This is a genomic window from Mycobacterium kyorinense (assembly GCF_001672775.1).
GTDB lineage: Bacteria > Actinomycetota > Actinomycetes > Mycobacteriales > Mycobacteriaceae > Mycobacterium > Mycobacterium kyorinense_A.
The window spans coordinates 1-56003 of record NZ_LZKJ01000125.1 but is presented as its reverse complement, the minus strand read 5'-3'; the positions used below and the strand labels follow the sequence as shown (position 1 = coordinate 56003).

Below are 56003 nucleotides of genomic sequence, written 5' to 3'. Positions count from 1 at the left end.
CCGACGCCGGGCTGATCAACCTGCTCGACGATCCGGGGTTGTCGGCCAAGAAGATTCGCTCGGCGGTGACTGACAGCGAACGCGACATCCGCTATGACCCGGAGGCCAAACCGGGGGTGTCGAATCTGCTGGGCATCCAGTCCGCGGTCAGCGGCGTCGACCTCGACAGCTTGGTTGCGCAGTACGCCGGACGGGGCTACGGCGACCTGAAGAAGGACACCGCCGAAGCCGTCGTCGAATTCGTGACGCCGATCAAGTCCCGGGTCGACGAGTTGCTGGCAGATCCGGCGGAATTGGAATCCGTGCTGGCCACCGGGGCGGCACGCGCGCAGGATGTGGCGGCAAAAACGGTCGATCGCGTCTATGACCGGCTAGGGTTTCTTCCACGACGTTTCTAGTCCGCGGCGATGCGGAGGTCATGAGCGAACCGGCCCAACCAGGACTTCTGGATCGACTGCGTGCGCGGTACGGGTGGCTCGACCGCGTGATGCAAGCCAACGAGCGTTTCAACGACGCCAAGGGCAACTATTTCGCGGCCGGTCTCACCTACTACACGATCTTTGCGCTGTTTCCCTTGCTGATGGTGGGATTCGCCGTTGGCGGGTTCGTGTTGTCTCGTCGGCCCGCGCTACTGGCCGAGATCGACCGCAAGGTGCGGGCCAGTGTGCCCGGTAACTTGGGTCAGCAGGTCGTCGACCTGATGAATACCGCGATCGACTCGCGCGCCTCAGTCGGCCTGATCGGCTTGGCGACCGCGGCGTGGGCTGGCTTGAGCTGGATGGCCCATCTCCGCGAAGCGCTCAGCGCGATGTGGATGCAGCGCGGCGAGCGACCCGGATTTGTGCGAACCAAGCTGTCGGATCTGGTGGCGATGGTGTCCACGTTCGCCGCAATGCTGGCGACCCTGGCGCTGAGCGCACTGGCCAGTGCCGCGCCGATGGCCAAAGTGCTTGGCTGGCTGGGCATTCACGACGTTCCGGGGCTGGACGTGGTCTTCCGCGGCGTGTCGGTGTTGATGTCGGTGGTGGTGTCGTGGCTGGTGTTCACCTGGATGATCGCCCGGCTGCCCCGGGAGTCGATCAGCTTCGCCAGCTCGGTGCGAGCCGGGTTGCTGGCCGCGATTGGGTTCGAGGTGTTCAAGTTGGTCGGGTCGATCTATCTGCGGTCGGTGCTGCAGACTCCCGCCGGCGCGACGTTCGGCCCGGTACTGGGGTTGATGGTCTTCGTCTACATCACCGCCCGGCTGCTGTTGTTCGCCACCGCATGGGCGGCGACCTCACCGGAGAACCTGCTCGCGGCGCCGGTAGAACCGCCCGAGCCCGCGATGATCACCACCCGGGTGCAACCCGACGACGGTCTGAGCGCTCGGCAGGCGCTGGTGGCGGCGGCCGCCGGAGCCGTTGGCGCACTGGGCCTTTCGCGGCTGCTGCGTCGGCGTTAACTCACCAGTTTGAGGCCGACGATGCAACCGACGACACCGGCCATGAGCATCACCTTGATCAGTGACGCTGCCTCGTCTCCAGTCAGCATGGCGTACGCGACGGTGAGGACCGCTCCGATGCCCACCCAGACCGCATAGCTGGTTCCGGTCGGCAGGCTGCGCATCGCGAACGCCAACCCCGCCATCGACAACGTCAGCGCGACAACGAAAACCAGCGATGCGCCCAACCGGGAAAAGCCGTCGGATCTGTTCAGGGCCGTCGCCCACACCGCTTCCAGCACTCCGGATACCACCAACACCAGCCAGGCCACCGCGCACCTCCGCAACACCGTCTTGTCTGGCCCGGTACGGTGCACCTCGTCGGGTTGTCAGTTGCTGACCGGGACGAGGATAGCAAAGGCTAAGGCAGCCCGGCTCTTCCGAGCTCAGCGCTCATCTGCTGGGCGAAGACGGTGGCGGCCTTGAGCGGCCGGACCATCACGGTCAATTCGTCGATCAAGCCGTCGTCGCCACTGTGCAGGAAGTCGCAGCCCTGGATTTGCAAACCGTCCACGGTTGCGTTGAACACCAACGCGTGATCGGCGCCGCCCGTATCGATTTCTCGTACGAAGCGAAATTCCTGTAATACGGTCGCTACCGCGGAGACGATCGCAGCCACGGTGTCCCGGCCGGTATAGGGCCGGTGTGCGACCGGGCTATGCAGGATGACGTCGTCGGTGAACAGTGTGCCGATGGTGTCGATGTCGCCGGCCTCGACGGCAGCGCGGAACGCATGCATGCTCACATTCCCTGCGCTCGGCCGACGGCCACGGTGACCGCGGCGATCAGAATCAGGATGTTGACTGCGACGCTGCGCGGCTCACGAAGGTAGGTATGCGAGCCCATCGCGCCCAGCATGACGACCACGAAACCGATGGCGGCCAGCGGAGTCAGGTACGGCGCGACACCGGTGATCGTGGGCATCAGGATTCCGACGGCGCCGAGCAATTCGCAAAACGCGGTCACGCGGACTACTGGCAGGGGAAACGGCGCCACACCGGTTTGGCCGGTGGCGATGAGCCGGTCTTTTGGCCAGCTGATTTTCGCCAGCCCGGAAACGGCAAAGATGGCGGCAAGCAACACTTGCAGGGTCCACAGCAGTGCATTCATCGTGTCCTCCAGATCGAATGGGTTCACGATTAAGACGTGGCGCGGCGTCCGGGTGTGACAGCCAATCGGTGAGTTGGCGCTACGCCGTGGCTTCGAGCCACTCGCCGTTGGCCATCACGGCGGTCACCGCCAGATCGTCGTCCAGCACAACAAGGTCGGCTTTGCGGCCGGCGGACAGGGCGCCGACGTCGTGCAACCCGAGAGTGCGCGCCGGGGTGGCCGACGTCATCTGCACCGCTGCTGACAGACCCACATCGGCAGCCACGGCGCGAAACAACTGAGCCATGGTCGCGGTGCTGCCGGCGATGGCCGACGTTCCCCGTACCCGGGCGACGCCCGAAACGACGTCGACGTCGCGCCGACCCAGCCGGAACGGGCCATCACCGACGCCGGCCGCCGAAATCGCGTCGGTGACCAGCGCCACCCTTTCGGGTCCGGCCGCCGCGATCACCGCAGACAGCACAGCGGGGTGGACGTGTACCCCGTCTGCGATCAGCTCGACTGTCACCCGCGGATCCCGCAGCAGTGCCAGCGATGGCCCGGGTTCGCGGTGGTGCAGCGGCGGCATCGCATTGAACAGGTGGGTGCCGACCGTCGCGCCGAGCGCAATGGCGTGCTGCGTCCGCGCGTAGGTCGCATCGGTATGCCCCACTGCCACAACGACTCCCGCGTCGACGAAGCGGGCAATCGCATCGTCGCTGCCGCGCCGTTCCGGTGCGATCGTGACCATCCGGACCGTGCCGTCGCCGGCGGCCAGCAGCGCGTCGATCTCGGCGGGCTCCGGGTCGCGCATCTGCTGAGGATCGTGGGCGCCGCACCACCCCGGGCTCAGCCACGGCCCCTCCAAATGGATGCCGGCCACGGCGCCGGCCCTGGTCGCTTCGGCCAGGGCGCGCACCGCGTTGCGCAGATCGGCGGGGGAGCCGGTGACCAGGCTCGCCAATGTAGTGGTGGTGCCGTGCCGACGGTGAAAAGTCGCTGCCCGCAGGATATCTGCGCTGTCGGCGTCGATGTAGCTCGCGCCGCCGCCGCCATGCACATGCATGTCGACGAACCCCGGCACCACGATCGCGCTCGGCAGGTCGACATCGGCCGGCCGGGGTGAGGCCCCGGGGCCGCAGCCCAAAATTCGGTCGCCCGATGTTTTCAGCCATCCGGGTCGCCAGACCTGCTGCTCGACAACGATTGTGCCGGCGGTGATTAGAGCCATGACGGCGTATGTGGCGCGGTGATTGGTAACTCCTCGGGCCAGCGGCCGCCGTTCTCCCAGAAGTGCCGGATGTCCTCCAGTTGCCGGCCTTTGGTCTCGGGGGCAAACCGATAGACGAAGACGAAGCTGGCTAGCGCGAAAGCGCCGAACACCGCGAAGGTGCCTGCGCCGCCCAATGAACTCAGCATGGACAGAAACGCACCGGCGACGATGGCATTGGCCACCAAATCCGCGGTGAGCATTGCGCTGGACCCCAGCGACCGCAGCCGCGACGGCATGCTCTCGCCGGCATACACCGACACCAGCGCGCCGAAGCCGAAGGTGAAGCCGATCATGAAGATCAGCACCCCGATGAACCCGAACACGGTGAGCGCATCGTAGGAATCCGAACCCACGGTGAACACCACGATCAGCAGCAAGTCGGCGACGATCATCGTGGCGATGCCGACCAACAGGATCGGTCGGCGGCCTAGCCGGTCGACAAGAAGCAGCGAGACCACCACCGCGGCCAGCGCGGCGACTTGGACCAGTGCCGGCAACAGCAGCAACGCGAAGCTGCCCCGGAAGCCCATAGCCTCGAAAAGGCGCGGCCCGTAACAGATGATGGCGTTGACGCCGGTGATCTGGATGAAAAATCCGAGGCCGACCAGAAAGACGGTGGCTCGCAGATACGGGCGGCGCACCATCTCGGCGATGACGCCGCCGGTTTCTTCGCGCTCTTCGCGCAGCGCGCGGCCGATCTCGGCGAGCTCTTGCTCGACGTCGCGGTCCGGCTCGACCCGCTGCAGCGCCCGTCGTGCATCAGCGATGCGGCCCTTGAGCATGTACCAGCGCGCGGTGTCGGGCAATCGATGCAACAGCAGCATCGCCAGCACGGCGGGCAGCGCGGCCAGCCCCAGCATCAGTCGCCAGCTCTGTGAGCCGGACAGCAGGTAGGCAGCCACGTAACCGAGGATGATGCCGACAACGGTGGCCACCTGGTAGGCGACCAGCATGGACCCGCGGACCGCGGCCGGCGTGGATTCGGCCACGAATACCGGCGCCACCACCATGGACAGCCCGATGGTCAACCCCAGGAGCAGTCGCGCGACCAGCAGCAGCGGCATCGAGGGCGCCATCGCTCCCAACACAGCCAATACGGCGTAGGCGGCGGTGGCCAGGGTAAGCGACTTCTTCCGTCCTGCCGCATTGGCCAGCGGCCCGCCGCCAATGGCCCCGATGATCTGACCGATCACCACCGCGGTGGTGACCAGCTCCTGCTGGTGGGTGCTGAGGTGAAACCCGTCGGTGATGTAGAGCAGCGCGCCAGCGATATTGGACAGGTCATAACCGCAAATCAAGCCGACACTTGCCGCGGTGACCCCGACCAGCAGCGCTCGTCGCGACAGCTGCGCCTGATTGACGCGGCCCATTCTCATCCGTTTGCTGACTCGTGCGCGTGGCATTGGCATACGCCCTCCCACGTTAGGCGGCGCGGGCGGCGGTGGAGTGTCGGGGCACGGCACCGGCCTGGCGTCACGCCATGTGGTATGCGACGGCCGATCAGAACTCGCGCTGCGGTCTGCGGTTCAACGAGCGAGCGACCATGATCAAACCGAACACGATGATGCTGCCGATCACTGCCACGCCGACGCGCACCGGCAGGGCATCGGCGGGCGGCACGATGGCGGCGGCAGCCCGGGCTGCGAGGCCGTCGCCGTCGGCGTCGGCGACGGGTTTGGCGGCCACCAGCGCCGGGTCCGGCTCGATCAGCGTTCCCACCCGCGTGCCGGGGGACGTGGCGAATCCGTAATCCAGCAGATGTGCGGCCTGTTGCCACGGCGCAATCGGCTGACGGGTGCCGTGCAGCAGTACGGCCATCAGCCGGCGGCCGTCCCGGTTGGCCGCACCCACGAATGTCTGACCGGCGTCGTCGGTGTAGCCGGTCTTGCCGCCCAGCGCACCCGGATAGTGTTCGAGCAACTGGTTGTCGTTCTCCAGCTCATAACCCGGAGCGTCGCCGTGGCCGGGGAAGTCGAAGGTCCGCGTGGCGACGATGCCGGCGAATGTCGGGTTCTCCCAGGCATATCGGTAGAACAGTCCGATGTCGTAGGCGGAAGTGCTCATGCCGGGCCCGTCCAATCCGGACGGCGTTGCGACCCGGGTGTCGCGCCCGCCGAGCTTGGCCGCGAGCGTGTTGATCTTTTCCAGTGCCACCTGCATGCCCCCCAGTTGCATGGCCAGCGCGTGGGCGGCGTCGTTGCCGGAGTGCATGAGCAGCCCGTGCAAAAGCTGGTTGACGGTATAGGTCCCGCCGGGCGCGACGCCGACTTTGGTGCCCTCGGCGGCGGCGTCCTCCGGCGTGCCGTCGACAGTCTTGTTCAGGTTGAGTTCGTTGAGGGATGCCATCGCGACCAGCACCTTGATGACGCTGGCAGGCCGGTGTCGCCCGTGCGGGTCGCGGGCGGCGATGATGGCCCCGCTGTCCAGGTCGGCCACCACCCACGCCTCGGCGGAGATGTCGTCGGGCACCGGTGGCGTGTCCGGCGCGACGATCACACCGCAGCCGGCCAGCGCGTTGCCGCCGACCGGCGAGGGGGGCACCGGCAGCGGAAGCGGCGGATCGCCGGCCTGAGGCACTTCCGACGAGTCCACCGCCGGCGGCGTGGACACCTTGTAGCGGCACGCGTCCGGTGCGGCGTCGGGCTCGGCGACCGCGGCGGGCAGGCTCGGCACCGCCGCCAAGAAAACCGCTGCTGCCAGGCATGATGCGGAACGTAGGAAGACCATCGTGTGTGCAGGGTAGGCGATCGGTCACGCAATTCGGCGGAGCCGCGCTGTGACTGATGTTGCAGAAGTTAAAAGGCGGCGGCTGGCTCTCGGGTGCCGAGCGTGAAGCTATTGCGAAAATTCCGGGGCAAATGTCGCAACAGCTTCACGCTGGGTGACGGATCTCCGTGAGCACGTCGCGCAGAATCGACTCGATGGTGTCGAATTCGGCTGGTCCGCTGATCAGTGGCGGCGCCAGTTGGATTGCCGGGTCGCCGCGGTTGTCGGTGCGGCAGTACAGCCCGGCGTCGTAGATCGCCGCGGACAGCTTGGGCAGCAACTGCTGGCGCTCCTCGGCGCTGAAGGTCTGTTTGGTTGCCTGGTCCTTGACCAACTCGATCGAGTAGAAGTAGCCCTCGCCCCGGATATCGCCGACGATCGGCAGGTCGTAGAGCCGCTCCAAGGTGGTGCGCAGGCAGGCGGTGTGGTGTTTGACGCGATCGGTCAGGCCCTCGCGCTCGAAGATATCGAGGTTGGCCAGCGCGACAGCCGCCGACACTGGATGCCCGCCGAAGGTGTAGCCGTGCGGGAACATCGTCGTTGCGTCGTCGAACTGCTCGAACAGCCGGTCGCTGGCGATCATCGCGCCGATTGGCGAGTATCCCGACGTCATCCCCTTGGCGCAGGTGATCAGATCGGGCACGTAGCCGAAATCGTCACAGGCGAACATCGATCCGATACGGCCGAAGGCGCAGATCACTTCGTCGGAGACCAGCAGCACGTCGTAGTCGTCGCAGATCTCCCGGACCCGCTCGAAATAGCCGGGCGGAGGCGGGATGCTGCCGCCGGCGTTTTGTACCGGTTCGAGGAACACCGCGGCGACGGTGTCGGGGCCCTCGAACTCGATCGCCTCGGCGATGCGGTCGGCGGCCCATTGCCCGAACGCCTTGGCGTCGGCGTCGAACGGTTCAGGTGCGCGGTAGAAGTTCGTGTTGGGCACCTTCACCGCGCCTGGGACCAGCGGCTCGAACGGCGTCTTGAACTCCGGTACCCCGGTGATGGCCAGCGCGCCCTGCGGGGTGCCGTGGTAGGCGACGGCACGCGAAATCGCTTTGTACTTCCCGGGTTTGCCGGTGAGCTTGAAGTACTGCTTGGCCAGTTTCCACGCGGTTTCCACTGCCTCGCCGCCGCCGGTGGTGAAGAACACCCGGTTCAGGTCGCCGGGCGCGTAGTGCGCCAGCCGTTCGGCCAGCTCGATGGCCGGCGGCGTGGCGTACGACCACAGCGGAAAGTACGCCAGCGTGCGGGCCTGCGCGGCGGCCGCGTCGGCGAGTTCGGCGCGGCCGTGTCCGACCTGCACGGTGAACAGCCCGGACAGCCCGTCGAGGTAGCTTTTGCCGCGGTCGTCCCAGATCGTGACGCCTTCGCCGCGGGTGATGATCGGCGGTGTGATGCCGGGTCCATGTCGGGCGAAGTGTCCCCATAGGTGCCGGTTCGCTGTGGTTGCTGGGTTCTCGCTCATGTTGACCGCGAGCGTAACGCCACGGCGCTTCTGGGCGCTTGAAATATCAGTGGCGTTACGCTCGGCGTCGGCGGGCGACGCCTAGGCCGGCGCATGTTGGCCAAGCAGCCGCCGCTCGACGAGATCGGCGCCGTAGCCGACGCCGCCGGTGGCCGAGAATCCGTCCGCCACCCGTCGTGCGCCCTCGGTCATCGACATCGCCTGCAACACCTTGGCTTTCAACCGCATCGGGCTGAGCCGTCGGGCAGCGAGGCGGGTTCCGCTGCGGGAGACCTCGACCCGTCGTGCCACCTCGAACTGGTCGCGGCCGTGCGGCACGACGCACACCGGCACACCGCGCACCAGCGCCTTCTGCGTGGTCCCCATCCCGCCGTGGGTGACCGCGCAGACCGCCCGATCCAACACGGCGCCGTGCGGTACGAACGCTGTGACGGTGGCGTTGGGCGGTGGCGTGATGCCGTGCGGGACGCCGGTGGGCAATGTGGCGACGACGTGCACAGGCTGATCGGCCAGTGCTTCGAGGGCCGTGAGCGCCAGCGCGGCATCGTCTTGGCGTTCCGAGGAGTTGGAGACCAGCACGACGGGCGAGTCGATGCCGTCGAGCCGTGGCGGCGGATCAGCCGGGGGGTCGAAATCGCAGGGACCGATCAGCTGAACCGAGCCACCCCAATCCGGGTGCGGATATTCGAACGGCTCGCCCGTGGCGACCAGGATCAGCGGGGCGCGTCGGGCGAACTCGTCGGCGGAACCGACCGGGACGGCGCCCGCGTCGGCGCGAACCTTGTTGAGCAGACCCAACATCGCCTTTTCCACCGCACCGAGCACGATCGGGCGCAGCGCCGCATCGCGTATCCGGCCCGCTACGCCGGGCCACGGCCGCAGGCCCGGTCCAAATGGCGGCACACCGCGGGATCCCAGAAACGGGGTGTAGGGCCAGAACGTCAGCCACGGAACGTCTCCGGCGTCGGCGACGGCAGCGGCGCCCCAGCAGTTGGTGTCGATGATCAACGCGTCCGGCGCAACGGTATCGATCGCACCGCGGAGGTCGTCGATTTCATGTGTCGCGCGCTCCGAGAACGCGCGGCAGGCCAGTGACAATGCTGCCCGCTGGTTGGCAGCCCGCCAGTCGGACATCACGATGTCCTCGATGCGTGGGTCGATAGCCTCGGTGACGAACCCGGCTCGGCGGCCGGTGAGCACGCCCGCGGCCAGCGTGCGCAATACGACGTGGTGACCGCGCTCTCGAAGCTCGGCCAGCAACGCGCAGATCGGGTACAGATGTCCCAACGCGGGCGAGGTGTACGCCAAAATGGTTGCCATTATGGCTCTTTCGTCGTGAGCGGTTCGAGCATCTCGCGCACCGCGGCGATGGTCTCCTCGCAGCTCAGGCTGGAGTCGATGCGCAGCAATTCCCAGGTGCGTAGATCGCAAATCGCAACCAGCTGGGCCAGCCGCCGCGATCGCTCCGGCTCGCCGAGTTGGGCCAGGGCATCGGGGAACACCGCTTGGCACCAGTCGCGGTGATACCGCTTCCCGGCCGCGACGGCGTCGTCGACGGCAGGGGAGGCGGTGCGCTCGCCGAGCATCTTGGTCATCAACGGCCCCCACTCTTCGTAATGCCGAACCAGATTGGTGACGACGTCGTCGAGGTTGTTCGGGACCGCGTCGCCGCGCTTGGCGTGGACGTCGGCAGCGAAGTGGGCTACGGCGGCGGCGAACACGGAATCCTTGTCGCCGAACCGGCGCAGAATGGTCTGCACCGTCACCCCGGAACGTGCGGCGATGTCGGCGAGGGTGATATCGGCGAATGCCTTGACCGCGACCAGTTCTTTGGTCGCAATCAGGATGTTGTCGGCGGTTTGGGCCGCGGCGGCCGCTCGCGTGGTCATCCGATAGGGCCGCGTCGTTTTCACGTTAATAATATTAACGCCAAAATGGCGTCGGTGGGTAGCTTGACGGCGAACGAACTTAAGCTGAAGCAATGACGACGGCTCCAGACGTCTCAGAATTCGAGGCATTACGGCCGCATCTGCTGACCGTTGCCTACCGGCTGACCGGTACGTTCGCCGACGCCGAGGACATGGTGCAAGAGGCTTGGCTGCGGTGGGAGGGCACCGACACCGAAATCGCCGACCCGCGGGCCTGGTTGACGACGGTGGTCAGCCGGCTTGCGCTGGACCGGTTGCGCTCGGCGGCGCGCCGGCGGGAAAGCTATGTGGGCGAATGGTTGCCGGAGCCGGTGGTGACCGGATTCGACGACACCGATCCGCTGGCGGCGGTGGTGGCCAACGAGGACGCCCGGTTCGCGGCGATGGTGGTGTTGGAGCGGCTGGGGCCCGACCAGCGCGTGGCGTTCGTCTTGCACGACGGGTTCGCGGTGCCGTTCGCCGAGGTCGCCGACGTGCTGGGAACCAGCGAGGCCGCCGCGCGGCAGTTGGCATCGCGGGCCCGTCGGGCAGTGGCCGACGCGCCGCCGCCGAAACCCGACACCACCCACAACGAGGTGGTGGGCAAGCTGATGGCGGCGATCGCTGCCGGCGACCTGGCCGCCACCGTCGCGCTGCTGCATCCGGACGTGACGTTCACCGGCGACTCCAACCGCAGGGCACCGACCGCTGCGCGGGTCATCCACGGACCGGACAAGGTGGCGCGTTTCGTGTTGGGTCTCGCGCAACGCTATGGGCCCGCGTTCGTCACCGCGAACCAGCTGGCGCTGGTCAACGGCGAGCTGGGCGCTTACACGCCGGGATCGTCGGGTGAGGACGGGTATCAGGCGATGATGCCGCGCGTCACCGCGATGACGGTGCGCGACGGAAAGGTCTGCGCCATCTGGGATATCGCCAACCCCGACAAGTTCACCGGCTCTCCGCTGCGGGCTGGGTAGCAACGGCAAGGCCGAGTTTGAGCGCTTCAGCGGCCTCTGCGGCGGCTTCGGCGAACCGACCTCCGATGCCCACAAAGTTGAGGTAGGCGTGGGGTAGATCGGCCTGGCGGCTCAGTGTTACCGGAACTCCGGCGGCTCGCAGTTTGTCCGCGTATGCCTCGCCCTCGTCCCGGAGCGGATCGAAACCGGCGCTGGCGATATAAGCGGGCGGCAAGTTGTGGACCTCGCCGTGTAGTGGTGACAGTCGCGGATCGCTGCGATCGGTTCCCGGCGGTACGTAGTTGGCCAGCGCCCAACGCAAATTCTGGTCGGTGAAGGTCGAGCTTTGGTTGAACAGGTCACGCGAAGGCCAGCATGTGCTCAGGTCCGTCGGGGGATACATCAGGAGCTGAAAGGCCGGGACTGGACCGCCCCGTCGCACCGCCTGCTGCGCGGTCACCGCGGCGAGATTGCCGCCGGCGCTGTCGCCGCCGACCGCGATGCGGTCGCGGTGGGCGCCCAGATCGGTGGCGTGCTGGCATGCGTATTCGAAGGCGGTGATCGCATCGTCGACGGCGGCGGGGAAGGGGGCCTCTGGCGCGCGCCGGTACTCGACGGATAGCACGCGCACGCCGGCCTGGCTTGCCAGGTAACGGGCAACCGGGTCGTGGCTTATCCGGGAGCCGACCGAGAATCCGCCGCCGTGGTAATACACCAGCAGCCCCGACGGCTCGGGCGCCTTCGCGGGGATATACAAAGTGGCCGGGATGCGGCCGTGCCCGGCGGAGATGATGATCTCCCGCGTCGCGATGGGTTCCCGCGATTGATACCCGACGAGCTGTGGGAGGCCGTCGTATCGGGTCCGGGCCTCATCGATGGGATCGGTGAAAACGTCTGAGCCGGAGAGGTTTTTGAGTCTGATCATCAGTTGGGCTTGGAGCGCCTGCTCTTGTCCGTCGATCCGCACCGGCGGGCCGGCCAATAACCGGCGGACCGGCTTGGGCAACGCGAAGAGGGCACGGAACACGGTAGCCCGAACGCGAATACCTAGTTTTGCCATGGCAATTCCTCCATTCCCTTAGCGGCGACGAACCGCATGACGTGGCCGAGTAGTCGGGACTGCACGCTGACGGCGAGCCCCTGTCGCGCGCACTCGGTCTGGAAGTCGCCAAGCACGATCAGCCGATGCGGTGAGCCGTCCAAACGGTGAAACACCCTCGCCAGCGGTGTGCGGACCAGGTCGTAGCCGACGAAGATTCCCCCCGGCCGCAAGACGCGGGCAACCTCGGCGACCGCGCGTTCCCAGTCGACGATGTGATGCAGCATCAGGCAGCTGACGACGGAGTCAAAAGAAGCGTCGCGGAACGGCATGGCGGTGGCGTCGGCCGTTTTCACCGTCGCTTTGGGGAATGCGTGCAGCCGCGCGGCGATGGCCCGCGTCATGTGTGAGTCGATATCTATCGTCGTCAGAGCGAGTTTGGGATTCCTCGACAAAAGCTGCTGGGCAACAGATCCGCTGCCGGCGCCAATTTCCAGAACGTCGCCGCCCAGTCGTTGACCCCCCAGCTCACGCGCGATCGCTGCGCTGCTGCGACGCCAGAGCGCGCCGCAGCAGAAGGCACGTTCGGAGCGTGACATCGCCGGCATGCCTCAAGCCTGCGGTGAACCCCCGGGGAACGCTTGGATGGATCCGTCAGATCCGGGTTTCTCGCACTGCTTGCGCGAAGTCACGTGGGGCGGCCCCGGTCATCTCCCAGCACACCCTGTTGGCGTGTGACCCGTCGGCGAATCCGGCCAGGTGGGCGGCGTCGGTGACGGAGCGACCGTCAAGGAGGTAGCGCACGGCGGTCACCAGGCGCTCCCACCGGATGGCGGCCGAGAACGAGACGCCGGTCTGCTGCTTGCACAGCCGGCCGAGGTAATCGGGTGACAGCGCTACCGCGCCCGCGACCGACGCCACGTCGATGTGGTTCGGTACTTGGCTCGACACGACGTCAATTGCTTGACGTAGCTGAGGGTGAACGGATCTCGGCCGGCCGGAGCTTCGGTCGTCCATTCCGCAAAGCTGGTCGACGAGGAAATCCGCGGCGGCGTGCGCGCCATTTGCGTCCAGCGCCGCAATTGTCGCCTCGGCCAGTCGCTGTCCGTCGTCGACGATCCAAACACCTCGGTGGCCGCGGCTACGACTCAGCGCGTTCAGCGCAACACCCTGCGGCGTTTGCAGCCCGAAATACAGCGTCAACGCCCCGGATCCCGAATCCGACCGCACGGCGTGGCGTGCCCCGCTGCCGATCACAACCAGCCGGCACACGGCATGCGCGTCGTCGGCATGGCTCACCGTTACGGCACCCCGTCCACCGACCGTGACTTGAACCGCCGGGTGATGGTGGATCGCAAGATCCGAGAACGCGCCGGCAACTATGAGCCGACCCGATCCGAGGTCGCTAACCCGCATTGCGCAACTGTAGCGCTGACAACCCCGGTTGCGCCGTGCTGTGTATCGCGGCTAGGCCCACGGAACCCGGCAGGCGTCTCCGGAGCTGAAGCCCTGCTCGGTGATACCCAGCGCCGAATACATCCGCGCCCGCATGTTTTCCACACCGACCTGGTAGCTCAACTCGATGACGCCGGCATCCCCGAAGCGGGCCCGGAGATCGGTGACCTGCTCGTCGGTGATGGCGTGCGGGTCGGTGGTCATCGCGTCGGCGTACGCGATCGCGGCACGCTCGTCATCGGTGAAATGCGGTGAGGTGGCGTAGTTATCGATGTCTTTCAGCCGCTCGATGTCGAGGCCGTCGAGGCGCTGCAGCATGGATCCGAAGTCGACGCACCAAGAGCAGCCGATGGTGCGCGCGGTCCAAAAGACCGCCAGCTCGCGGACACTCGCGGGCAGTTTGCGGGAAGCTGACTGCAGCATGGACTCGTGTACGGCGTTGGCGGCCAACAGGCGCGGGTGATGCGCGGCGACCGTGAACGGCTCGGGGACTTCACCGAAGCGCCGCTTGGCGTAACGGTAGGCGGCGCGGACCCACAGCGGGGCCTTCTTCGGGGGCAGCGGTTCGATACGGGGTTTCTGTGTCATACCCCTCAGACGAGGCACCCCGCAGAAATGTGACAAGCCCCCTTTTTGCCGCGACCGGAAAGTTCATTCTGACCAGCCCCGCGTTCGCCGACAACACGCCCGTCCCTAGCGAATACTCCTGCAAGGGCCATAACGTCCCGCCGCCGCTGCGCTGGGAGAACGTGCCGACCGGCACCGAGTCGCTGGCGCTGGTGGTCGATGACCCCGACGCCCCTGCCGGGCGCTACGTGCACTGGGTGGTCACCGCCATCCCGCCCGCAACTACCGAAATTCGAGAAGGCGTCTTGCCTCGGCGAGCGACGGTCAGCCTGAATTCCGCTGGTAAGCCGGAGTATTTCGGTCCATGCCCACCGGTCGGCACCGGTGTGCACCACTATCGCTTCCAGCTGTACGCGGTGAGCAAGCCTTTGACGGTGACGCCGACAACGTCAGCGGCAGAAGCGACCCGGGCGATCGCGGATGCGGCCATCGCCGATGCCCGCACCGTCGGCCTTTTCAGCTCGTAATTGTTGAGATTGCGTCCATGGTCGTGGATTTCGAGAAATCACAGCCCTACGCGCAATCTCAACGACAGGGGCGGTCGCTCACGACCAGGAAACCACCTTTGCCGCGAGCGTGCGTGTTTCCGGGCGACACGCCGGGCTGATAACCGGGGACACGCACGCTCGCGGGGAAGGGGGGGGCAAGCCCTAGCGCGCGAACATCAAGGCGCGCTTGACCTCTTGAATGGCCTTGGTCACCTCGATGCCCCGCGGGCAGGCTTCGGTGCAGTTGAATGTCGTGCGGCAGCGCCATACCCCGTCGACCTCGTTGAGGATGTCGAGACGCTCGGCGGCGGCCTCGTCGCGGCTGTCGAAGATGAAGCGGTGCGCGTTGACGATCGCCGCCGGCCCGAAATACGAACCCTCATGCCAGAACACCGGGCAACTGGTGGTGCAGGCCGCGCAGAGGATGCACTTGGTGGTGTCGTCGTAGCGGGCCCGGTCGGTTTGGCTTTGGATTCGCTCCCGGGTCGGCGGGTTGCCGCTGGTGATCAGGTAGGGCTTGACCGCGCGATAGGCGTCGAAGAACGGCTCCATGTCGACCACCAAGTCCTTTTCCACGGGCAGCCCGCGGATTGGCTCGATGGTGATGGTCAGTTGCTTACTCGGCTTTTTGGGCAGCAGATCCCGCATCAGCACCTTGCAGGCCAGCCGGTTGTGGCCGTTGATCCGCATCGCGTCGGAGCCGCACACCCCATGCGCGCAGGACCGGCGGAACGTCAGTGTGCCATCGAGGTAACTCTTGACGTAGATCAGCAGGTTGAGCAGCCGGTCGCTGGGCAGACACGGCACCCGGAAGCTCTGCCACCCGGCAGCGTCCGGATTTTCCGGGTTGAACCGGGCGATCTTCAGCGTCACCATCACCGCGCCGTCGGGAACCGGCGGCAACGGCGGGTCACCGGCTTCCGGGGTCTCCACAACCTCGTCTGACGACATCAGTACTTCCGTTCCTTGGGCTCGTAGCGGGTCTGCACTACCGGCTTGAAGTCCAGCCGAATGTCGCTCAGCAGCTCGCTACCCTGCTTGTAGGCCATGGTGTGGCGCATGTAGTTGGTGTCGTCGCGGTTGGGGTAGTCCTCGCGGGCGTGCCCGCCGCGGGATTCCTTGCGATTCAACGCACCCACCACGGTGACCTCGGCCAGCTCCAGCAAAAATCCCAGCTCGATGGCTTCCAGCAGATCGCTGTTGAACCGCTTCCCCTTGTCGTGCACCGTGATTCGGGAATACCGCTCTTTCAACGCGTGAATATCCGTCAACGCCTGCTTCAGCGTCTCCTCGGTGCGGAACACCGCGGCGTTGTTGTCCATGGTCTGCTGCAACGCGCCGCGGATATCGGCGACGCGTTCGTTGCCGTGCTCGGAGAGGATGTCGGAGACCCAGTTGACGACCATCCCGGCCGGCTCGGGCGGCAGCTCGACAAAGTCGCGGCCGGCCGCGTAATTGGCGGCGGCAATCCCGGCCCGGCGGCCAAAGACGTTGATATCCAACAGCGAATTGGTGCCCAGCCGGTTGGCGCCGTGCACCGAGACGCACGCGCACTCTCCTGCGGCATACAGCCCCGGAACCGTGGTGGTGTTGTCGCGCAGCACCTGCCCGGTGACCGTGGTCGGAATGCCGCCCATCACGTAGTGACAGGTCGGGTAGACCGGGACCAGTTCGTTGACCGGGTCCACACCCAAATAGGTGCGGGCGAATTCGGTGATGTCGGGCAGCTTGGCTTCCAGCACCTCTTCGCCCAGATGACGCACGTCGATGTAGACGTAGTCCTTGTTGGGCCCGGCGCCGCGGCCCTCGAGCACCTCGAGCACCATCGAGCGGGCGACGATGTCCCGCGGCGCCAGGTCGACGATTGTTGGCGCGTAGCGCTCCATGAACCGCTCACCCTCGCCGTTGAGCAGTCGGCCGCCCTCGCCGCGCACGGCTTCAGAGATCAAGATGCCCAGCCCGGCCAGGCCGGTCGGGTGGAACTGGTGAAACTCCATGTCCTCCAACGGAAGTCCCTTGCGGAACACGATGCCGATGCCGTCACCGGTCAGGGTGTGCGCATTGGAGGTAGTCTTGTACATCCGGCCCGAGCCGCCGGTGGCGATCACGACGGCCTTGGCGTGAAAGACGTGAATGTCGCCGGTGGCCAACTCGTAGGCAACCACGCCCGAAGTCACCGGGCCTTTCGGCGTCTCGGTGAGCACCAGGTCCAGCACGTAGAACTCGTTGAAGAACTGGACGTCGTGCTTGACGCAGTTCTGATACAGCGTCTGCAGAATCATGTGGCCGGTGCGGTCGGCGGCATAGCAGGACCGGCGCACCGGGGCCTTGCCGTGATCACGCGTGTGACCGCCGAACCGGCGTTGGTCGATGCGGCCCTCGGGGGTGCGGTTGAACGGCATCCCCATCTTCTCGAGGTCGAGCACCGCGTCGATGGCTTCCTTGCACATGATCTCGACGGCGTCCTGGTCGGCGAGGTAGTCGCCGCCCTTGACGGTGTCGAAGGTGTGCCATTCCCAGTTGTCGTCTTCGACGTTGGCCAGCGCCGCGCACATGCCGCCCTGCGCGGCGCCGGTGTGGCTGCGGGTCGGATAGAGCTTGGTCAACACGGCAGTCCGAACGCGCGGACCGGCTTCCACCGCGGCTCGCATGCCGGCACCGCCGGCGCCGACGATCACCACGTCGTATCGATGTTCGGAGATCATGAGCGCCGCTCCTCCTTATTGGCGCCGCTCATGCGGTGCACGGTCGGGTCGCCGGCGCGGATCATGAGATGTTCGGGTCGAAGGTCAACAACACATACGTTCCCAGCACCAGCGTGAAGATCATCGACAACGCCAGCAGCGTGTTCAGCCAGAACCGGGTGGAATCCTTGCGGGTGTAGTCGTCGATGATCGTGCGCAAGCCGTTGCCGCCATGCAACTGAGCCAGCCACAGCAGCAGCAAATCCCAGGTTTGCCAGAACGGCGAGGCCCAGCGCTGGGCAACGTAGTTGAAGTCGATGCGGTAGACACCGTCGTCCCACATCAGCATCACGAACAGATGCCCGAGCGCCAGGAAGACCAGCACGACGCCGGAAAACCGCATGAACAGCCAGGTGTATTTCTCGAAGTTGGGCATCCCGGCCCGACGGCGCGGCGCCCGCGGATTGTCCAAACCGGCGGGGCGGTCCTGGCTGCGCTGGCGCACCGGGGCGGTCTGGCCGCGGCCGAGTTGAAGGTCAGGTGTGCTCATCCGAACCGCCCCCACATGTGGATGCCGACCACCACCGTGGCCGGAACCATGACCAGCAGCCAGACGATGCCGATGGCCCACAGCATCAGCCGCTGATAGCGCGCGCCTTGCCACCAAAAGTCGATCAGAATGACCCGGATGCCGTTGAGCGCGTGGTAGAGCACGGCGGCCACCAGGCCCAGCTCCATCAAGCCCACGATCGGGGTCTTGTAGGTCTCGATGACCTCGTTGTAGGTCTGCGGGGCCACCCGGACCAGCGCAGTGTCCAGCACGTGGACGAACAGGAAAAAGAAGATCGTGGCGCCGGTGATGCGGTGCAGCACCCACGACCACATACCTGGATCGCCGCGATACAGACTCCGGCGCAGCGGCCGAACCCGCGATCCTGGCACTGCCGAGGATGTCGTCATCACCGCCTCCGGAATCTCGTGTCGACCCGCCGCGGCCCGGCTTCGCCGCGCTTGCGATGGCCACCAGTGAATGGATGGACCGTCGGGTGGACTCTAAACCCATTTATCGGCTGGATAAACCACTGCGCGGCCGCCGACGCTTTGGACGGCGGTGGATCTAGGCTGGCGTTGTGAGTTAACCAACAGTGAACGGAGCCCGCCCCGTGTATTGCACCCACGTTCGTTGCCGCGACGATGACCGACACTGTTGACTGGAAACTACTGCGCGACAAGGCGATCCAGGTAGCGCAGGGCGCATACGCGCCGTATTCGGGACTGCGGGTGGGGGCAGCGGCGTTGGTCGACGATCGCCGCGTGATCACCGGCTGCAATGTGGAGAATGTCTCATATGGCCTAGGTCTCTGCGCCGAGTGTGCTGTGGTGTGCGCCCTACATTCCGGCGGCGGCGGGCGGCTGGTTGCGCTGTCCTGCCTCGAGGCCGGTGGCTCACTGTTGATGCCGTGTGGGCGATGCCGCCAGGTGTTGCTGGAGCACGGCGGCCCGCAGCTGCTAATCGATCACGCCGACGGTCCGCGCCGGCTCGGTGACCTGTTGCCCGACGCTTTCGGCCCGGACGATCTAGCGTGACCTTCGACGCGCCGACGGTCATCAAGGCCAAACGCGACGGCAATCGGCTGTCGGATGACGCGATCGACTGGGTCGTCGACGCTTACACCGGCGGCGATGTCGCCGAGGAACAAATGGCGGCGCTGCTGATGGCGATTGTTTTGCAGGGCATGGACGCCGACGAAACCGCTCGCTGGACGGCGGCGATGATCGCCTCCGGTGAGCGGTTGGACTTCGGCGATCTGCGTCGCGACGGGGCGCCGCTGCCCACGGTCGACAAGCACTCCACCGGCGGGGTCGGCGACAAGATCACGCTGCCGTTGGTCGCCGTCGTCGCCGCCTGCGGTGCCGCGGTGCCCCAGGCGTCGGGCCGCGGGCTCGGCCACACCGGCGGGACGCTCGACAAGCTGGAATCGATCGCCGGCTTCACCGCGAGCCTGTCGAATCACCAAGTCCGCCAACAACTCCGCGACGTCGGCGCGGCCATCTTCGCGGCCGGTCGGTTGGCGCCGGCCGACGCCAAACTCTATGCACTGCGTGATGTCACCGGCACCGTGGAATCGCTGCCGCTGATCGCCAGCTCGGTGATGAGCAAGAAACTGGCCGAAGGAGCCGGCGCGCTGGTGCTCGACGTCAAGGTCGGTTCCGGAGCGTTCATGAAGTCGCGGCCGCAGGCCGAGGAGCTGGCCCGCGTCATGGTGCGGCTGGGCGACGCGCACGGCGTACCCACCTGCGCCATGCTCACCGACATGAACGCTCCGCTCGGCCGAACCGCAGGCAATGCGCTGGAGGTGGCCGAAGCCCTCGAGGTGCTGGCCGGCGGCGGACCACCCGACGTGGTGGAGCTGACCCTGCAGCTGGCCGCCGAGATGCTGCAGCTCGCCCGGGTCGACGGCCACGATCCGGCCCAGACGTTGGGCGACGGTACCGCGATGGACCGATTCCGGGCGTTAGTGGCCGCGCAGCAGGGGGACTTGTCGGTACCGTTGCCAATCGGTAGGTGTTCCGAAACCGTCATCGCGACCCGGGGCGGCACAATGGGCGACATCGAGGCAATGGCAGTTGGGCTGGCGGCATGGCGGCTCGGTGCGGGCAGGTCCCGACCGGGCGAGCAGGTGCAGCCCGGGGCCGGAATCCGGATCCACCGCCGCCCCGGCGAACCGGTGGCCGCCGGCGACCCGCTGTTCACCCTCTACACCGACACCCCCGAACGCTTCGGCGCGGCGATGGCCGAACTGGACGGCGCGTGGAGCATCGGTGACACCCCGCCGGCCCGCCGGCCGCTGATCATCGATCGGATTGGGTCATGACCACACCGCTGAGCCTGGAGATGATCCGGCAGGCGCCGAAGGCGTTGTTGCACGATCACCTCGACGGGGGGCTGCGCCCGGCGACCGTCCTGGACATCGCCGCCCAGACCGGATACGACGATCTGCCGGCCACCGACGTCGACGAGCTGGCCACCTGGTTTCGCACCGCGTCGCACAGCGGCTCGCTGGAGCGCTACCTGGAACCGTTCTCGCACACTGTCGCGGTCATGCAGACTCCCGAGGCGCTGCATCGGGTGGCCTGCGAATGCGTGGAAGACCTGGCCGCCGACGCGGTGGTCTACGCCGAGGTGCGATTTGCTCCCGAGCTGCACATCAACCGTGGGCTGTCCTTCGACGAAGTCACCGACGCCGTGCTGGCAGGCTTCGCCGACGGCGAGAAGGCGGCCGCAGCCGAGGGGCGCGCCATCACGGTGCGCTGTCTGGTCACCGCCATGCGGCACGCCGCGCTGTCCCGGGAGATCGCCGAGCTGGCGATCCGATTCCGGGACAAGGGCGTTGTCGGATTCGACATCGCCGGCGCGGAGGCCGGCTACCCGCCCACCCGCCATCTCGACGCATTCGAATACATGCGAAACCACAACGCCCGCTTCACCATTCATGCTGGTGAAGCATTCGGCTTGCCGTCCATCCACGAGGCGATCGCGTTCTGCGGCGCCGACCGGCTGGGCCACGGGGTGCGGATCGTCGACGACATCGACGTCGAGCCCGACGGCCGGGTCCGATTGGGGCGGCTGGCATCGCTCCTGCGGGACAAGCGGATTCCGTTCGAGATGTGCCCCAGCTCCAACGTGCAGACCGGCGCGGTCGACAGCATCGCCAACCACCCGTTCGACCTGCTGGCGCGGGCCCGATTCCGGGTGACGATCAACACCGACAACCGGCTGATGAGCGACACCTTCATGAGCCGCGAAATGCATCGGCTGGTCGAGGCTTTCGGTTACGGCTGGACTGACCTCGAGCGCTTCACCATCAACGCGATGAAGTCGGCCTTCATTCCGTTCGACGAGCGGTTGGCGATCATTGACGACGTCATCAAACCGCGGTACGCGGTGCTGGTCGGCTAGCGCAGTGGCCGCTACCGACTCGGTGTTCGACTTCGCCGATGTCGTGGTGCAGCGTGACACTGTCCGCGCGCTGGACGGGTTCACCGCCGAGATCCCGAAAAAGGGAGTCACGGTGGTGTTCGGCCCGTCGGGATCGGGCAAGTCGACGTTGCTGCGATTGTGCAATCGGCTGGAGGTGCCAACCGGCGGGCGAGTGTTGTTCTACGGCAACGACGTTGAAGACGCCGACCCGCTGTGGTTGCGCCGCCAAGTGGGCATGTGTTTCCAGCGCCCGACACCGTTTCCCGGCACCGTCAGTGACAACCTGCGGGCCGCCGACCCGCAGGCGTCGGAGGCGCAGATGCGCGACATGCTCGGGCGGGTGGCGTTGACCGGGTCGTGGCTGGATCGCGACGCGACGGCGCTGTCCGGCGGCGAGGCGCAGCGGATGTGCTTGGCCCGCACACTAATTGCGCAGCCGCAGGTGCTGCTGCTGGACGAGCCGACCTCGGCCGTCGACAACACCGCGGCGCGCGCCATCGAGCAGGCGGTGCGCGCACTGGCCGACGAGGACGGAATTCCTGCGCTGTGGGTCACCCACGATTCGGCGCAGGTTGAGCGCATTGCCGATTGGGTGGTGCAAATCGACCGGGGCCGCTGCACCGGGGCCGGACCGGCAGCAGGGAGGTGACGCGATGAACGGCGAGGTCGGATGGCTTGGGCTGGCGATATCGCTGGCGTTGGTGGGGTTCGCGGCCGCAATCTCGCTATGGCAGCGGCTGGATTTGGAACGCCAGGTGGTGTGGTCGGCGGTGCGCGCGCTGGTGCAGCTGCTGCTGGTGGGTGGCGTATTGGTCTTACTGTTCGAGCCGGGCCGGTCGATGTGGTGGTCGTGGGCGTGGACGGCGGGCATGGTCGCCTATGCCGGCGATGTCGCGCGCAGACGCGCACCGGAGGTGCCTCGGCTGGGACCGTTGGCGATCGCCGCGTTTGCCACCGCGGCGGTGGTCACGCTCGGCGTGATCTTCGGGCTGCGGGTGTTTCCTTTGGAGCCTCGGACCCTGGTGCCGATTGCGGGCATGATGATCGGCAACTCGATGACGGCCACGGTGCTGGTGGCCCGCCGGCTGGTCGATGAGTTGCGCGACAAACGCGACGAGGTCGAAGCCCGACTGGCTCTCGCGCAGCCCTACCGGCAAGCTGCCGCCCCGTATCTGCGAACGGCATTGCGGTCGGCGCTGACGCCGCAGATCGAAACCACCAAGGCCACCGGCCTGGTTTTCTTGCCCGGCGCGATGACCGGGCTCATCCTCGCCGGGGTATCGCCGGTCGAGGCGGTCCTTGTGCAGGCGGTCGTGATGTTTCTGATCTTGGGTTCGGTCGCAGTCACCACCGTGGTGGTGGCGCTTGGCCTGGTGCGTCGGATATTCACCCGCGACCACCGACTGCTGCCACTCGGCCGTCGGGCATAGACCGATCGGCTTACCGGGCCGCGCCGATGTACTTGGTTTCCAGGAATTCGGCAATGCCGAGAAAGCCGCCTTCGCGGCCGAGCCCGGACTGCTTGACCCCGCCGAACGGGCCGGACGGTGTGGAGACTACGCCCTGGTTGAGGCCGACCATCCCGGTGTCGAGCGCCTCGGCCACTCGCCAGCCGCGCCGGGTGTCATTGGTGTAGAGGTAGGCGACCAGGCCGTATTCGGTGTCGTTGGCCCGTGCGACGACCTCGTCCTCGGTGTCGAAGGCGCTGACTGCGGCCACCGGCCCGAAGATCTCGGTGCACGCCATCTCGGCATCGTCGGGAACATCGGTGAGAACCGTTGGGGGATAGAAGTATCCGGGCATGTCGAGGCGCTGCCCGCCGAGTCGCACGGTGGCCCCGCGGGCGCGGGCGTCGGCGACCAATGCCGACACCTTGGCCACCGCGTCGCCATCGATCAGCGGCCCGACGTGAACCCCGGGCTCGGTGCCGCGCCCGACTTTCAGCGCGCCCATCCGGTCGACGAGCGCGGCGGTGAACGACTCGGCGATGGCGCGCTGGACGTAGATGCGGTTGGCGGCGGTGCACGCCTGGCCGATGTTGCGCATCTTGGCCGCCAGTGCTCCGTCGACCGCCTCGTCGACGTCGGCGTCGTCGAACACGATGAACGGTGCGTTGCCGCCGAGTTCCATCGAGGTGCGTTTGACGGTCTGGGCGCATTGCGCCAGCAGCACCCGGCCGACGGCGGTGGAGCCGGTGAACGACAGCTTGCGGGCCCGCGGGTCGGCCAGCAACGGGGCCATCGCCGCGGCGGGATCGGTGGTGGTCACCACGGTGACGACGCCGTCGGGAACACCGGCTTCGTGCAGAATGCCCAGCAGCGCAAGCATTGACAGTGGGGTCTGCTCGGCCGGCTTGACCACACAGGTGCAGCCCGCGGCCAGGGCCGGGCCGATCTTGCGGGTGCCCATCGCCAGCGGAAAGTTCCACGGGGTGACGAGCAGCGACGGCCCGACCGGCTGGTGGGTGACCAGCAGCCGGGACCGGCCGTCGGGTGAGGTCATCAACCCGCCGTCGATCCGCAGCGCCTCACCGGCGAACCAGCGGAAGAACTCGGCCGCGTAGCGCACCTCACCTGCCGCCTCCGGCAGCGGTTTGCCCATCTCGAGCGTCATCAGCAGGGCCAACTCGTCGGTGCGCTCGATCATCAGTTGATAGGCGCGGGTCAAGACGTCGGCCCGCTGGGTGGGGGTGGTCGCCGCCCAGCACGGCTGCGCCGCGACCGCGGCGTCGAGGCAGGCGGTGGCCTGGCCCGGTCCCATGTCCAGCACCGCGCCGATCGGCTGCTCGGTCGCGGGGTCGACGACGTCGAATCGGGTGCCGTCGGCCGGTTGCTGTTCCATGGCCCGGGCCACCACCATGCGTTCGGTATCCGTCGGCACGCCACTATGCTAGTGAATTGTCAACAATCGACAAAGGTAGGGAGCCGACGTGGCGCGCTTTATCTCGATCACGCTGACCAAGCGCAACGTGTCCTGCCGGGCGCGGTTGCTGGACGATCAAGCGCCGCGCACCTGCGCGGCGGTCTGGGATGCGTTGCCGGTGGCCGGTCAGGCCTACCACGGGAAGTACGCCCGTAACGAGGTGTACGCGCTGCTACCGCCGCTGGGTACGCCGGGCCGTGAAAACTGTACGGTGACACCGATTCCCGGCGACGTGTGCTTCTTCGGCTTCGAGGCGTCCGAGATCGGCAACCCGGCCTACGGCTATGACGAAGGCTCCGAGGCGCATTCGCCGCGAGGGGCCACCGATCTGGCAATCTTCTACGGCCGCAACAACTTACTGATCAACGGGGACGTCGGCTGGGTGCCCGGTAATGTGTTCGCCACGATCGAAGAGGGGCTCGACGACATCGCCGCGGCTTGCACCGACCTGTGGATGGGTGGCGCGATCGGCGAGCAATTGGCCTTCGCCCGCGCCTAGCTCGTTGGCCCGTCCCTGCCGCGAGCGTGCGCAAAAACGGTGTCGCGCTCGGCGTGTCGGCCGGGGACACGCACGCTCGCGCCAACGGAGGGGCTAACCGAGCACCTGTTCGGCGAACCGGCCCACGGCCAGCACCAGGTCGTCGCTGTGGCGGGGGCCGACAATCTGCAGACCAATCGGCAGCCCGTCGCGGGTCACCCCGATCGGGATACTCAGCGCCGGCTGCTGAGTCATGTTGAACGGGTAGGTGAATGGTGTCCACTGCGCCCACCAACGCATCCCGGACCCGACCGGCACGTCGTGACCGGCGGTGAACGCCGGGATCGGCGTCGTCGGGGTGATCAGCAGGTTGTGCGTTTCGTGGAACTGCCCCATCGCCAGCCCCAGGTCGACACAGACCTGTCGCGCGTCGAGGTAGTCGACCCCCGATACGGTCAGCCCCCGGTCCCACATCTCCACCAGACCGGGGTCGACGAGGTCGCGGCTCTGGTCGCCGTAGCCGCGCAAGCTGCCGGCCACCCCGGTGGCCCAGACGATTTCGAACGCGTCAATCGGATCGGCGAAGCCGGGATCGGCCTCGACGACGTTGAGCCCGGCATCGGCCAGCGCCCGCACCGCCGTCGCCACCGCCGACGCGATTTCCGGATCGACCTCGACGTAGCCCAGCGTGGGCGAGTAGGCGACGCCCAAACCCACGACGTCCCGGTGGAGTTCGCCGCGATAGGTGGCCAACGTCGGTGGCAGCGAGGTCGGATCACGATGGTCGGGCAGCGCGATGATGTCCATCAACATCGCGGCGTCCTCGACGGTCCGGGTGATCGGCCCGCCATGAGCCAGCGGACCGAACGGGCTGATCGGATACATCGGCACCCGGCCATGGGTGGGCTTGAAGCCGACCACTCCGCAAAAGCTGGCCGGAATCCGGATGCTGCCGCCGCCGTCAGTGCCGATCGACAACGGCGCCATGCCGGCGGCCACTGCCGCGGCGCTGCCCCCCGACGAGCCGCCCGCTGTACGACTGGCATCGACCGGGTTGCGGGTCACCCCGTGCAACGCGCTGTCGGTCACGCCTTTCCAGGCCAATTCCGGGGTGGTGGTCTTGCCGAGCATCACCATGCCGTCGTTGCGGATCTTGCCGACCGCCGGGCTGTCATCGGGCCAGGGCCCGGCGGCGTCGGTGAGCCGCGAGCCGCGCAGGGTGGGCCAGCCGGCGGTGCGGAACACGTCCTTGATGGCGACCGGCACACCGTCGAGCAGTCCCTTGGTGTAGTGGCCCTGCCAACGGGCCTCGGACTTGCGGGCCTGCGCCAGCGCCGCCTCCTCGTCGACCAGGCAGAAGGCGTTGATCTCGCCGTCACGCTCGGCGATGACCGATAGCGCGGCCGCAGTCGCCTCGACGGGCGAGAGTTCGCCGGATGTATAGGCAGCGACCATCTGCAGCGCAGTCAGGTCGGTCGGCTGGGTCATGGTGCGCCGCTCCTCTTCATCGCTTCGCTCTGCATCGTCGCTGGCGGTGTCATGCGCGCGACTCCTTAACCGGCCCCGGTCGGCGCGTAGCCGCGGTGCTTGTCGACGACATTGTGTAATGGTTGACCGGCGCGGTAGCGGCGAAAGTTGGCGATGAACTGCCGCTGCAGTTCGACGGTCCACCCGTGCACGTCGCCGCTATTGTGCGGCGTCAGAACAACATTGGGCGCAGACCAGAGCGGATGGCCCGGCGGCAACGGTTCCGGATCGACGACGTCGAGGGCGGCGCCGGCAAGTCGCCCGTCCTGCAGCGCCGCCACCAGCGCGTCGGTCACCACCAACTCACCGCGGCCAATGTTGATCAACCGCGCTCGCGGCGGCATGGCGGCCAGTGCTTCGGCGTCCACGAGTCCGCGGGTCTGCGGCGTCAGCGGAGCGGCGAGCACCACATAGTCGGCGTCGGCCACTGCGGCATGCAGGTCCGCGGTGATCTCGCCGAAGTCTGTATCGGCGCGCGGGGTGCGTCCGACACCGTGCACGTTCATGCCGACGGCCCGCAGTAACCGGGCGATGGCCCGGCCGACGGGGCCGGTGCCGACGACGACGACCGATGCGCCGGCGATCGGCTCCGATTCGAAGTGACGCCACTGTTGAGCGTCCTGCGCACGCATCGACCGCCGAAAGTCCTTGGCGAAGGCCAAGATCTGGCCCAATACGTATTCGGCGATCGGACGTTCGAAGATGCCACGCGAGTTGGTGAGAACCACTGGGCTGTCGATCAGATCGTCGAACAGCACCGCATCCACTCCGACGGCCGCGACCTGCACCCAGCGCAGCGAATCGGCGGCAGGCCAGGCCGACCGCAACGCCGGCGAGGAAAAGTCGTAGACGAAGAGCACATCGGCGCCCGGCAAGGCGTCGGCCAGCCGCGACGACGGCACCAGCCGCAGTTCGGCGTCCGCATCGATCGAGGAAAGTTGGCCGGGGACCGACTCGCCGTGTTGGACCGTGACGACAGAGCGCGCGCCCACATTGACACGGTAGAAACACATCGTATGATTGTCAACAATCCAGGGCCGGCCTGGAGTGGTACGTCAGTTGGGACCACCCATGGATCTGTCGAGCTTGCCAGAGTTCGACGGACCAGTTGAGCAACGAGGCATCGGCATCATCGCGCCCTTCGATTTGGCATTAGAACGCGAGTTGTGGCGGTGGATCCCGGCCGACGTGTCCCTGCACTTGGCCCGCACCCACTATGAACCCGTTCCGGTGAGCCGGCTGATGGCCGAACTGGTTTCGAACACAAGCCATCTGGAGGCGGCGACCCGTGACGTGCTGCACGTCGAGCCCGAGGTGGTCGCTTACCTATGTACTTCGGGTAGTTTCGTCCACGGCGTGGAGTATGAAAAGACCTTGGTCGCCGCCATCGAAGCGGCCGGCGCCAATACCGCTGTCACGACATCAGGTGCGTTGGCCGAAGCCATTACAGCGCTGAAGGTTTCCCGGATATCCGTGATCACGCCCTATGACGAAGAGTTGACCGAACTTCTGCACATCTTCCTCAACCAGCTGGGCGTGACGGTGCTGCAATCCGATTATCTCGGCCTGGGCGGCGGTATTTGGAAGGTGAACTACCGCACGGTGGCTGAACGGATCGTCGCTGCCGACCATCCCGACGCGCAGGCTATCTTTGTCAGCTGCACGAACCTGCGCACCTACGACATCATCGCTCCGCTGGAGGAAATGCTCGGCAAGCCGATCCTGACGGCCAACCAGCTGACCATGTGGGCGTGCCTGGGCCGGATGGAGCTACCGATGATGGGGCCGGGCCGGTGGTTGCGCGACGTCTTCGCGGAGGTACGGCGATGAACGACACCGTCGGCTTCATCTATCCGGACCACGCCGCGGAATCCGACTACCCGTGGGCTGCTGAGCGGCTCGGGGTGAACCTGGCCGTGGTGCACGTGTACGGAACCGACCTGCACGCCGTCGACGAGTTGCGCGACCTGGGCAGCCCGGAAAAACTGGCCGAGGGCGCGGCGTTGTTGCAGCCGCACCGGCCGGATGCGGTGATGTTCGCCTGCACCTCAGGGGGATTCGTCTACGGGCCCGACGGGGCGGTCGAGCAGGCCGAGGGACTGTCCAAGGCGGCCGGAGTGCCGGCGTCGAGCACCTCCTTCGCGTTCGTCCATGCCCTGGCCGCACTGGGCTGCTCGCGGGTTGCCGTAGCGGCCAGCTATCCGCGAGACATCGCCGACCTGTTCGTCAGTTTTCTTGCCGCACATGACATCAGCGTCGAATCGATGGGCAATGCCGGTATCGACACCGCCGCCGAAGTGGGGCGGCTGGACCCGGAACAGGTGCAGAAGCTGGCCCAACGCAACGACAATCCGAATGCCGACGCGCTGCTGATCCCGGACACCGCCATGCACACCGTGGCGCAGGTCGAGGCACTCGAGCGCCTGCTCGACAAGCCGGTGTTGACCGCCAACGCGGTCACCGTGTGGGAGGGCTTGCGAATTGCGGGGATAACGAGGCACGTCACCGGCCTGGGGTCACTGTTCGGGGAGCGACGATGAGGGTGTCGGATCCGGCAGCCTTCGAGCCGCTGAGCAGACAGTCGACGGCCGAACTGATCGCCGAGCGGCTGCGCGACGCTATCACCCGCGGCCAGTTGGCCCCCGGTCAACAGCTGGGCGAAGCCGGCCTTGCTGCCCAGTTCGCGGTGTCGCGCGGCCCGCTGCGGGAGGCGATGCAACGTCTGGTGGCCGAGGGGCTGTTGCGCAGCGAACGCCACCGCGGCATCTTCGTGGTCGAGCTCACCGAAGCCGACGTGTCTGACGTGTACCGGGTCCGTAAAGCCATCGAGCGCGCCGCCATCGAGGAGATTCTGTGTGACGACACCGCGGCTGCCCGGGCCCGTCTGGGGGTGCCCGTCGACGCGATGATCGCGGCGGCCGCGCGCCTTGATGCCGCAGCAGTGGCGGACGCGGATCAGCAGTTCCACGAGGTGCTGGTCGCGTGCGCCGGCAGCCCGCGACTGCATCGGGCGATGCGCACCCTGTTGCTGGAAACCCGGATGCTGCTCGGCGAACTGCAGGACACCTACCCGGACCTGGCCGAGCAGGTCGCCGAGCATGTGACGCTGCGCGACGCCATCGGCTCCGGTGATAAGGCAGCGGCGCTGCGGCTCATCGACGAGCACATGGACGACGCGGTCCGACGGCTGTTGGCGCTGCGCGCTATTCGCGCCTGAGCCGCGACTCCACAAACCGGTCCAGCGCCTCCCACTCGCGCACCACCTCGGCAAACGGGGCGGCCGGCTTGCTCGCCGAACCCGGCTCCAAGACGTAGGCCACGAACTTGCCCAGCGGGCGTTCGTCCGTCAGCGCCTTGTCGACGGTGTTGTCCTCGGCGTAATCCCCGACATCGCGCAGCAACTCCACGGCCAGGTCGAGCTGCTCCCGGTCCACCGCGTCCGGCCCGTCGGCAAGATCATCGCCGAGACCAGTCAGCACGTAGACGTTGTCGTCGGTGACCTCGACCTGCAGCGAGCCGTCGGTGGCGGCGGTGCGGATGTCGTCATAGGTGCTCAAATCCGACAGGTCATGGTCGTGCTCGTCGGCCAGATACCGCGCCAGCGCCCGCTCCGAGCTGAACACACTGACCCGCCCGTTGCGGCCCAAGAAGATCGGACGATCGTCGAAATAGCACCGCAGGGTGTAAAACGTGCCCGCGCCGGTCATGAGCTGGATCGGGTCGATGCCCACCTTTTCCCAGAAGTCCTCGTCGCCGCCGAGCACCGCAGTGTCACCAGGCGCCCGGGTCTCCACTTCCTCGGCGGCATCGTCGGCCGACTCGGTCTCGTCCGTCGCTGCTTGCTCGACGTCGTCTTCCTCGGGCTCTTCGGGCGGTTCCGCCAGTTCGTCGGCGGCCTTCGCCGCCGCGGCGGCGTCGACGTCGGGAGTGCTGATGACGCCGTCGACGGCGGCCAGCACGTCATCCCAGCTGCGGGCGATGACCTCGGCGATCGCATGCCAGCGCCGCAGCCCGGCTTTGCCGGTGAAGTGATCGATGCCGCCGGCCACCGTGCCCAGACTCGGGTTGCCGTTGAAGAACTTCATCACCGCCGGCAGCTCGCAGACCGAGCCGATCGAGGACACCACGGCCAGCGTGCCGGCCAGCGCGGTCACCGACTCCTCGGTCGGCTTCTCGGCGACCACCTCCTCGACCGCGACCAGGTCGAACTGCCGATCTTCGGCCGGGTCCAGCTTGTGCGCGTTGGCCTCGGTCAGCCGCTGCCACCCCGGGTGGTCGACCAGGTCGTTGTCGGTGTTGGTCCGCACGAAGGCGACCAGGTCAGCGGCCGTCTCGAAGCCGTACAAGTCTTCGTCGTGGCCGAGGAACGCCTCCCACTCGTCACCGGCATCGCGCCAGCGGGGCGCCCAGATGGTGTAGCGGTCACCGGCGGTCAGGCTCAGGCGGATCGGCACGAGGTCAGCAGCCATGCGGCACAGAATAACGACGGGTGCCGTGCCGGTGGCCGAGCGGGCTAGCCGACCCAGATGTCGGTGATGGCCGGCGCCCGCGCCGCCAACCCCAGCTTGGGCAGCCCGTACATCTGCTCCAGGGTGGACAGCAGGTTGTAGTGGCTCATCGGTTGACTGTAGGTGCCGGGCCTGACGTTGGCTCCGTAGAAGATCGTCGGGATCCGGTTGTTTTCAGAGTTGTCGTCCTCGTCCCAGGTCAAAATCAGCAAGCTGTTGTTGGCTTTCGCCCACTCGGCGTAGGCCGACAAATTCTGCTGCAGCCAGGTGTCGCCGCGGGCGATCGAGCCGTCGTGCATGTCGTTGTCGACGTTGGGGATGACGAATGAGACGGTCGGCAGGCTGGCGTAGTTCTGCGGTGGCGGAAATGCGGAGAACGGCAGCGAGTACGACGGCGGAATATTGCTGAAGTTGACCCACGGCGCGTGCTTGCGCGCGTACTTCGCGGTGCTGCAGACCTGCGAGCCGGCCGCCGGCAGCCCTTCGGCGAACCCGATGAAGGTGCGTCCCGAGGCCAGCAACTGCGCGCCCAGGTTCGGGGTGTTGGCGCCGTTGACCGGGCAGGTGTTCTCCTTGACCCCGAGTGTGCTTCCGGCAAACAGTGCGAAGTAATTCGGTTGGCTGGGATGCACTTCGGCGAACGATTGCGTCATCGACGCCCCACCGGCGGCCAAGGCGTTGATATAGGGGGCCGCCGCGTTGCCGATGATGTTCGAATAGGAGCGGTTCTCCTCCACGACGACGACGACGTGGGCCGGCGACGGGACGGTGGCGGCGGCAAAGCTCACTGGAGCTTTCGGCCCGGCGAAATGTGCTGTCGGCCACGACATCACGACGGCCAGCAACGCCAATGTGCCAAACAGGCTGACGGACCGGTATCGGTTGGCATAGCGCCCGCGACGGCGTCGCATGCCGGGAGTATAGGAGTCGATGTTCGGGCAGCCCGCGATGAACGCACGCGTGTCCAGCAGCAAAATACTAGGGTCGATTGCCGTGGAGGTGTGCGTCGTCGACCACCCGCTGGCCGCTGCCCGACTCACCACGCTGCGCGACGAACAGACCGGCAGCGCGGCGTTTCGCGCCGCGCTACGCGACCTGACGTTGATGCTGGTCTACGAGGCCACCCGGGATGCGTCCTGCGAGACCATCACGGTGCGCACACCATTGGCCCACACCGCCGGTAGGCGGCTGGCCAGGCCGCCGCTGCTGGTGCCGGTGCTGCGGGCCGGTCTGGGCATGGTTGATCAAGCGCATGCATTGCTGCCCGAAGCCCGAGTCGGGTTCGTGGGGGTCGCCCGCGATGAGCAAACCTTCCTGCCGGTCCCGTATTTGGAGTCGCTGCCCGAAGACCTGAGCGAGCAGGCGGTGATGGTGCTTGACCCGATGCTGGCCACCGGTGGGTCGATGGCGCACACCATCGGATTGCTGTGTCGCCGTGGCGCGGTCGACATCACCGTGCTGTGTGTGGTGGCGGCACCGGAGGGCATTGCCGCGCTGGAGGAGTCGGCTCCGACAGTGCGGCTGTTCACCGCTGCGATCGACGAGCGCCTCGACGAAAACGCCTACATTGTCCCGGGGCTCGGCGATGCCGGCGATCGGCAATTCGGTCCGCGCTGAGCTACCACCTTTGGATCGCGGCGATCAGGTCGTCACGTAGCGCGGCGGCGTGCTGGCGGGCGTGATCCAGGTCGTCGACGGGTGCACGGCGCACTTCCAGGTAGCACTTGAGTTTTGGTTCGGTGCCCGACGGGCGGACGACAACCCGGACTGACGTGTCGTCGGCACCGCCGGTGAAGACCAGCGCGTCGGTGCGCGGCGCGAGATCGGTTGTGCTGACGCCGTATCCGGCCAATTCTGCGGGATGGTTCGACCGCAACCGGCGCATGAACTCGGCGGCCTCGCCGCTGTCAGCCACCGGACGTGTCACGGCGCCCACGAGGTGCACCCCGTAGCGGCGCGCGAGATCGTCGAGCACATCGAGCACCGAACGGCCCTGGCCGATCAATGACGCCACCAGATCACACGCCAGCACCGCGGCGCTGATGCCGTCCTTGTCGCGCACCGCGTCCGGGTCCACGCAGTGTCCGATCGCCTCCTCATAGGCGTAGATCAAGGTGCTCTCCGGCAGGTCTTCGTCGGCGCGGGCCAACCATTTGAACCCGGTGAGGGTCTCGGCGTGCCGGGCGCCGTAGTGCGCGGCGATCGCGGCCAGCATCCGCGACGACACCACCGTGCTGGCCACCACACTCGTCGTGGGGGTATCAGCCTGGGCGAGGAGGTAATCGCCGAGTAGCCAGCCGGTTTCGTCGCCGGACAGCATGCGCCACCCCGACGGGGTGGGTATCCCGACGGCGCAGCGGTCGGCGTCGGGATCCAGCGCGATCGCGATGTCGGCGTCGACGTCGGCGGCCAGGGCGAGCAGCGCGTCGGTGACCCCGGGCTCTTCGGGGTTGGGGAACGCCACGGTAGGGAAGTCGGGATCCGGGGCGAATTGGGCGGACACCGTGTGCACGTCGTCGAACCCGGCGCGGCGCAAAGTTGCGACGGCGATTGCGCCGCCCACCCCGTGCAGCGGTGTCAGCGCTACTCGAACCGAACCCGCCGTCGAACGCCGCACATTGGCGGCCCGCTCGATGTAGCGGTCGTGCAGCGCGCCGGCTGCGGGTTCGACGGGTGAACGCGCGATGCGGTCGGCGAAAGGTGCTGCCGCCATGGCGCTTTCGATGTCGCGGTCGGTGGGGGAGATGATCTGAATGCCACCGTCGAAATACACCTTGTAGCCATTGTCGACCGGCGGGTTGTGTGAGGCGGTGATCTGGATGCCGGCCGCCGCGCCAATATGACGCACCGCGAACGCCACGACCGGCGTCGGCACCGGCTGCGGCAGGAGCAGGACGGAAAAGCCCTCGGCCGCAAGCACTTCAGCGGTTGCCGCGGCGAACGCATCCGAACCGTGCCGGGCGTCGCGCCCGACGATAACCGTCGAACCGGTCGAAGCGCGGCGTTTGAGCACTTGCGCCACCGCCCAGCTGGCGCGCAACACCACCGCGAGGTTCATCGCGTCCGGGCCGCCCCGCACCGGACCGCGTAACCCGGCGGTGCCGAACGTCAACGGCCGGGCGAACCGCGCCGACAGTTCAGCGGGATCGCAGCGGGCCAGCTCAGCGGCCGTCGCCGGATCTGGATCGTGCGCGATCCACTCCTCGGGACTCACAGCCGGGCGACGACGTCGGCCAGCAGCGAACCCATTCGGGTGGCCGAGGCGGAGCCGGCGGCCAGCACCTCGACGTGGCTGAGCGGTTCGCCGGTGATCCCGGCCGCCAGGTTCGTCACCAGCGATACGCCCAGCACCTCGGCGCCCGCCGCCCGCGCGGCGATCGCCTCGTGCACCGTCGACATTCCGACCAGGTCGGCTCCGAGCACGCGCAGCATCCGGATTTCGGCCGGCGTCTCGTAATGCGGTCCAGGCAACCCCGCATACACACCGTCGGCCAGCGCGGGGTCGACTTGTCGGGCCAACTCCCGCAGCCGCGGTGCGTAGGCATCGACCAGATCCACGAACTGCGGCCCGACCAGCGGGGACCGGGCGGTCAGATTCAGATGGTCGCTGATCAGCACCGGCTGACCGATGTCGAAGTCCGTGCGAAGACCGCCGGCCGCATTGGTGAGGATGACGACCCGGGCGCCCGCCGCGCAGGCCGCCCGCACCGGATGCACGACGTGCAGCAGGTCGTGTCCTTCGTAGGCGTGGATACGACCGGCCAATACCAGTACTCGGTGTTCCCCGATGCCGACCGACAACACCTCACCGATGTGCCCGACGGCGGTGGGCGGCGTGAACCCGGGCAACTCGGCCATCGGTAGGACTGCGGTCGCGGTGCCTAGCGCCGTCACGGCCGGCGCCCATCCCGACCCGAGCACAATCGCGACGTCGTGCTCAGCGACACCGGTGCCCTCGGCGATGAGTTTCGCCGCCCGTTGCGCCAGCGCGTCGGCATCGGGCGGACCAGTCACAATGCGCGAGCCTACTCGGTGAGATACTGCGAGAATGCCCACTGTCACCGCGTTGAATGCCGTCGACGATGCGGTGTGGCGCCGTGGCATCGACCTGGTTGATCTGTCCGAGGCAGTCCACCCTGAACCGGAATTGGTGTTCGCGCGCATCGTGTTTCGAGCGGCGCCATGAGCCTCGTCGACAGCGCCGAATCCTGGTTGGCCGCCCACTACGACGACCTGATCGAGTGGCGCCGCCACATCCACCGCTACCCGGAACTGGGCCGGCAGGAGTACGCCACCACCCAGTTCGTCGCGGAGCGGCTGGCCGATGTTGGCCTCAACCCGAAGGTGCTTCCCGGCGGCACCGGACTGACCTGCGATTTCGGCCCGGAAAACGAACCGCGGATCGCGCTGCGCGCCGACATGGACGCGTTGCCGATGGCCGAGCGGACCGGCGCTCCCTATGAGTCGACGATGCCCAACGTCGCGCACGCCTGCGGGCACGACGGGCACACCGCGATCCTGCTCGGCACCGCGCAAGCATTGGCTTCGGTGCCCGAACTGCCGGTCGGGGTGCGGCTGATCTTCCAGGCGGCCGAAGAGCTGATGCCGGGCGGGGCGATCGACGCGATCGCGGCTGGGGCGCTGTCCGGCGTCTCCCGGATCTTCGCGCTGCACTGCGATCCCCGGCTGGCGGTAGGGCGGGTCGCGGTGAAACCCGGCCCGATCACGTCGGCGGCGGACCGGCTCGAGATCGCGTTGTATTCGCCGGGCGGTCACACGTCGCGTCCGCACCTGACCGCCGACCTGGTCTATGGGATCGGCACCCTGATCACCGGGGTGCCCGGGGTGCTGTCACGCCGCATCGACCCGCGCAAAAGCACAGTGCTGGTGTGGGGCGCCGTCAATGCCGGGGTGGCCGCCAATGCGATCCCGCAGACCGGCGTGCTGGCCGGCACTGTGCGCACCGCCAGCCGGGAGACCTGGCAGAGCCTGGAGGGCATCATCCGCGAGGCCGTCTCGGCGCTGCTGTCACCGTTGGGGATCGAGCACACGCTGCAATATCACCGCGGCGTGCCGCCGGTGGTCAACGAGGAAGTTTCGACGCGGATCCTGGCGCATGCCATCGAGGCTGTGGGCCCCGATGTGTTGGCTGATACCCGGCAGTCGGGCGGTGGCGAGGATTTCTCCTGGTATTTAGAGGAGATCCCCGGAGCGATGGCGCGACTCGGGGTGTGGTCGGGCCAGGGGCCGCAGTTGGATCTGCACCAGCCCACCTTCGATCTCGACGAGCGCGCCCTGGCGATCGGCGTGCGGGTGCTGGTCAACATCGTTGAGCAGGCTGCCGGCTTCTGACTTCCGCCGCGAGCGTGCGTGTTTGTACGCCGACACGCCGCAAATGCTGTACAACGACGCACCCTCGACGCGAGGTGGACTATGCACAGCTGCGGCTTTATTCACAATCCGACCCGACACAGGTGAGGCCGAATCCGCGGGGCGCCCGATGTCCTGACGATGACGGCTATGAACAGGGAGCTGAACCGGCTGCTCGACGAGCAAGGAGGAGTAGTTACGTCCGCCCAGGCACTGAAGTTCCTAACCCGCCGCGGGCTTGAGTCGGAACTGAAACATGGTGCACTGCAAAAGATTTGGTATGGCATTTATGGGCACGGTGAGATCGACCGCCGGCTGCAGTTGCGTGGACTCGACCTCGCAACTGGTACAACTGTCGCCGTTTGTCTAAGCACTGCGGCCGCAGCGTACGGCTTTGACACCGAGGAGAGTCCGGATCTGCATGTGCTCAATCCGGCCGGCCAACAATTGCGGTCCGCAGACGGTCTGATCGTGCATCGCCGTAAGGGCGCTCCGTTGACTACGGTCGTTGACCGACCCGCTACCACGCCCGCATGGACCGCCATCGAGGTAGCTCGTGGCCTGCGCCGGCCGCGAGCACTGGCGACGCTCGACGCAGCCCTGCGCAGCGGCACATGCACCCGCGACAGCTTGGCGAGAGCCGTCAGAAGGCAGTCGGGTCGGCGCGGCATCGTCACCGTCCGCGAACTGCTTGCGTTGGCCGCTCCCGAGGCTGAGTCGCCAATGGAGAGCGAGGCGCGGTTGGTCATGATCGACGGAGGCTTACCGACGCCAGTGCTGCAGCACACAATCGTCGACGCGAACGGCAACCGATGGCGGGTGGATTTCGCCTGGCCCGAGTACCGGGTCGCCGCCGAGTACGACGGCGTCGACTGGCACAGCGGCCCAGGCGCGTTCTTCAGGGACCGCCGACGATCGGCGGCGTTGCAAGAACTGGATTGGGTGGCCATACCCATCGTGGCCGAAGATGTCAGGTACCGACCGGGTGACCTCGTCCGCCGGATTGACGGGCAGTTGCAGCGCCGCAAAGCGGCGTGATGCCCGCATCAAGGTGCACAGAATGCCGTCGGGAACGGCGTGTCGGCGTACAAACACGCACGCTCGGCGGCAAGGAGGTTACGTGCCGGGGCCGATGTTGCGGGCCGGGCGGGTGCGTATCTTGTGGACGTATTCCTCTGGCGCACCGGCGATTTCAGCGGCGTCAGCCATGACCCCGAGGTAGCGCGCCGACGGCAGACCGCCCTCCCAGGCGTCCACCACATACAGCCACGCCAGTACCGGATCGGTTGTGGTGTCCGACGACAACCGCTCCACCCGGCATCGGATCTTCTTGTGGATCCCCAGCTCGGATCCTTCCCAGCGGTCCAGGTTTTTCTCGTCGGACAATGTCACGTCGTAGAGCACGACGAACACCTTCGAGTCCGGGTCCTCGACGACCGTGGCCAGCGCGCCCTCCCAGCCGATGTCCTCGCCGCCGAAGGTCAGCCGCCAACCATGTAGCCAACCAGTTCCGGCCATCGGCGAGTGCGGCGCCCGCTGCAGCATCTGCTCGGGATGCATGTTCGACCCGTAGGCGGCGTAGAGCGGCACGTGGACAAAGCTTAGACGCCGCCCGCTCGCTCGGCGGTCATCCGACAAGTTAGCTAGCTCCGATGGCGCCGACCCGCTGCACTCGGCTGCGCCGAGTTTGCGATCGCCGCTAGCTCCGATGGCGCCGACCCGCTGCACTCGGCTGCGCCGAGTTTGCGATCGCCGCTAGGTTAGGGGCTGTGGCGACCCGCATCGTGATCATCGGCGGTGGGCCGGCCGGCTACGAGGCGGCGCTGGTGGCGGCTGCCCGCGATGCCGAGGTCACCGTCGTCGACTCCGACGGCATCGGCGGGGCAGCCGTGCTGGCCGACGTGGTGCCGTCCAAGACGTTGATCGCTTCCACCGGCGTGCGCACCGAACTGCGTCGCGCCCCCCACCTCGGCTTCGACATCGACATCGAGGACGCCAAGATTTCGCTCGCCGAGATTCACCAGCGGGTCAAGACCCTGGCCGCCGCCCAGTCCGAAGACATCACCGCCCAGCTGCTCAGCGCGGGCGTCGAGGTGATCGCCGGGCGCGGTGAGCTGGTCGACACCGCGCCCGGATTGGCCCGGCACTGCGTCAAGGTGACCGCTCACGACGGCGGCACCAGCGAGCTCGTCGCTGACTTCGTGCTGATCGCCACCGGCGCGAGCCCGCGGATCCTGCCGTCGGCGCAGCCCGACGGCCAGCGCATCCTGACCTGGCGCCAGCTCTATGACCTGGAGTCGCTGCCCGACCACCTCATCGTCGTGGGCTCCGGGGTCACCGGCGCCGAGTTCGTCAACGCCTACACCGAATTGGGCGTCGAGGTGACGGTGGTGGCCAGCCGGGATCGGGTGCTGCCCTACGAAGACGCCGACGCCGCGCGGGTGCTGGAGGAGTCGTTCGCCGAACGCGGCGTCCAGCTGGTCAAAAACGCGCGGGCAGACTCGGTGACGCGCACCGACGGCGGGGTCATGGTGAAGTTGACCGACGGCCGCACCGTCGAGGGCAGCCACGCGTTGATGACGATCGGGTCGACACCCAACACCGCCGGCCTGGGCTTGGATCGGGTCGGAATCGAGCTGGGCCGCGGCAACTATCTGGCCGTCGACCGGGTCTCGCGGACCTCGGTGCCCGGCATCTACGCCGCCGGGGACTGCACCGGGTTACTGCCACTGGCGTCGGTGGCCGCGATGCAGGGCCGGATCGCCATGTGGCACGCGCTGGGGGAGGCGGTCAGCCCGATCCGGTTGCGCACGGTCGCCGCGGCGGTGTTCACCCGGCCCGAGATCGCCGCCGTTGGGGTCCCGCAATCGGCCATCGACAACGGGTCCGTGCTGGCCCGCACCATCATGTTGCCGTTGAAGACCAACGCCCGAGCCAAGATGTCCGGACTGCGGCACGGCTTCGTCAAACTGTTCTGCCGCCAGGCCACCGGCGTGGTGATCGGCGGCGTGGTCGTCGCGCCCATCGCCTCGGAGCTGATCCTGCCGATCGCGGTGGCCGTTCAGAACCGCATCACGGTCAACCAGCTGGCCCGGACGCTGGTCGTCTATCCGTCGCTGTCGGGCTCGATCACCGAGGCTGCGCGGCGACTGATGGCTCACGATGATCTGGATTGACTCCCGGTAGCCTTGGGCCAGCGTCTACCGACGAGTAACCGACAGGAGCTCTGTGTCGTGAGCGACCCGATCCGCGGACCGGGCAGCGGGCAGTTCTGGCCGGCCTCCGCCTTGGGACCCGAACAACGTGCCGCTGCCTGGGAGCAACTGGGGACCGCGCAATTCGACGTGGTGGTCATCGGCGGTGGCGTCGTCGGCTCGGGATGCGCGCTGGATGCCGCCACCCGCGGGCTGAAAGTGGCGATGGTCGAGGCGCGTGACTTTGCCTCCGGAACCTCCAGCCGGTCGTCGAAGATGTTTCACGGTGGCCTGCGCTACCTCGAGCAACTGGAATTCGGGTTGGTCCGCGAGGCGCTCTACGAGCGGGAATTGTCGTTGACCACGCTGGCCCCGCATCTGGTCAAGCCGTTGCCGTTCCTGTTCCCGCTGACCAAGCGGTGGTGGGAACGCCCGTACGTGGCCGCCGGCATCTTCCTCTACGACCAACTCGGCGGTGCGAAATCCGTTCCGGCGCAAAAGCATTTGACCCGGGCCGGTGCGCTTCGGCTGTGCCCGGGGCTAAAGCGCAGTTCCCTGATCGGCGGGATCCGCTACTACGACACCGTGGTCGACGACGCCCGGCACACCATGACCGTGGCACGCACCGCCGCGCATTACGGCGCGGTGGTGCGGTCCTCGAGCCAGGTCGTGTCGTTGCTGCGGGAAGGCGACCGGGTGACGGGGGTGCAGGTCCGCGACTCCGAAGACGGCGCTGTCACCGACGTCCACGGTCATGTCGTGGTCAACGCGACCGGGGTGTGGACCGACGAGATCCAGGCATTGTCCAAGCAGCGCGGCCGGTTTCAAGTGCGTGCCTCCAAGGGTGTGCACATCGTGGTGCCGCGTGACCGCGTCGTGAGCGACGTCGCGATCATTCTGCGCACCGAGAAGTCGGTGATGTTCGTCATCCCGTGGGGCAGTCACTGGATCATCGGCACCACCGACACCGACTGGAACCTCGACCTGGCCCACCCGGCGGCCACCAAGGCCGATATCGACTACATCCTGGGCACCGTCAACACGGTGCTGGCGACCCCGCTGACCCACACCGACATCGACGGGGTGTACGCCGGACTGCGGCCGCTGCTGGCCGGCGAGAGCGACGACACCTCCAAGCTGTCTCGCGAGCATGCGGTGGCGGTGCCCGCGCCCGGCCTGGTCGCCATCGCCGGCGGCAAGTACACCACCTACCGGGTGATGGCAGCCGACGCGATTGATGCTGCGGCGCAATACATTCCGGCCCGCGTCGCGCCGTCGATCACCGAGAAGGTGCGGCTGCTGGGCGCCGACGGCTACTTTGCGCTGATCAACCAGACCGAACACGTCGGCGCGCACCGAGGGCTGCACCCGTATCGGGTGCGCCATCTGTTGGACCGCTACGGGTCACTGATCGGGGAGGTGCTGGCGATGGCCGACGACCGTCCCGACCTGCTCGACCCGATCGCGCAGGCGCCGGTCTACCTGAAGGTGGAGGCGGCCTACGCCGCCGCCGCAGAGGGCGCGCTGCATCTGGAGGACATTTTGGCCCGCCGGATGCGAATTTCGATCGAGTACCCGCACCGCGGCGTCGACTGCGCACGTGAGGTGGCCGAGGTGGTCGCGCCGGTACTGGGCTGGAGCGCCGCGGACATCGACCGCGAGGTGCAGACGTATACCGCGCGGGTGGAAGCCGAAGTCCTGTCGCAGACCCGGCCCGACGATGAGTCCGCGGATGCGTTGCGCGCCAGCGCTCCCGAGGCCCGCGCCGAAATTCTCGAGCCGGTGCCGTTAACGTGAGACCCGCGCCGTTGCCGGTCCGCGACGGACTGGGGCCGGCGCGGGTGCGGCTGCGCGGCGGGCCGGTGCTGGCCGAGCTGAACGCCCGGTTCGGCGCGCGGGCACGCGAGGTCGTCGACGCCGACGGGAGTCCGGTTGACGACACGACCGTGCTGCCGACGGGTGCCAGCGTCTACCTCTACCGCGAACTGGCCGACGAAGTTCCGGTGCCGTTCGGCATCCCGGTACTTCATCGAGACGACGACATCGTCGTCGTCGACAAGCCCCACTTTTTGGCCACCATGCCGCGCGGCCGCCACGTCGCGCAGACCGCGCTGGTGCGGTTGCGTCGCGAGTTGGGTCTGCCCGAGCTGAGCCCGGCGCACCGGCTGGACCGGTTGACCGCCGGGGTGTTGTTGTTCACCACCCGCCGCGAAGTGCGCGGCAGCTACCAGACGATGTTCGCTCGCGGAGCGGTCAGCAAGACGTATCTGGCGCGCGCAGACGTGGACCCGCAGGCCAGGTTGCCTCGGGTGATCCGCAGCCGAATCATCAAGCGGCGAGGCCATTTACAAGCAGTCGAGGAACCGGGCGAACCCAACGCCGAAACGCTGGTCGAGTTGCTCTCGCCCGACGGGCTGTACCGGCTCACGCCTCGGACCGGGCGGACCCATCAGTTACGCGTGCACATGGCGTCGATCGGCCTGCCCCTCCACGGGGACCCGTTGTATCCCAACGTTATTGACATCGCTGCCGACGATTTCAGTGCGCCGTTGCAGTTGTTGGCGCACACGCTGGAATTCGACGACCCGATCAGCGGAACCCGCCATACCTTCGTCACCCGGCGTCGGCTGGGTTTTTAAGCGGCTTTCTTTGCCGGCCGTCGTCGCAGTATCGGATCGCACGACCACAGCCGGGTACAGGCCGGACATTGTAAAAACACCAGCCGGCCTTCGTTGCTGAGCAGATACTGCCAGTGGCTGCCGCAGTTGCGGTTGTCCTCGCAGTCCGGGCAGCCAGTTCCCTGGTCGCAGTGCGGGCAGGGGAGCCACGCCCGCCGGCTCGCGTCAGCGTCCGGGTCGATGGGCAGAGTCATTCGTTGTTCCAATCCGGGAGCACACCGGCAGTGACCAGCTCGTCATAAGCTCGCTGCTGCTGCTCATCCAGACCCGAATAGAGCATGCGGTATGCCTGCTCCTCGTCGGCCAGGGCCCGAACCGGGTCCCAGTCGTCGCCGATCGCGTCCAGGATGGCGCTGCGCCGGCGCACCTCGTCGAGGCTGAGGTCGCAGGCGCACACCAGGTCATAGCGGATAGCCATGGGTGCCCCCATGTTGCATGTTGGTTGGATTTTCGACCGATCAAGATTGCCGTCGGTGCTGAGGCGACACGGGAGCGACATCTCCGCGTGGTGTCAGTCCTCGACTGGATACCCGTTCGGGTGCGGTGGCTACACCTTCGTTTTGGCTAGCGCTGGCATGACGGGCACCAGAACGCGACCCGGTCGGCGGTGTGGTCGGATGCGATTGCCGTGCCGCAGCGCCGGCATGGCTGCCCGGCGCGTCCATATACCCACAGCTGACGGCCACGACGGGTATCGCCGGTCGTGCAACGCGACCAACGGGATCGATTGGCCCACAACATGTCCCGCGCCCGCACGGCCAGCCGCTGGGGATCGGCAAGCGCGGTGACCGGTGCAGTCGGTAAAAGGCCGCTGACGAAGCATAGTTCGTTGCAGTAGACGTTGCCGATGCCGGCCATCACCCGCTGGTCGAGGAGGGCCTCGGCCAGCGGCCGCTGCGGATCGGCCGTCAGGTTGGCGGCGGCCAGCCGCGGATCCCAGTCCGCTCCCAGCAGGTCCGGTCCCAGATGAGCCACCGCGTCCTGGTCGTGCGCCCGGTCGAGGATCTCCAGCACGCCGAGGTCGATTCCGGCCGCCCGGACGTCGCCGGCTTCCAAGATGATCCGCACCCGGTGATCGGGCGGACGGGTGGTAACCCGCCAGCTGCCGTCCATCTTCAAATGGGAATGGATGCTGGCCGACCCGGTCCGGATGAACAAGTGCTTGCCGCGGCTGAGCACTTCGTCGACGACCTGCCCGGTCAGGTCGACCGTGGCGAACCGGGGCACCCGGATGTCGCAACGCGTCAGGGTCTTGCCGGCTAACGCCTGGCGCAGCGCAGCAGCGGTGTGCCAGACGGTGTCACCTTCAGGCATGGTCCCAGTGTCCGGCAAGCTGGCGGGGAATCACTCTTGTATCGCCAGTCACACCCGCACCCGCCCTCGGCCATGACATGCTGCTGCAAAGCGATGGCGTATGTGATATCACGGCCACCGGCCGCAAGGGCGATATCAAATGCGATACTAACTTCGATGAGGCACTCATTGTCGCGCCAGCGACGGATGAGGCCACTGGGACTCATGGGCCAGGTGGTTCGCGAGTCGGCTCACGGTCGCAGCCGCAGCCCGCGTGGAGTGCGGGTGAACCCGGCATCGGTCAACGCCGCATGGACCGGCGAGTCGCGCAGCTCCAGCACCGGCACGCCGTTGATCCGCTCAACCAGGAGCGAGTCGATGCGCCGCATGCCGACCACCTCAGCAACGGCGGCGGCGGCCGCGCGGCCGGCCTCGGCGTCGTCGGTGAAACTCAGCAGTGACCGGCCGCCACGCTCTACAAACCAGGCCAGCACGCCGTCCACCAGCACGACCAGCGCACCGGCTTTGCGGCCGGGCCGGGCCGCGGTGCCCTCGCTCGGCGGCCAGGGCAGCGCGGCGCCGTACGGATTGGCGGGATCGGCGGCGGCCAGTACCACCGCCCGGTACTCGGGGCGTTCCGGGTCGACGCCGTCGAGGTAGCTGCGCAGCCGGTCCACGGTCGACGCGACGGCGAACTGCGCGCCGCCCAGCGACTCGACGAAGTAGCCGCGCTGGCAGCGGCCGGCATCCTCGAAGGCCGTCAACACCTTGTAGAGCGTGGCGAACCCGCCGGGAACAGCCTCTGCGGATACGGCGCCGCGGGTCAGCACGCCGTGGCGGTTCAACAGCAGCTCGGCCTGGTAGTGGGCCCGCAGCGTCGAATCCGGCTCCGGGGCCGGCAATGCCGACCACCGGCCGGCCACCGTCGCGTCGGTGGCCCGCGTCTGGGCGTGCGCGACGCTATAGCGGCTCAGCCGCGGTGGACGGCGGTGGCGGTGCGCCGGCGCGGAACGTTTGCGGGCGCCGGGTCCGCCGCCGAGCACCGCGCGCACCGGCGCGAACGTGTCGCCGGTGACCCAGCCGGCCCAGATCAATTCCCACAGCGCGGCTTTCAGCTCGGCCTCGGCGATCCCGTCACCGAGCTGCCGGAAGAAGAAGGCGCCCCCACCGGCCAGCGTGTCCAACACCGCGCGGTGGGCGTCGGCGAACTCGATGTCGGTGCTCGCGGGCAGCGTCAACGGCGCCGCGTCGGCGGCGTGGAAAATGATCCAGCCGTCGGAACCCGAGATCGACCCCGCACCCGACCAGATGACTTCCCCCGACGCCAGCAGCTCGTCGAGCATCGCCGGCGAATAGTCGCGCACTCGCGGTCCCAGCACCAGCGGTTCGATTGCCGAGGCGGGCAACGGGACGCCGGCGAGTTGATCAATCACCGCGGCAAGGCCATCCGTGCCGGCGTTGGTCGACGACCCCACCTGATGCCACCCGGGCAGGAACCGTGCGTAGGCGGTAGTGCTGACCGGCTCGACTTGCGCGCGCAGCGCCGCCAACGAGCGGCGCCGCAGAATCCGCAGCACCTCGACGTCGCACCACTGGTCGCTGGAGGTCTCAGCGGTGAACTCGCCGCGCACCAGTCGGCCGTCGACGGCCAATCGGCCCAAAACGTCGCCCGCCACCCGCAGGCCCAGGCCAAACCGCGCGGCGGCCTCGGCCGTGGTGAAAGGCCCGCGGGTGCGGGCATAGCGTCCCAGCAGCTCGCCCAGCGGGTCGGCGACAGTTTCGGTGAAACTGGCCGGCACTCCGACCGGCACCGCCACGCCGACCCCGTCGCGCAGCCGCCCGATGTCCTCGATGGCCACCCACCAATCGCCGCCGGCAAACGACACTGTCAGCGCCCGTTTGGCGGCGCGCAAACCTTCCAGCCAGCCGCCCACGTCGGCGCCGCCGGCGCGCGCGCTGATCTCGGCTTCGGTCAATGGGCCTAGCAGCCGCAGCAGGTCGGCCACCGCCTCGGCATCGCGGGCGGCCTGGTCATCGGCGAGGTGCTGTAACTGCCGGCCGGTGGCGGCGACCACACTCGGGTCGAGCAGCTCGCGCAGCTCGACACGGCCGAGCAGCTCGGCCAGCAGCGTGGCGTCCACCGACAGCGCGGCGGCGCGGCGTTCGGCCAGCGGGCTGTCGCCCTCGTACATGAACGCCCCGACGTAGCCGAACAGCAGCGACGCCGCGAACGGCGACGGCGTTGCGGTCTCGGTCTCCAAGACCCGCACCCGACGCTGGGCGATCTCGGCCATCAGCGCCGTCAGCATGGGAACGTCATAGACGTCCTGCAGGCATTCGCGCACCGTCTCCAACACGATCGGGAAGTCGGGGTATTTGCGGGCCACGTCGAGCAGTTGGGCCGCGCGCTGGCGCTGATGCCACAGCGGCGAACGGCGGCCCGGATGGCGGCGGGGCAGCAGCAGCGCGCGGGCCGCGCACTCCCGGAAGCGCGACGCGAACAACGCCGACCCGCCGACCTCGGCGGTGACGATCGGGTCGATCTCGTGGGCGTCGAAGACGAACAACTCGGCTCCCGGCGGACTGTCCGCGGCATCCGCGTCGGGCAGCCGCACCACAATGCCGTCGTCGGAGGCAGTGGGCTTCTCGTCGATGCCGTAGCGCTCCCGCAGCCGACAGCTGACCGCCAGCGCCAGCGGACCATGCACCCGCAGCCCATAGGGCGAATGCAGGATCACCCGCCAATCACCGAGTTCGTCGCGGAACCGCTCGACCACCAGGGCGGCCTCGGTGGGCACCACCGCGGTGGCAGTGCGCTGGTCATCGAGCAGCCGCCACAAATTGTCGGTTGCGTAGTCGTTGAAACCCAAGTCGGCGCAACGCTTCTCAAACTCACCGCGGTCCAGGCCGGCCAGCTCACCGGTGAACGCACCGAGCGCAGCGCCCAGCTCGGCCGGGCGCCCGACGTCGTCGCCGCGCCAGAACGGTAGCCGGGCCGGCTGCCCCGGCGCCGGGATCACCAGCACCCGGTCATGGGTGATCTCGGTGATCCGCCAGCTCGTCGCGCCGAGCGAGATGACGTCACCGGGACGCGACTCGTAGACCATCTCTTCGTCGAGTTCTCCGACCCGGGAAGGCTTTTCGGTCGCCAGGTATACCGCGAACAGCCCACGGTCGGGGATGGACCCGCCCGAGGTGACCGCCAGCCGCTGGGCGCCCGGGCGGGAGGTCAACGTCCCGGTGTCCCGGTCGTAGACCAGTCGCGGCCGCAGCTCGGCGAATTCGGTGGACGGGTACTTGCCCGACAGCAAGTCCAGGGTGGCCTCGAAGGCGCTGCGCGGCAGCGTCGCAAACGGCGCGCTGCGCCGGACCGTATCGAACCAGCGGTCGGCGTCGACCGCCTCCAGCGCAGCGGCGGCCACCGTGTGCTGGGCGAGGATGTCGAGCGGGTTGGCGGGCACCCGCATCGTCTCGATCTGCCCGGTGAGCATGCGCTGCACCGTCACCGCGCAGCCGATCAGGTCGGTGCGGTGTTTGGGAAACAGCACTCCCCGAGACGTCTCGCCCACCTGATGTCCGGCCCGGCCGATGCGTTGCAAGCCGCTGGCCACCGACGGCGGCGCCTCGACCTGAATCACCAGGTCGACCGCGCCCATGTCGATGCCCAACTCCAGGCTCGAGGTCGCCACCACCGCCTTGAGCCGTCCGCTTTTGAGGTCTTCCTCGACGACGGCGCGCTGCTCCTTGCTCACCGACCCGTGATGAGCACGAGCCAGCACGGCCTCAGCGCCGTAAGTCTGGCCACTGCCCAGCAGCTGGGCCGGCGCACCGCCGGCCACCTGCGGATTGGCCTCCGCCGGCAGCTCGACGCCGGAGCGCTCGGCGTGAATCTCATTGAGCCGTGCGGTGAGTCGCTCCGCCAACCGCCGCGAGTTGGCGAACACGATCGTCGAGTTGTGCGCTTCGATCAGGTCGACCAGCCGGGCCTCGACATCGGGCCAGATCGTGTTATTCGCCAAGTCGGCCATGTCCGGGACCGGCACCTGCACCGTCAGGTCAAACGTCTTGGCCGCGGCCGGCGCCACAATCGTCGTCGGGGCTGCCCCCGACAAAAACCGCGCTACTTCCTCAGGCGGGCGAACGGTGGCCGACAGGCCGATTCGCTGGGCCGGCCGGGGCAACAGCTCATCGAGGCGCTCCAGCGACAACGCCAGATGCGCACCGCGTTTAGTGCCGGCAATGGCATGCACCTCGTCGACGATCACGGTCTGCACGCCGGTCAAGGTCTGCCGGGCCGCCGAGGTCAGCATCAAAAACAGGGACTCCGGCGTGGTGATCAGCACCTCGGGCGGCTTGCTGATGAGTTGGCGACGGCGGGCGGGCGGGGTATCACCCGATCGCACGCCCACACCGATCTCGGGGGCGGGCAGGCCGCGTCGCTCGGCGACCCTGGCCATCCCGGTGAGCGGGGTGCGCAGGTTGCGCTCGACGTCGACGGCCAGGGCCTTCAGCGGTGACACGTAGAGAACCCGGGTGCCGGCTGGCCGCTCGGGCAACCCAGCCAAGCTGTCGATCGCCCACAGGAACGCCGCCAGGGTCTTGCCCGACCCGGTCGGGGCGATCACCAGGGTGTTATGGCCGTCGGCGATCGCAGACCAGGCATCGGCCTGGGCGGGCGTCGGCGCGGCGAAGGTACCCGCGAACCAGTCGCGGGTGACCGCGCTGAACCGCGCGAGTGGATCGGCCGGTGTGGTGCTCACTCAGCCATAGTGCCAAGGCGCTACGACAACGCAGTGGTCATGAGCGTTTGTCGGGGCCCACCGCTTCGAGCAGCTCGGGTGGAATGCCGGGAACCCGGGCAACCGCGTCGAGCAGCGTGTGCGCACACGCGTCAGCGAGCCGACTCGCTTCGATCGAGGGGTTCATGATCCGCTGCCGGCCCAGCTCGAACGTGAACGCGATCCAGCCGTGCACGATCACGTGCAAGTCCTTCTCCACGTCGGGCTCGAGTTGGTTTCCGGGCCCCTCGATATCGCAGATCCGCGACATGATGTGCATCATCAGGCGGTTCTTGGTCTCGTCGTCAATGCCCAGCAGCACCGGATCGGAGCGGCCCAGCCCGACATATGCCGCCCAAGAGGAGTGCGGATGCTGTTCGTGGTAGTACATGTACGCCAGCACACCCGCCCGCACCTCGTCGAAGAGCGTCAGCCCCAAGTCGGGAAGGTTGTGGGTGGCGTCGAACAACCGGTCGGCTTCGTCTTTGACCACCGCGGCGAAAAACGCCCGCTTGTCCGGAAAATAGTGGTACATCAGCGCACGCGAAACGCCGGCCCGCTCCGCGATCTCGTCGATGCGAACGTCGTCGTAGGGCCGCTGGCCGAAGACCTCCGCTCCGAGGGCTAGCAACTCAGCGCGCCGACTCTCGGGAGATAACCGCCGTCTGGTTGCTGGCATACCGCGATGTTACTTGCACATCCGGTTGCGCCGTTTGCTGCCGTGACATTCAGCCGAAACGTCCAATAAACCGGATTCGGGCAAATTTTCGACCAGCTGGACCGGCCCCCACGGGCGAATGGTAAAAGTTAGCCAATGGCACGCCGCGACAAACAAGTGCACAAGGCCGCCGCTGCATCGATCAGCTACCGGGCCCGCGACATCCGGCGTGAGCGGCTGATGATGCGAGTTTTCCAGAGCCCGTTGCTCGGTCGGGTGGTTCAGCGCATCGCCGGCCCGCAGCAGATCGTCGAGACCGGGATGGCGTTCTGGTCCTCCCGCCTGGTCCTGACCGCTGTCGAATGCGGGGTATTCACCGAGTTGGCCGAGGGGCCACGGTCGAAAGGGGAATTGATCGAAGCCTTCGGCTGGCATCCCCGGGCCGCCGGCGACGCGCTGGATGCGCTGGTTGCCCTCGGGCTGCTGCGCCGCGACCGGTCGGGGCGGTATTCGAACGCGGCGCGCAGCGCCCTTTTCCTGGATCGAGCCAAGCCGAGCTATGCCGCCGGACTGATGGAGCTGTCCAGCAAACGCCTCTACGAGCTGTGGTGCGGTCTTCCGGATCTGCTGCGGACGGGGCGGCCCGCGGCCGAAGAAGGACAGGGCGAAGACAAGTTCTTTTCCACGCTCTACCAGGATCCCGCGGCGATGCGGGAATTCCTGACCGGAATGACGGGCGTCTCGACCGCAGAAGCCACGCTGCTGGCTGTCCGCTTCCCCTGGAAGCGTTTTCGGTCGTTCGTCGACGTCGGCTCGGCCCAGGGGGCGCTTCCGGTGCGGGTCGCGCTCACCCACCGGCACCTACGCGGAATCGGTTTCGACTTCGCCGCCGTGCAGCCAATCTTCGAGGAATATGTCGCGTCGTTCGGGCTCGAGGACCGGATCCGCTTCATCGCCGGCGACTGCCTGGAGGAACCACTGCCGCACGCCGATGTCGTTTCCTTCGGCCATGTGTTCCACGGCTACAACCAGGCCACCCGACGGGAACTGATCGACAAGGCGTATGCCGCGATCCCCCCGGGAGGCGCCGTGGTCGTCTACGACGCCATGGTCGACCCCGGCCACCGCCACAACTACGCCAGCCTGTTGTCGAGCCTCAATGTCATGCTCGAGACCCGCGAGGGTTACGAGTCCTCGGTTGCAGAGTGCGTGGAAATGTTCCGGGCCCATGGTCTGGTCGACGTCAAGGCGCGCCACCTGATCGGGCCCACCTCGGCGGTGTTCGGATACAAGCCAGGCCAGTTGCCGCCGGCGAACTGACGCGAAGACGGCGAGCGCCTGCCGAGCGTTTGTCTAAATCCGGTATGGGTACCCAGCGTGCGAATTCCTATCCCGGAGGGACGCGATGGCAGACAACGAGAATGAAAAGCAACAGCAGCTTGACCAATACCGAGTCGACCGCAGTTCCGGGTACTTAACCACTCAGCAGGGAGTGCGGGTTGACCACACCGACGATGCGCTCAGTGCCGGTGCGCGCGGGCCCACGCTTCTGGAGGACTTCCACGCCCGCGAGAAGATCACCCACTTCGACCACGAGCGCATCCCCGAGCGCGTCGTCCATGCCCGCGGCAGCGGCGCCTACGGCTACTTCGAGCCCTACGACGATTCTCTTGCCGAATACACCGTCGCGAAGTTTTTGACCACACCGGGCAAGCAAACGCCGGTGTTCGTGCGGTTCTCCACGGTCGCCGGCTTCCGCGGTTCCGCCGACACCGTGCGCGACGTGCGCGGGTTCGCCACCAAGTTCTACACGGATCAGGGCAACTACGACTTGGTCGGCAACAACTTCCCGGTGTTTTTCATCCAGGACGGGATCAAGTTCCCCGACTTCGTGCATGCCGTTAAACCCGAGCCGCACAACGAGATTCCGCAGGCCCAGTCCGCCCACGACACACTGTGGGACTTCGTGTCGCTGCAGCCCGAGACGCTGCACACCATCATGTGGCTGATGTCGGATCGGTCGTTGCCGCGCAGCTACCGGATGATGCAGGGCTTCGGCGTGCACACGTTCCGCTTCGTCAACGCCAAGGGCGAAGGCACGTTCGTGAAGTTTCACTGGAAGCCGAAGCTCGGTGTGCATTCGCTGGTGTGGGACGAATGCCAAAAGGTGGCCGGCAAAGACCCCGACTTCAACCGGCGCGACCTGTGGGACGCCATCCAGGCCGGCCAGTATCCCGAATACGAGCTCGGTGTGCAGCTGGTCCCCGAAAGCGACGAGTTCAACTTCCAGTTCGATCTGCTCGACGCCACGAAAATCATTCCCGAGGAACAAGTTCCGGTTCGTCCGGTGGGCAAGATGGTGCTCAACCGCAACCCGGACAACTTCTTCGCCGAGACCGAGCAGGTCGCGTTCTGCACCGCCAACGTGGTGCCCGGAATCGACTTCACCAACGACCCGCTGCTGCAGTTCCGTAACTTCTCCTACCTGGACACCCAGCTGATCCGCTTGGGCGGACCCAACTTCGCGCAGTTGCCCGTCAACCGGCCCATCGCCGACGTCCGCAACAACCAACACGACGGCTACAGCCAAACCGCCATCCCGAAAGGCAAATCCAGCTACTACAAGAACTCACTGGGTGGCGGCTGCCCGGCGCTGGCCGACGAAGGTGTGTTCCGGCACTACACCGAAAAGGTCGACGGTCACAAGATCCGGCAACGGGCCGAGAGTTTCCAGGACCACTACAGTCAGGCCCGGATGTTCTGGAAGAGCATGACGCCGCCCGAGGCGAAACACATCGTCGCCGCATACGCTTTCGAGCTCGGCCATTGCGAAACCATCGAAATCCGGTCACGCGTCGTCGAACAGCTGAACCTGGTCGACCACGACCTGGCCGCTGCGGTGGCCGGCCAACTGGGCCTGCCCGTGCCTGACGAGCAACCCGTCGACGACAAGATGCCGGCCTCGCCGGCGCTGTCTCAGCTGAACACCGTCACCGACACCATCGAAAGCCGCAAGATCGCCATCCTGGCCGCCGATGGTGTCGACGTGCAAGGCACCGAACAGTTCATCGAGGCGATGCGGCAGCGCGGGGCGATCGCCGAAGTGCTGGCACCGATCGGCGGCGGGACGCTGTCCGGCGGCTCCGGCGGCGAGCTCGCCGTGGACCGTGCCATCAACAGCGTGGCGTCGGTGCTGTATGACGCCGTGGTGGTGCCGTGCGGACCCGACGCCATCGAAACGCTCTCGGGCGACGGGTATGCGCTGCATTTCGTGACCGAGGCCTACAAACACCTCAAGCCGGTGGCGGCGTTCGGGGCGGGCGTCAAGTTGCTGCCGAAAGCCGGCATATCCGAGCAGACCGCCGACAGCACGGATGTGGTCGACGCCCAAGGCGTGCTGACCACAACAGCGGCCGCTGCCGACCTTGGCGACGATTTCTTCGAGGCCTTCGCCGCCGCGCTGGCCAAGCATCGGATCTGGGAGCGAGAGACCGATTCGGTACCCGCCTGAGCTTGCCGTGAACCTCTCCGACGTTGCCACAACCCCGTTCCGGTGGGCGTCCGCGCTGCGCGGTCGCCGCATCTTCCACCCGGCCGGAGTGGTGGCCACCGGGCGGCTCGAACGGTCGGCCCCGCGGGGCCGCGGGCTGCCGGTCGCTTCGTGTGACGTGATCGCGCGGGTCTCCAAGGGCGCCGGAACCCCCGGCGCAGTGCCCGATGTCGTCGGCTTGGCCTGGAAGATGCCGCGGTTACAGTTCCCGCGAACCGGCTGGGACGTCTTGTTGGCCTCGACCGGGGCGCGCGTGCTGCCCCGGATCGGGTTGCGCCCGGTGACGTCGTGGCGCGGCGCGGTGCTGTCGAGCCTGATGCCGTTGCAGTATCAGCAGCAGTACTGGTGGATCCGGGCCCGGCTGATCACCGAAATCAGTGATCGCGGTGTGTCATTGGACAGCATCCGGGATCGCATCGGCGACGGCGGCATCGTGTTCGAGATCGAGCAAGCCTGCGGCACAGGAGCGTTCGAGTCGTTGGCACAACTGACCCTGGACCGGTTGGTGCCCGCGAACCAAGCTCGCGATGTGGTGTTCGACCCGACGATCCACGCCCCGCAGGACATCAGGCTGGCCCCCGGCTGGCTGACCGACCTGCGTCGCAGCGCCTACGAGCGCAGCCGCGAGGGCCGCGACACCCGGTGAACCTCAGCCGAAGTGCACGCCCTGTGCTAGCGGCAGTTGGTCGGAGTAGTTGATGGTATTGGTGGCCCGGCGCATGTAGGCCTTCCACGCGTCCGACCCCGACTCACGCCCCCCGCCGGTGTGCTTCTCGCCGCCGAACGCCCCGCCGATCTCGGCGCCGGACGTGCCGATGTTGACGTTGGTGATGCCGCAATCTGAACCGTCGATGAAGCGTTCGGCTTCCCGCATGTCGGTGGTGAAAATCGACGACGAAAGCCCTTGCGGAACGGCATTATTCACAGCGATAGCGTCGTCGAGATCGTCATAGGCCAGCATGTAGAGAATCGGCGCGAACGTCTCGGTCGCCACGATCGCCGTCGACGAGGGCATCCGCACGACGGCGGGCGCTACGTAATACGCGCCGGGTTGCCCGGCGTCGTGGCGCTCACCGCCGATCACCTGGCCGCCGTCGGCGCGCGCCTGATCCAGGGCGCCCACCATGTCGCGGTAGGCCGTCTCGTGGATCAGCGGTCCGACCAGGGTGGCGCTGTCGAACGGATCGCCGATCGCGAGCTGGCGGTAGGCCGAGACGACACGCGCTGAAACCTCGTCGGCGATCGAGTGGTGCACGATCAGCCGGCGCAGGCTGGTGCAGCGTTGCCCGGCGGTGCCGACGGCGGCGAACACGATGGCGCGCAGCGCCAGGTCCAGGTCCGCTGACGGCGTCACGATCGCGGCATTGTTGCCGCCCAACTCCAACAGCACCCGGCCGAACCGCTGCGCGACCCGCGGCCCGACCCGCTGACCCATCCGCACCGAGCCGGTCGCCGACAGCAGCGCGATCCGCTCGTCGTCGACCAGTTGCTCGCCGACCTCTGGACCACCCAGCAGCAGCCCGCTGACCTCAGGTGGCGCACCGACATCGCCGGCCGCCCGTTGGAGCAGCGCCTGGCAGGCCAGCGCGGTCAACGGGGTCAGTTCCGACGGCTTCCACACCACGGTGTCGCCGCACACCAACGCCACCGCGGTGTTCCACGCCCACACCGCAACCGGGAAGTTGAACGCGGTGATCACACCCACCACGCCGAGCGGATGCCAGGTCTCCATCAGCCGATGGCCCGGCCGCTCCGACGCGATGGTGCGCCCGTACAGCTGGCGCGACAACCCAACGGCGAACTGGCAGACGTCGATCATCTCCTGCACCTCGCCGAGCGCCTCGGCGGCGATCTTGCCGGTCTCGACGGTCACCAGGGTGGCGAGGTCGTGCCGATGCGCGGTGAGTAACTCGCCCAGGCGCCGCACCACGGCGCCACGCGCCGGCGCCGGGGTGGCGCGCCACGCCGGAAACGCCCGGGCGGCGGTTGCGACGACGGCCTCGTAATTGTCGGTCTGGGCGACGGTGAACAGCACATCGCCGGTGATGGGGGTGCTGGCCGGCAGGCCAGGTGCGCCCGGCTCGCCAAGCGGCCCCGGGGCGCCGATCGCGTCCAGTGCCCGGTGCACCCGGGCACGCAATTCGTCGGCGGTGGGCAGGTTCATCAGGGCGGTCTCCTGTGCAGTTGCGTCGTAGCGTGCGCGGCCGGTCGGCGGGGACGTTTACCCCCTCCGACCACTGGGTATAACCGCTCCCGCGCGTGAGCGCGACCGAGCCAGGTATGGCTGACTACGACCAGATGTAACTGATGCGACCGATCGGACGATGGATCTAGAGCAGCCGAACGCAGGATCGAGGTTCAGGATGCAGATATCGCGCCAACGGTCACGTGGCGACCATATCGAGCAGCATGACGGCGACATCGGGTCGGCTGTCCGATTCGCGGTGGTGGCGGGGGCCGCCGCGGTCGGGTTTTTCATCGTGGCCGCCTTGTGGGTCAGCACCTGTACGGGTCCGCTGGTTGTCGACACCACGGCCTGCGGCGCGCCGCAGCGCACGTTGCTGGCGTTCGGCGCGCCGGCGATACTGCTGGCCGGCGGATCGTGGGCATTCCTGCGGACCTACCGCGTGTGGCGTGACCGCCGAACCTGGTGGGCGTGGCAGGGCGCTGGGTGGTTCCTGCTGGTGCTGATGGTCCTGACGCTGACGATGGGCGTCCCGCCGATCGCCGGTCCCGCCTTGGCCGGCTGAGCGCCGTCGTCTCAGGTAGCGGGCTGGTGCGGCCGGCCTTCGCGGTGCGCAACGTGCCACTGCTCATCGATGCGGACCACGCGGCGGCGCTCCACGACGAACCACAGCGCGCCGGTTATCGTGCCGAGCACAGCGACCAGCACTGTCGTGCCGAGCCATTCGTAATGCTGGTAAGCGGCGGCTGCCGCTGTGCTGATCATTCCGGCCACGGCAACGGCAAGCAGGATAAAACCGGGCCAGAAAAGGTTGTCCTTCATGGAGATACCAGCGTGGGGCTGGGTGGTACGGAAGTGATCGCTCGGATCGTGATGCCTGTCTCCCATCATCGCGCCTTCCGTCGTAGGACGAGACAAAGACAATGCTACTCACGCGTCAGACGGTGGACCTGGCGAAACGCGGGCGTCGGCGCTGACCGCAGGGCAGCGTCGAAACAGTCAGCTCGAGCCGACGTCGTCGCGGGCGAACAGCTCGGGCAACATAACCGCCCCCACCGTTGTCACCAGCCACACCACCACCGTTGCGGCAACAAAAGATGCAAAGTCGTCGATAGCCAGCCCGCCCGTCGCAGCCGCGGCAACGATCAACGCGATCACGGTCAGGGCCAGGCCGCTGGCCCCCAGCAGCAGCGACGCATAGGCGCGGGGCAACCTCAAAACCCAGCAGGACAGAACTGCCTGCGCTATCGAGAACACCACGACGGCAACGACGAACCCAGGCACCGACACGGCAACACCCGGCACCACCCACGCCGCGACCACCAGTCCAATCGCCCACGCTGCCAGCAGCACAACGGCCCGCAGCAGCACTTGCCTGATGCTGACGCTCATGGCAATAAGCCTATGTCTCGCGGCCCGATCGACGGAGCCTTACGGGCGGTACTCCTCGCGGTCGTCCTCGTCGCCGACGCCGTCGAGCAGGACCAGGAAACCACATCCTTGCCGAGCGGCTTCGACGGCGAAATCCCGCCGGTAGAGGCGAATACCTCCGACTGGCATGAGCAGCACCAGGAGATCGTCATCGACGAGGACGACCGCGAGGAGTACCGCCCGTAAGGCTCCGTCGATCGGGCCGCGAGACATAGGCTTATTG

56 protein-coding genes, 1 pseudogene and 1 riboswitch (1 of these 58 running past the window's edge) are annotated in these 56003 nt (G+C 67.3%); of the genes and pseudogenes, 25 read left to right on the top strand and 32 right to left on the bottom strand.

What is annotated here, in order from left to right; genetic code table 11:
- A protein-coding gene (trpS, locus tag A5707_RS13720; protein ID WP_065015009.1) for a tryptophan--tRNA ligase crosses the window boundary here: on the top strand, window positions 1–398 show its end. The gene continues 622 nt to the left of window position 1, outside the view; 398 of the gene's 1020 nt are visible here — the last part of the coding sequence; its start codon lies off the left edge, out of view; it ends in the stop codon at window positions 396–398.
- A gap of 20 nt (window positions 399–418) precedes the next feature.
- Entirely contained in the window at window positions 419–1441 is a 1023-nt protein-coding gene (gene yhjD / locus A5707_RS13715; RefSeq protein WP_065015008.1) for an inner membrane protein YhjD, read from the top strand.
- Here the strand turns inward: yhjD and A5707_RS13710 are convergent.
- From A5707_RS13710 to A5707_RS13670, 9 genes are all read right to left on the bottom strand, one after another.
- Window positions 1438–1752 carry a DMT family transporter gene (locus tag A5707_RS13710; RefSeq protein WP_065015064.1) on the bottom strand — a complete coding sequence of 105 codons (315 nt, stop codon included), beginning with the start codon at window positions 1750–1752 and terminating at the stop codon, window positions 1438–1440. The genes yhjD and A5707_RS13710 overlap by 4 nt on opposite strands.
- 11 nt (window positions 1753–1763) lie before the next feature.
- Window positions 1764–1826: riboswitch (guanidine-III (ykkC-III) riboswitch) on the bottom strand.
- A gap of 15 nt (window positions 1827–1841) precedes the next feature.
- Window positions 1842–2219 (bottom strand): nuclear transport factor 2 family protein, encoded by a 378-nt coding sequence (locus tag A5707_RS13705; protein ID WP_065015007.1) that lies wholly within the window; start codon window positions 2217–2219, stop codon window positions 1842–1844.
- 2 nt (window positions 2220–2221) lie between these two features.
- Entirely contained in the window at window positions 2222–2617 is a 396-nt protein-coding gene (locus A5707_RS13700) for a DoxX family protein (RefSeq protein ID WP_232000720.1), read from the bottom strand.
- A 52-nt stretch (window positions 2618–2669) separates the two neighbouring features.
- Window positions 2670–3800, bottom strand: coding sequence for an N-acetylglucosamine-6-phosphate deacetylase (gene nagA, locus A5707_RS13695; protein ID WP_065015006.1), 1131 nt, complete (start codon window positions 3798–3800; stop codon window positions 2670–2672).
- Window positions 3791–5245: a sugar porter family MFS transporter gene (locus tag A5707_RS13690; protein ID WP_156657903.1), complete on the bottom strand. Its 1455-nt coding sequence runs from the start codon at window positions 5243–5245 to the stop codon at window positions 3791–3793. The genes nagA and A5707_RS13690 overlap by 10 nt, the downstream gene beginning before the upstream one ends.
- A gap of 97 nt (window positions 5246–5342) precedes the next feature.
- Window positions 5343–6569: a D-alanyl-D-alanine carboxypeptidase family protein gene (locus A5707_RS13685; protein ID WP_065015004.1), complete on the bottom strand. Its 1227-nt coding sequence runs from the start codon at window positions 6567–6569 to the stop codon at window positions 5343–5345.
- A 145-nt stretch (window positions 6570–6714) separates the two neighbouring features.
- Window positions 6715–8070: an aspartate aminotransferase family protein gene (locus tag A5707_RS13680; protein WP_065015003.1), complete on the bottom strand. Its 1356-nt coding sequence runs from the start codon at window positions 8068–8070 to the stop codon at window positions 6715–6717.
- A gap of 81 nt (window positions 8071–8151) precedes the next feature.
- Entirely contained in the window at window positions 8152–9390 is a 1239-nt protein-coding gene (locus A5707_RS13675; protein WP_065015002.1) for a glycosyltransferase, read from the bottom strand.
- Window positions 9390–9983 carry a TetR/AcrR family transcriptional regulator gene (locus tag A5707_RS13670; protein ID WP_197495329.1) on the bottom strand — a complete coding sequence of 198 codons (594 nt, stop codon included), beginning with the start codon at window positions 9981–9983 and terminating at the stop codon, window positions 9390–9392. Before A5707_RS13670 ends, A5707_RS13675 begins: the two co-directional genes overlap by 1 nt.
- Window positions 9984–10051: 68 nt before the next feature.
- On the opposite strand from A5707_RS13670, the gene A5707_RS13665 reads away from it, so the two are divergent.
- Window positions 10052–10954 (top strand): sigma-70 family RNA polymerase sigma factor, encoded by a 903-nt coding sequence (locus tag A5707_RS13665; RefSeq protein WP_065015000.1) that lies wholly within the window; start codon window positions 10052–10054, stop codon window positions 10952–10954.
- Here the strand turns inward: A5707_RS13665 and A5707_RS13660 are convergent.
- The 4 genes and pseudogenes from A5707_RS13660 to A5707_RS13645 form a co-directional block, all read right to left on the bottom strand.
- On the bottom strand, window positions 10926–11993 hold the full coding sequence (locus tag A5707_RS13660; protein ID WP_065014999.1) for an alpha/beta hydrolase: 1068 nt from the start codon (window positions 11991–11993) through the stop codon (window positions 10926–10928). The two genes, A5707_RS13665 and A5707_RS13660, sit on opposite strands and share 29 nt — an antisense overlap.
- Entirely contained in the window at window positions 11981–12580 is a 600-nt protein-coding gene (locus A5707_RS13655; RefSeq protein WP_065014998.1) for a class I SAM-dependent methyltransferase, read from the bottom strand. Before A5707_RS13655 ends, A5707_RS13660 begins: the two co-directional genes overlap by 13 nt.
- A 46-nt stretch (window positions 12581–12626) precedes the next feature.
- On the bottom strand, window positions 12627–13388 hold the full coding sequence (locus tag A5707_RS13650) for a helix-turn-helix transcriptional regulator (RefSeq protein WP_065014997.1): 762 nt from the start codon (window positions 13386–13388) through the stop codon (window positions 12627–12629).
- Window positions 13389–13439: 51 nt separating this feature from the next.
- A pseudogene (locus A5707_RS13645) lies at window positions 13440–14048 on the bottom strand (carboxymuconolactone decarboxylase family protein); the annotation flags it as partial.
- Between A5707_RS13645 and A5707_RS13640 the strand changes: the two are divergent.
- On the top strand, window positions 14045–14521 hold the full coding sequence (locus A5707_RS13640; RefSeq protein WP_232000719.1) for a YbhB/YbcL family Raf kinase inhibitor-like protein: 477 nt from the start codon (window positions 14045–14047) through the stop codon (window positions 14519–14521). The pseudogene A5707_RS13645 and the gene A5707_RS13640 sit on opposite strands and share 4 nt — an antisense overlap.
- Before the next feature lie 183 nt (window positions 14522–14704).
- On the opposite strand, the gene A5707_RS13635 is transcribed toward A5707_RS13640, so the two are convergent.
- The 4 genes from A5707_RS13635 to sdhC all read right to left on the bottom strand — a co-directional run bounded on the left by A5707_RS13635 (window position 14705) and on the right by sdhC (window position 18111).
- On the bottom strand, window positions 14705–15493 hold the full coding sequence (locus A5707_RS13635; protein ID WP_065014995.1) for a succinate dehydrogenase iron-sulfur subunit: 789 nt from the start codon (window positions 15491–15493) through the stop codon (window positions 14705–14707).
- Window positions 15493–17247 (bottom strand): succinate dehydrogenase flavoprotein subunit, encoded by a 1755-nt coding sequence (sdhA, locus tag A5707_RS13630; protein ID WP_065014994.1) that lies wholly within the window; start codon window positions 17245–17247, stop codon window positions 15493–15495. Before sdhA ends, A5707_RS13635 begins: the two co-directional genes overlap by 1 nt.
- A 61-nt stretch (window positions 17248–17308) precedes the next feature.
- A complete protein-coding gene (locus A5707_RS13625; protein WP_065014993.1) occupies window positions 17309–17776 on the bottom strand; it encodes a succinate dehydrogenase hydrophobic membrane anchor subunit in 468 nt (155 codons plus the stop codon).
- Window positions 17773–18111, bottom strand: coding sequence for a succinate dehydrogenase, cytochrome b556 subunit (gene sdhC, locus A5707_RS13620; RefSeq protein WP_065014992.1), 339 nt, complete (start codon window positions 18109–18111; stop codon window positions 17773–17775). Before sdhC ends, A5707_RS13625 begins: the two co-directional genes overlap by 4 nt.
- Before the next feature lie 309 nt (window positions 18112–18420).
- Between sdhC and A5707_RS13615 the strand changes: the two genes are divergently transcribed.
- The 5 genes from A5707_RS13615 to A5707_RS13595 are packed head-to-tail and all read left to right on the top strand — an operon-like array spanning window position 18421 to window position 22638.
- Window positions 18421–18813 carry a cytidine deaminase gene (locus A5707_RS13615; protein ID WP_065014991.1) on the top strand — a complete coding sequence of 131 codons (393 nt, stop codon included), beginning with the start codon at window positions 18421–18423 and terminating at the stop codon, window positions 18811–18813.
- A complete protein-coding gene (locus A5707_RS13610) occupies window positions 18810–20102 on the top strand; it encodes a thymidine phosphorylase (protein ID WP_065014990.1) in 1293 nt (430 codons plus the stop codon). The genes A5707_RS13615 and A5707_RS13610 overlap by 4 nt, the downstream gene beginning before the upstream one ends.
- Window positions 20099–21187, top strand: coding sequence for an adenosine deaminase (locus tag A5707_RS13605; RefSeq protein WP_065014989.1), 1089 nt, complete (start codon window positions 20099–20101; stop codon window positions 21185–21187). The genes A5707_RS13610 and A5707_RS13605 overlap by 4 nt, the downstream gene beginning before the upstream one ends.
- A gap of 4 nt (window positions 21188–21191) precedes the next feature.
- Entirely contained in the window at window positions 21192–21857 is a 666-nt protein-coding gene (locus tag A5707_RS13600) for a phosphate ABC transporter ATP-binding protein (RefSeq protein WP_065014988.1), read from the top strand.
- 4 nt (window positions 21858–21861) lie between these two features.
- Window positions 21862–22638: an ABC transporter permease gene (locus A5707_RS13595; RefSeq protein WP_065014987.1), complete on the top strand. Its 777-nt coding sequence runs from the start codon at window positions 21862–21864 to the stop codon at window positions 22636–22638.
- A gap of 10 nt (window positions 22639–22648) precedes the next feature.
- Here A5707_RS13595 and A5707_RS13590 read toward each other — a convergent pair whose 3' ends face one another.
- On the bottom strand, window positions 22649–24049 hold the full coding sequence (locus A5707_RS13590; RefSeq protein ID WP_082969456.1) for an NAD-dependent succinate-semialdehyde dehydrogenase: 1401 nt from the start codon (window positions 24047–24049) through the stop codon (window positions 22649–22651).
- 88 nt (window positions 24050–24137) lie between these two features.
- Between A5707_RS13590 and A5707_RS13585 the strand changes: the two genes are divergently transcribed.
- Complete coding sequence (locus tag A5707_RS13585; protein ID WP_065014986.1) at window positions 24138–24629, top strand: DUF3830 family protein; 492 nt, start codon at window positions 24138–24140, stop codon at window positions 24627–24629.
- 93 nt (window positions 24630–24722) lie between these two features.
- On the opposite strand, the gene A5707_RS13580 is transcribed toward A5707_RS13585, so the two are convergent.
- Window positions 24723–26096, bottom strand: a complete 1374-nt coding sequence (locus A5707_RS13580; protein WP_065014985.1) for an amidase — start codon at window positions 26094–26096, stop codon at window positions 24723–24725.
- 65 nt (window positions 26097–26161) lie between these two features.
- Window positions 26162–27148: a D-2-hydroxyacid dehydrogenase gene (locus A5707_RS13575; RefSeq protein WP_065014984.1), complete on the bottom strand. Its 987-nt coding sequence runs from the start codon at window positions 27146–27148 to the stop codon at window positions 26162–26164.
- Window positions 27149–27206: 58 nt separating this feature from the next.
- Here A5707_RS13575 and A5707_RS13570 point away from each other — a divergent pair, with 58 nt between their 5' ends.
- From A5707_RS13570 to A5707_RS13560, 3 genes are read left to right on the top strand one after another with little or no spacing between them, the layout of a single operon-like run.
- Window positions 27207–27965: an Asp/Glu/hydantoin racemase gene (locus A5707_RS13570; protein WP_065014983.1), complete on the top strand. Its 759-nt coding sequence runs from the start codon at window positions 27207–27209 to the stop codon at window positions 27963–27965.
- On the top strand, window positions 27962–28675 hold the full coding sequence (locus tag A5707_RS13565) for a maleate cis-trans isomerase (RefSeq protein WP_065014982.1): 714 nt from the start codon (window positions 27962–27964) through the stop codon (window positions 28673–28675). The genes A5707_RS13570 and A5707_RS13565 overlap by 4 nt, the downstream gene beginning before the upstream one ends.
- Window positions 28672–29352, top strand: coding sequence for a GntR family transcriptional regulator (locus tag A5707_RS13560; RefSeq protein WP_065014981.1), 681 nt, complete (start codon window positions 28672–28674; stop codon window positions 29350–29352). The genes A5707_RS13565 and A5707_RS13560 overlap by 4 nt, the downstream gene beginning before the upstream one ends.
- On the opposite strand, the gene A5707_RS13555 is transcribed toward A5707_RS13560, so the two are convergent.
- Both A5707_RS13555 and A5707_RS13550 read right to left on the bottom strand, forming a co-directional pair.
- The gene (locus A5707_RS13555) at window positions 29339–30604 is read right to left on the bottom strand and encodes a primosomal protein (RefSeq protein ID WP_065014980.1); all 1266 of its coding nucleotides are present in this window, start codon (window positions 30602–30604) and stop codon (window positions 29339–29341) included. The genes A5707_RS13560 and A5707_RS13555 overlap by 14 nt on opposite strands.
- Before the next feature lie 44 nt (window positions 30605–30648).
- Complete coding sequence (locus A5707_RS13550; protein WP_065015060.1) at window positions 30649–31554, bottom strand: alkaline phosphatase family protein; 906 nt, start codon at window positions 31552–31554, stop codon at window positions 30649–30651.
- Window positions 31555–31636: 82 nt separating this feature from the next.
- On the opposite strand from A5707_RS13550, the gene upp reads away from it, so the two are divergent.
- On the top strand, window positions 31637–32260 hold the full coding sequence (upp, locus tag A5707_RS13545) for a uracil phosphoribosyltransferase (RefSeq protein ID WP_065014979.1): 624 nt from the start codon (window positions 31637–31639) through the stop codon (window positions 32258–32260).
- 1 nt (window position 32261) lies between these two features.
- Here the strand turns inward: upp and A5707_RS13540 are convergent, their stop codons facing one another.
- Both A5707_RS13540 and A5707_RS13535 read right to left on the bottom strand, forming a co-directional pair.
- Complete coding sequence (locus A5707_RS13540; protein WP_065014978.1) at window positions 32262–33857, bottom strand: phospho-sugar mutase; 1596 nt, start codon at window positions 33855–33857, stop codon at window positions 32262–32264.
- Window positions 33854–34657 (bottom strand): purine-nucleoside phosphorylase, encoded by an 804-nt coding sequence (locus A5707_RS13535; protein WP_065014977.1) that lies wholly within the window; start codon window positions 34655–34657, stop codon window positions 33854–33856. Before A5707_RS13535 ends, A5707_RS13540 begins: the two co-directional genes overlap by 4 nt.
- A gap of 34 nt (window positions 34658–34691) precedes the next feature.
- Here A5707_RS13535 and A5707_RS24165 point away from each other — a divergent pair, with 34 nt between their 5' ends.
- The 3 genes from A5707_RS24165 to A5707_RS13525 all read left to right on the top strand — a co-directional run bounded on the left by A5707_RS24165 (window position 34692) and on the right by A5707_RS13525 (window position 37051).
- Window positions 34692–34829: a hypothetical protein gene (locus tag A5707_RS24165; protein ID WP_197495330.1), complete on the top strand. Its 138-nt coding sequence runs from the start codon at window positions 34692–34694 to the stop codon at window positions 34827–34829.
- On the top strand, window positions 34826–35995 hold the full coding sequence (locus tag A5707_RS13530) for an amidohydrolase (protein WP_065014976.1): 1170 nt from the start codon (window positions 34826–34828) through the stop codon (window positions 35993–35995). Before A5707_RS24165 ends, A5707_RS13530 begins: the two co-directional genes overlap by 4 nt.
- Before the next feature lie 168 nt (window positions 35996–36163).
- Window positions 36164–37051 (top strand): hypothetical protein, encoded by an 888-nt coding sequence (locus A5707_RS13525; RefSeq protein ID WP_065014975.1) that lies wholly within the window; start codon window positions 36164–36166, stop codon window positions 37049–37051.
- A gap of 78 nt (window positions 37052–37129) precedes the next feature.
- Here the strand turns inward: A5707_RS13525 and A5707_RS13520 are convergent, their stop codons facing one another.
- A complete protein-coding gene (locus tag A5707_RS13520; RefSeq protein WP_065014974.1) occupies window positions 37130–37603 on the bottom strand; it encodes a gamma-glutamylcyclotransferase in 474 nt (157 codons plus the stop codon).
- 179 nt (window positions 37604–37782) lie between these two features.
- On the opposite strand from A5707_RS13520, the gene A5707_RS13515 reads away from it, so the two are divergent.
- From A5707_RS13515 to A5707_RS13505, 3 genes are read left to right on the top strand one after another with little or no spacing between them, the layout of a single operon-like run.
- Window positions 37783–39189, top strand: coding sequence for an NAD(P)H-quinone dehydrogenase (locus A5707_RS13515; RefSeq protein ID WP_065014973.1), 1407 nt, complete (start codon window positions 37783–37785; stop codon window positions 39187–39189).
- A gap of 57 nt (window positions 39190–39246) precedes the next feature.
- On the top strand, window positions 39247–41004 hold the full coding sequence (locus tag A5707_RS13510; protein ID WP_065014972.1) for a glycerol-3-phosphate dehydrogenase/oxidase: 1758 nt from the start codon (window positions 39247–39249) through the stop codon (window positions 41002–41004).
- Window positions 41001–41846 (top strand): pseudouridine synthase, encoded by an 846-nt coding sequence (locus A5707_RS13505; RefSeq protein WP_065014971.1) that lies wholly within the window; start codon window positions 41001–41003, stop codon window positions 41844–41846. The genes A5707_RS13510 and A5707_RS13505 overlap by 4 nt, the downstream gene beginning before the upstream one ends.
- Before the next feature lie 229 nt (window positions 41847–42075).
- Here the strand turns inward: A5707_RS13505 and A5707_RS13500 are convergent, their stop codons facing one another.
- From A5707_RS13500 to A5707_RS13485, 4 genes are all read right to left on the bottom strand, one after another.
- A complete protein-coding gene (locus tag A5707_RS13500; RefSeq protein ID WP_065014970.1) occupies window positions 42076–42303 on the bottom strand; it encodes a DUF6400 family protein in 228 nt (75 codons plus the stop codon).
- 146 nt (window positions 42304–42449) lie between these two features.
- Complete coding sequence (gene nei2, locus A5707_RS13495; RefSeq protein WP_065014969.1) at window positions 42450–43199, bottom strand: endonuclease VIII Nei2; 750 nt, start codon at window positions 43197–43199, stop codon at window positions 42450–42452.
- A 230-nt stretch (window positions 43200–43429) separates the two neighbouring features.
- The gene (locus tag A5707_RS13490) at window positions 43430–47938 is read right to left on the bottom strand and encodes an ATP-dependent helicase (RefSeq protein WP_065014968.1); all 4509 of its coding nucleotides are present in this window, start codon (window positions 47936–47938) and stop codon (window positions 43430–43432) included.
- A gap of 37 nt (window positions 47939–47975) precedes the next feature.
- The gene (locus A5707_RS13485) at window positions 47976–48635 is read right to left on the bottom strand and encodes a TetR/AcrR family transcriptional regulator (RefSeq protein ID WP_065014967.1); all 660 of its coding nucleotides are present in this window, start codon (window positions 48633–48635) and stop codon (window positions 47976–47978) included.
- Window positions 48636–48770: 135 nt separating this feature from the next.
- Between A5707_RS13485 and A5707_RS13480 the strand changes: the two genes are divergently transcribed.
- The 3 genes from A5707_RS13480 (at window position 48771) to A5707_RS13470 (ending at window position 52810) form a co-directional block, all read left to right on the top strand.
- Complete coding sequence (locus A5707_RS13480; RefSeq protein ID WP_082969446.1) at window positions 48771–49934, top strand: methyltransferase; 1164 nt, start codon at window positions 48771–48773, stop codon at window positions 49932–49934.
- Between the two features lie 85 nt (window positions 49935–50019).
- Window positions 50020–52125 (top strand): catalase, encoded by a 2106-nt coding sequence (locus A5707_RS13475; RefSeq protein WP_065014966.1) that lies wholly within the window; start codon window positions 50020–50022, stop codon window positions 52123–52125.
- 7 nt (window positions 52126–52132) lie between these two features.
- The gene (locus tag A5707_RS13470) at window positions 52133–52810 is read left to right on the top strand and encodes a phosphodiesterase (protein ID WP_065014965.1); all 678 of its coding nucleotides are present in this window, start codon (window positions 52133–52135) and stop codon (window positions 52808–52810) included.
- 3 nt (window positions 52811–52813) lie between these two features.
- Here A5707_RS13470 and A5707_RS13465 read toward each other — a convergent pair whose 3' ends face one another.
- Window positions 52814–54328 (bottom strand): aldehyde dehydrogenase family protein, encoded by a 1515-nt coding sequence (locus tag A5707_RS13465; RefSeq protein ID WP_065014964.1) that lies wholly within the window; start codon window positions 54326–54328, stop codon window positions 52814–52816.
- A gap of 199 nt (window positions 54329–54527) precedes the next feature.
- On the opposite strand from A5707_RS13465, the gene A5707_RS13460 reads away from it, so the two are divergent.
- Window positions 54528–54914, top strand: a complete 387-nt coding sequence (locus A5707_RS13460) for a hypothetical protein (RefSeq protein WP_065014963.1) — start codon at window positions 54528–54530, stop codon at window positions 54912–54914.
- A gap of 11 nt (window positions 54915–54925) precedes the next feature.
- Here A5707_RS13460 and usfY read toward each other — a convergent pair whose 3' ends face one another.
- Entirely contained in the window at window positions 54926–55240 is a 315-nt protein-coding gene (gene usfY, locus A5707_RS13455) for a protein UsfY (RefSeq protein WP_232000718.1), read from the bottom strand.
- A 108-nt stretch (window positions 55241–55348) separates the two neighbouring features.
- Window positions 55349–55741, bottom strand: a complete 393-nt coding sequence (locus tag A5707_RS13450; RefSeq protein ID WP_082969444.1) for a phage holin family protein — start codon at window positions 55739–55741, stop codon at window positions 55349–55351.
- 12 nt (window positions 55742–55753) lie between these two features.
- Between A5707_RS13450 and A5707_RS13445 the strand changes: the two genes are divergently transcribed.
- Window positions 55754–55966, top strand: coding sequence for a hypothetical protein (locus A5707_RS13445; protein ID WP_065014962.1), 213 nt, complete (start codon window positions 55754–55756; stop codon window positions 55964–55966).
- Window positions 55967–56003 lie beyond the last annotated feature (37 nt).

What these genes read in the sequence shown, in the direction of transcription:
- A5707_RS13560 (WP_065014981.1), top strand. Translation starts at nt 28,672, where the DNA reads ATGAGGGTGTCGGATCCGGCAGCCTTCGAGCCGCTGAGCAGACAGTCG.
- A5707_RS13450 (WP_082969444.1), bottom strand. Translation starts at nt 55,741, where the DNA reads ATGAGCGTCAGCATCAGGCAAGTGCTGCTGCGGGCCGTTGTGCTGCTG.
- A5707_RS13480 (WP_082969446.1), top strand. Translation starts at nt 48,771, where the DNA reads ATGGCACGCCGCGACAAACAAGTGCACAAGGCCGCCGCTGCATCGATC.
- A5707_RS13615 (WP_065014991.1), top strand. Translation starts at nt 18,421, where the DNA reads ATGACCGACACTGTTGACTGGAAACTACTGCGCGACAAGGCGATCCAG.
- A5707_RS13590 (WP_082969456.1), bottom strand. Translation starts at nt 24,049, where the DNA reads ATGGAACAGCAACCGGCCGACGGCACCCGATTCGACGTCGTCGACCCC.
- A5707_RS13650 (WP_065014997.1), bottom strand. Translation starts at nt 13,388, where the DNA reads ATGCGGGTTAGCGACCTCGGATCGGGTCGGCTCATAGTTGCCGGCGCG.
- A5707_RS24165 (WP_197495330.1), top strand. Translation starts at nt 34,692, where the DNA reads ATGCCCACTGTCACCGCGTTGAATGCCGTCGACGATGCGGTGTGGCGC.
- nagA (WP_065015006.1), bottom strand. Translation starts at nt 3,800, where the DNA reads ATGGCTCTAATCACCGCCGGCACAATCGTTGTCGAGCAGCAGGTCTGG.
- A5707_RS13445 (WP_065014962.1), top strand. Translation starts at nt 55,754, where the DNA reads ATGTCTCGCGGCCCGATCGACGGAGCCTTACGGGCGGTACTCCTCGCG.
- A5707_RS13485 (WP_065014967.1), bottom strand. Translation starts at nt 48,635, where the DNA reads ATGCCAGCAACCAGACGGCGGTTATCTCCCGAGAGTCGGCGCGCTGAG.
- A5707_RS13660 (WP_065014999.1), bottom strand. Translation starts at nt 11,993, where the DNA reads ATGGCAAAACTAGGTATTCGCGTTCGGGCTACCGTGTTCCGTGCCCTC.
- A5707_RS13680 (WP_065015003.1), bottom strand. Translation starts at nt 8,070, where the DNA reads ATGAGCGAGAACCCAGCAACCACAGCGAACCGGCACCTATGGGGACAC.
- A5707_RS13655 (WP_065014998.1), bottom strand. Translation starts at nt 12,580, where the DNA reads ATGCCGGCGATGTCACGCTCCGAACGTGCCTTCTGCTGCGGCGCGCTC.
- A5707_RS13475 (WP_065014966.1), top strand. Translation starts at nt 50,020, where the DNA reads ATGGCAGACAACGAGAATGAAAAGCAACAGCAGCTTGACCAATACCGA.
- A5707_RS13525 (WP_065014975.1), top strand. Translation starts at nt 36,164, where the DNA reads ATGAACAGGGAGCTGAACCGGCTGCTCGACGAGCAAGGAGGAGTAGTT.
- A5707_RS13460 (WP_065014963.1), top strand. Translation starts at nt 54,528, where the DNA reads ATGCAGATATCGCGCCAACGGTCACGTGGCGACCATATCGAGCAGCAT.
- A5707_RS13595 (WP_065014987.1), top strand. Translation starts at nt 21,862, where the DNA reads ATGAACGGCGAGGTCGGATGGCTTGGGCTGGCGATATCGCTGGCGTTG.
- A5707_RS13550 (WP_065015060.1), bottom strand. Translation starts at nt 31,554, where the DNA reads ATGCGACGCCGTCGCGGGCGCTATGCCAACCGATACCGGTCCGTCAGC.
- yhjD (WP_065015008.1), top strand. Translation starts at nt 419, where the DNA reads ATGAGCGAACCGGCCCAACCAGGACTTCTGGATCGACTGCGTGCGCGG.
- A5707_RS13465 (WP_065014964.1), bottom strand. Translation starts at nt 54,328, where the DNA reads ATGAACCTGCCCACCGCCGACGAATTGCGTGCCCGGGTGCACCGGGCA.
- nei2 (WP_065014969.1), bottom strand. Translation starts at nt 43,199, where the DNA reads ATGCCTGAAGGTGACACCGTCTGGCACACCGCTGCTGCGCTGCGCCAG.
- A5707_RS13565 (WP_065014982.1), top strand. Translation starts at nt 27,962, where the DNA reads ATGAACGACACCGTCGGCTTCATCTATCCGGACCACGCCGCGGAATCC.
- A5707_RS13530 (WP_065014976.1), top strand. Translation starts at nt 34,826, where the DNA reads ATGAGCCTCGTCGACAGCGCCGAATCCTGGTTGGCCGCCCACTACGAC.
- A5707_RS13570 (WP_065014983.1), top strand. Translation starts at nt 27,207, where the DNA reads ATGGATCTGTCGAGCTTGCCAGAGTTCGACGGACCAGTTGAGCAACGA.
- A5707_RS13675 (WP_065015002.1), bottom strand. Translation starts at nt 9,390, where the DNA reads ATGGCAACCATTTTGGCGTACACCTCGCCCGCGTTGGGACATCTGTAC.
- A5707_RS13605 (WP_065014989.1), top strand. Translation starts at nt 20,099, where the DNA reads ATGACCACACCGCTGAGCCTGGAGATGATCCGGCAGGCGCCGAAGGCG.
- A5707_RS13665 (WP_065015000.1), top strand. Translation starts at nt 10,052, where the DNA reads ATGACGACGGCTCCAGACGTCTCAGAATTCGAGGCATTACGGCCGCAT.
- A5707_RS13705 (WP_065015007.1), bottom strand. Translation starts at nt 2,219, where the DNA reads ATGCATGCGTTCCGCGCTGCCGTCGAGGCCGGCGACATCGACACCATC.
- A5707_RS13625 (WP_065014993.1), bottom strand. Translation starts at nt 17,776, where the DNA reads ATGAGCACACCTGACCTTCAACTCGGCCGCGGCCAGACCGCCCCGGTG.
- sdhA (WP_065014994.1), bottom strand. Translation starts at nt 17,247, where the DNA reads ATGATCTCCGAACATCGATACGACGTGGTGATCGTCGGCGCCGGCGGT.
- A5707_RS13635 (WP_065014995.1), bottom strand. Translation starts at nt 15,493, where the DNA reads ATGTCGTCAGACGAGGTTGTGGAGACCCCGGAAGCCGGTGACCCGCCG.
- A5707_RS13575 (WP_065014984.1), bottom strand. Translation starts at nt 27,148, where the DNA reads ATGTGTTTCTACCGTGTCAATGTGGGCGCGCGCTCTGTCGTCACGGTC.
- sdhC (WP_065014992.1), bottom strand. Translation starts at nt 18,111, where the DNA reads ATGTGGTCGTGGGTGCTGCACCGCATCACCGGCGCCACGATCTTCTTT.
- A5707_RS13690 (WP_156657903.1), bottom strand. Translation starts at nt 5,245, where the DNA reads ATGCCACGCGCACGAGTCAGCAAACGGATGAGAATGGGCCGCGTCAAT.
- A5707_RS13555 (WP_065014980.1), bottom strand. Translation starts at nt 30,604, where the DNA reads ATGGCTGCTGACCTCGTGCCGATCCGCCTGAGCCTGACCGCCGGTGAC.
- A5707_RS13580 (WP_065014985.1), bottom strand. Translation starts at nt 26,096, where the DNA reads ATGACCCAGCCGACCGACCTGACTGCGCTGCAGATGGTCGCTGCCTAT.
- A5707_RS13500 (WP_065014970.1), bottom strand. Translation starts at nt 42,303, where the DNA reads ATGGCTATCCGCTATGACCTGGTGTGCGCCTGCGACCTCAGCCTCGAC.
- usfY (WP_232000718.1), bottom strand. Translation starts at nt 55,240, where the DNA reads ATGATGGGAGACAGGCATCACGATCCGAGCGATCACTTCCGTACCACC.
- A5707_RS13685 (WP_065015004.1), bottom strand. Translation starts at nt 6,569, where the DNA reads ATGGTCTTCCTACGTTCCGCATCATGCCTGGCAGCAGCGGTTTTCTTG.